Raw genomic sequence first — 57671 nt, 5'->3', positions numbered from 1 at the left:
GCCCGACCACGCCGATCACGGACTGGTCGACCACGAATCCGCCTACGTACACACCGACCGAGGAACCGGCCGCGCGCCCGGCCATCCCGGCGTCGTCGAGCGCCTCCCACGTGACCTCCAGCATGAGGCGTTGCTGCGGGTCCAGCACCGTCGCCTCGCGCGGGGAGATCCCGAAGAAGTCGGGGTCGAACTGCCACGGGTCGGCGGTCATGAAGGCGCCGCGCTTGGTGTAGCTGCGGCCCGGGGTGCGGGGTTCGGGGTCGTAGTACCTGCGGTAGTCCCATCGATCCGCCGGCATCTCGACCACGCCGTCGCGCTTGTCGACCACGAAGTCCCAGAATGTCTCGGGCGAGTCGATTCCGCCCGCGAATCGACAGCCGATACCCACAATTGCAATATCCGACACGAATATCCTCCGGTCTCGCGTTCAGAGCCCACCGGCTGGTCTCGGCGACTCACTCGTCTCTCTGCGGTCCTGGGCATTGACCGATGGCGCCCACGCTATTGACCGTGATCGGAGATGGAAGAGATTCACTCCACTTTTGGACCCTCCAACCAACCGCGTGGGGCGATTTTGTGAACCCGCCCAGCCGTCGTCCCGAAATGTTCCACGCCGACCGATCGGTCTCTGAAACCATTAGGACGCAACGATATTCGGTACAATTTCGGCGCTACAGCCTGGCCTGACAGCGGGCTTTGCTCACCGCTCACAAGACTGGCGCACCGCGATTATGATCCGTCGGAAAATCGCTGTACGCCGGCCGAGTTCGCGCGCAAAGCGTCCTATCTTTCCTCGAACGCTCATTTCCCCGGGGCAGCTGTCGGCCGTCCCCACGACAACGCGGCGGTTAATTTCCGGAAATTCCGCCGAAACCGCAGGCCCGGTCTCGCGACGAGCGTCGCGAAACGACAGCCGAACCGATCCGCGCAAACAGTTGGGAGCCGGCATTTGTCCGCCGAATCGAATCACTGGGCCGATCTCGTGCTGCGCCGGCGGTTCACGGTGATCGGCGTGCTGGTGGCCGGCCTGCTCGCCCTCGGCTGGTACGGGCTCGGCCTCGGCGAACATCTGAGCTCCAGCGGCTGGGACGATCCGTCCTCGGAATCGGTGCGAGCCGCGCACGTGCACGAGGAGATCTTCGGACGCGACCACAGCGCCGATGTGGTCGTGCTGTATCACGCCCCGCCCGGAACGACGATCGACGATCCGGCCTTCGCCGCGCCGATCGTCGCGAGCCTCGACAGTCTGCCGAAGCGGTTCCCCCAGCAAATCGATCGCGTAAACGCCGCATATTGGCCCACCACAACGGGTGTGGCGCTTCCGGATATGTTCGGCTCCGCGGACCGTCAGCACGCCTTCGCCTCCATCGCCATCCACGGCGACAACCCCACCGAGCAGATGCGCAACTTCCGAGCCGTCGCGCACGCCTTCGACGTTCCCGGCGTCGATATGGAGGTCGCCGGCGGGCAGGCGGTGGTCGGCGCGCTGAACGACACCATGGCCCACGATCAGCAGCGCATGGAGCTGTTCGCGATTCCCGCGGTGGCGGTGCTGCTGTTCTTCCTCTTCGGCGGGGTGGTGGCCGCGGCGCTGCCGTTGATCGTCGGCGGGCTCACCGTGCTCGGCGCCTGGGGCCTCATCCGGCTGCTGACCACCGTCACCGAGGTCAATTCCTTCGTCTCGCCGGTGGTTTCGATGGTCGGGCTGGGGTTGGCCATCGATTACGGGCTGTTCGTGCTGAGCCGGTTCCGCGACGAACTCGCCGACGGTCGTGACGTCGACGACGCGGTGCGGCGTTCCGTGGCGACCGCGGGCCACACCGTGGTGTTCTCGGCCACCATCGTGGCCGTGGCCGCCGCCGCAATTCTGGCGTTCCCGCAGGGCTTTCTGCGTTCGTTCGCCTACGGCGCCATCATCACCATCTCGCTGGCCGCGTTCACTTCGATCACCTTGCTGCCCGCGATGCTGGCGGTGCTCGGCCACCGGGTGGACCGCTTCGGCGTGTCCTGGTTCCGCCGGACCACACCGCCGGGCCGGGTTCCGGACAATCTCTGGGGACGGATCGCCGACCGCGTGATGACAAGGCCGCTGTTCGTGGCGGTTTCGGTGATCATCGGACTGCTGGTGCTGATCGCGCCGATCCGGGACCTGGCCTTCGGCGCCATCAACGAACGCTTCCTGCCACCGAATCATCCGACCCGACTGGCGCAGCAGCACTTCGACGCGATCTTCCCGCTGCGCCGCATCAACCCGATCGATCTGGTGCTGATCACCTACGACCCCGTCGCCAAGGAGACCGTACTCGCCGAGGCCGGCCACGCCCCGGGTCTCGCGGCGCCCTTCCCGGCCTGGCTGCAGCGGCCCGCGCAGTCCAGCGTGTTCACCACGCAGACGGTGCTCACGTCCACGGCCGACAAGGATGCGGCGATCGATTACCTGCGCTCGATACCACTGCCGAAGGGCACCACCCTGCTCGTCGGCGGTCAGCCCGCCATCGAGAAGGACAGTATCGACGCACTCGTCGACCGGATACCACTGGTGGTCGCCCTCGTCTTCCTCGCCACCACCGCCCTGATGGCATGGAGTTTCCGCTCACTGGTGCTGCCGTTGAAGGCGGCCGCGTTGAATCTGCTCGGGCTCGGGTCCACGGTCGGAATCCTCACCTGGATCTTCATCGACGGGCACGGCGCCGGGCCGCTCGGCTTCACCTCACAGCCGATCATGGCACTGGTGCTGGTGGTGATCGTGTCGGTCATCTATGGGTTGTCCACCGACTACGAGATATTCCTGCTCTCACGCATGGTCGAGGCGCGGGCCGCGGGCGCGTCCACCCGCGCGGCGATTCGCGCCGGTGTCGCCCACACCGGGCGCATCATCACCGCCGCCGCCCTGGTCCTGCTTGTCGTCACCGGCGCCTTCGCGCTCTCGGATCTGGTGATGATGCAGTACATCGCCTTCGGCATGGTCGCCGCCCTGCTCATCGACGCCACGATTCTGCGGGTGCTGCTGGTTCCGGCGACGATGCGCCTGCTCGGCGACGTCTGCTGGTGGGCACCGCGCTGGTTGCGCCGCGTTCCGGTGACGGCCGGGGAACACGAAAACGGCGACCGGACAGAGTCGTTCGTGCGCACGGAGAACACGCCCGCGGCGGCGGCCGGCACCCGGTGACACCGCGTGCGGGCCGCCGGCGCGATCCATGCCTGATACACCGCCGGCGCGGGACGATCTGGGCGAATCACGTGGTCCCACCGAAGACACCGCCTTCCTCGATCGTCGAGCCGACGGGTTCGTGATGCGTCGACAGTGAACGTATGGCGACTCCGGCGGGGATGTTCGCCGCCGCACCGTCATCCGCTCGGTACAGTGGCGTCTGCTCTCGAATGGCGCGTCGTGCAGGCTCGTACCAGAAGGAGATGCCGTGCCCGAACCCGCAGCCGTCCTCTTCGATATCGACGGCACGCTCGTCGACTCCAACTATCTGCACGCCGTGACCTGGCATCGGGCCTTCCGCGAGGTCGACGCGGACGTTCCGATCTGGCGGATCCACCGCAGTATCGGCATGGACGGCGACGAACTGCTGCGCACCCTCGCCCCCGAACTCGACAGCGAGACCGCCGATACCGCCAGCGACCTGCACAGCAGCTACTACCTCGAGCGCGCCGTCGAACTCACTCTGCTGCCCGGCGCCCGCGAGATTCTGCGCCATCTGCACGACGCGGGCCTGCGCGTCGTCCTCGCCACGTCGGCGCCGCCGGACGAATTGGCCCGGCTGCGCGACCTGCTCGACAGCGAGTCGGTGTTGTACGCGGTAACCGGCGCCGAAGACGTGGAGACGGCCAAACCGGATCCGACCATCGTCCAGGTGGCCCTCGACCGGGCCGGTGTCACGCCGCGGCGCGCGGTGTTCGTCGGCGATACGGTCTGGGACATGCGCGCCTGCACGAAACTCGGCGTGGCGGCGATCGGTGTCCTGAGCGGCGGCATCTCCCGCGGCGAATTGGAGGCCGACGGCGCGGCGTTCGTCTGTGACGACGTCGCGCACCTGCGCCGTGACCTGGACCGCAGCCCGCTGGCGTCCCTTCTCTGATCGTTTCCGGCGCGTATTCGTTACCGCCTCGAGAATCATGTCACCACCGGCTGACACGACGCGGGCCGCCGCCACACTATGGACAAGTAGGCTTCGAAGTCCGCACGGCGCGGGCTGGACCAGGCGACAGTGCCCGGAGCGGCGGCAGTGGCACAGCGGAGGATCACCCACCGATGACAGTAGAGTTCGACAGCGACAGCTTGGCTGCCACCGAGCAGTTCCTGAATCGGAACTACACGACCATGGAGATCGGCAACGCCACCGAGGTCCCGGTCCGCAGCCGGATCGCGCGCGACATGCTGGGCGGGGTGAGTCTGGACCGGCTCGAACTCGGCTTCGACATGAGCTACGACGCCGATCCGTTGCACAAGGTCTGCCTGGTCGGTGTCGAATCCGGCTGGGTCGAGGAGAACTACGTCGATGTGGGCACCGATACGTTCGGGCCGGGTGAGGTCGGCATTCTGACCCCGCCGGAGCTGCCGTATTCCGGCGTCATCCATCAGGCCCGCTACACGATCACGATGTTCGACCCGGCGCTGCTGAACCGGGTCGCCTCGGCCGATCGGCCCGATACCGACCAGGTCGCGCTCGCGAGCCACCGCACCGTCACCCCGGAGGCGGGCCATCGGCTCACCGCGGTGCTCTCACATATGCAACAACTCGCCGCCTCCTACGACGGTGAGGTGCCGCCGCTGGTGGCGGCCACGGCATCGCAGTATCTCGCCGCGACCGTGCTGTACGCCTTTCCGAACACGGCGGGCCTCGAGGCGACGCCCGTCGATCGCAGGGACGCGCATCCGCTGACCGTGCGGCGCGCGGTGGCCTATATGGAGGCCCATATCCGCGAGGACATCTCCGTCGTCGATATCGCCGCGGCGGCCTATGTGACCGTGCGGGCGCTGCAGATCGCCTTCCGCCGGCACCTCGACACCACGCCGACCGCATATCTGAAGCGCATGCGGCTGCGGGGAGCCCACGAAGACCTGATCGCGGGCAGTGCCGACGACGGCGACAGCGTCGCGGCCATTGCCACCACGTGGGGTTTCGGCCATCCCGGTCGCTTCGCCGCGCTCTACCGCCGCCACTACGGACGCTCACCCGGCGCGGCCCTCGCCGGCTGAGCACTGCACCGGGGCATATTTCCGAGACAGGGCAGCCTCAGGACGGAAAACGAACGGTTCAGTCCACTGTGCGTTCGAACCACGGCAGCGGTTCTGCCGGGCGAACATAATGATGCTTGTGCATAGAACCGACGACCCGATTCGCGACAACGCGACACCTGAGACCACCCCGGTCCCCGCCGGCCGGATGCCGCAGGTGGGATCGTTCCGGTTCTGGTTCGCCACCCGCCGCTGGGAATGGTCGGAGGAGGTGTACCGGATGCACGGGTATGCCCCCGGCGGCGTCGTCCCGACCACGGAACTGCTGCTCGCGCACAAACATCCGGACGACCGCGAAGAGGTCGCCAAGACCATCGCTCGGGCCATCGAGCTGGGTGAATCCTTCTCCAGCAGACATCGGTTCGTCGACACCACGGGCGGCGTGCACAACGTGATGGTCGTCGCCGACCGGATCTACGACGACGCCGGGCAGGTCGCCGCCACGGCCGGCTTCTACATCGACCTCACCGACACCCTGGCCGAGAACGAGCGCGAAACCCTCTCGGCCACCCTGCCCGACGTGATCGAGAACCGCGCGGTGATCGAACAGGCCAAGGGCGTGCTGATGCGCATGTACCGCATCAACGCCCGGCAGGCCTTCAAGGTGCTGGCGTGGCGGTCGCAGGAGACCAACACCAAACTGCGCGACCTCGCCGCCCAGATCATCGAGGAACTTCCCCTGGTCGCACCACCGGCGCCGGAAACCATCACCGCCTTCGACCACCTGCTGCTCACCGTGCACACCCGTATCCCGGGGCCGAAGGTCGGCGACTAGCGGCGAGTTTGCCGACGCACCGCCCGGGTATTACGCAGCGACCGCCCGCAGATCCGGAGGTGCTCGATGTCCGAACGGTTCGACGACCAGAACCGGCCCGCGAATCCCGAGCGCGAGGACGTCTCGCTGAGCGACTCGCCGGTCACCAACCGCAAGAGCCCGATCCTGCTGGTGGTCACCATGGTCATCGTGCTGATCGTCATCGTGGTGCTGTTCGTGGTGCTGGGCTGAACGGCGGGATGTCGCTGCGGACGGGGACCGGGGCGCACGGGTTGGTCTCGGCCCCATGGCTTTCCACGGTGTAGAGATCATCGCGCGCGGCATCACGGCTCGCGGAGCACGGGGATGCGCGTTCGCCGGAGTGTCGGTGGAACTCGCGGCCGGACAGCTCGGTGTCGTTGCCGGGCGCTCGGGATCCGGGCGCACCTCGCTGCTGCCGGCGCCGGCCGGGCGGATGGCGCGGGCGGAGCCGGCGGTCGGCCTCGACGACGAACTGCGCGTCGGCGATATCGTCACCGAGCGGTCGTCGACGGTCTGCGCGTCGGCATCTCCGGCGGACTCACCGGCAACCTCGTCCGCGACCTGGTCGTGCCGGCCGGATTCCTCGTCCTCATCCTGGGGGCGACCACACTCGTCGTCCGCAGACGACGAGTGTGGTCGGTGAACCGGCTGCACCCGCAGATCGAGGCCTGATTCAGCCGCAGCCCACGGAGGCCGACTCGTCGTAGCCGAGCTCCACGTCGTGGGTGATCCGGCCCGCGCCGACGGTGACGGTGCTGCTCACCGAGGGATATCCGCGCGCCACCACGGTGTAGTGACCGGCCGGGAGGTCGGAGACCACATAACGGCCGTTGTCGTCGGTGCGGGCGGTGGAGATCCGGTCACCACTCGCGTCCAGGACGGTCACCTCCGCGTTGGCGACGGCCTTGCCGTGTGCTTCCACGGCTCCGGCCAAGGTCGCCATCGGTTCCAGGTCGACATCGTGGTGCAGCAGTCCGCTGTCGGGGATGGTGAGCGTGACGGCGGTGGGGTGCATCCGATCGGCGACCACGACGAGGGTGTGGGTGCCCGACGCGACGCCGCCGCAGCGGTAGCCGCCGTCGCCACCGGTGACCGCCGCCCCGATCACCTCCCCGCGCGGATCGGTGAGCGTAACCGTCGCTCCCGCAACGGGTTTCCCATCGCCGGCGCGGCGGACGGTCCCGGTGAGCTCACCGGAACTCGGCAGCGTCAGATCCACGGTCTGGGCCACCGCGCCGACGACGACGGTGACGGCGACCGGGCGATGCGCGGCGGCGGAAGCGATCAGCACATAACTGCCGGGTGCCGGGGCGGGGAGGCGGTAACTTCCGTCGGATGCGCCCGTGGCGCGCGAAACCTGGTGTCCGCGTTGGTCGATCAGCGTCAATGCCACATCCGGCACCGGACCGCCGTTCTCCCGGCGGATGCTGCCGCCGATCGCCCGGTCGTCGCCGGCCATATCCACCGCCTGCGGCGCCGACAGACCGGCGATTCCGGCGACCACCGCATTAGCCTCGTGCGCGGCGACGAGTTCCGGTTTGGAGAATTCCGGCTGCTCCGCGAGGACCGATTCCTCCGCGGCGGCCTGCGGCGCGTGCGCGCGCACCGACGGAATGATCAGGGCCGCCAGCGCGGCGAGCACGGACACCCCGGCCAGGAACCAGAAGACCCGGGAATATCCGGAATCCGCGGGCAGACCGTGCGCGGTGGCGGCGCCCGAGGTCAGCAGCACGGCCGAGACCGCGCTGCCGATCGCACCGCCGACGGTGCGGACGTTGGCGTTCATCCCGGTGGCGGCACCGGTCTGAGCGGGCGGCACCGCGGCGACGATGATGGCCGGCATCGACGAGAAGGCCAGTCCGATACCGATACCCAGCAGCGCACCGGCCAGATAGATCTCCCAGCCGTGGTCGTGTCCGACCGCGAGCATCACGAACGCCGGAACGGCGATGACGCTGCCGATCAGCACGATCGCCTTGGGGCCGATGCGCGCCGCCAGCGGCCCGATCGACAGGCCGATCACGAACATCGCTACCGACATCGGCAGCATGTACAGCCCGGATTGGGTTATGCTGGCGCTCAGGCCGTATCCCGCCACCGATTTCGGTGTTTGCAGCAGCTGCGGCAGGAAGGTCATCATCGCGTACATTCCGGCGCCGGTCAGCACGGCCACCAGATTCGTCGTCCACACGGCCGGAATCCGCATCGTGCGCATATCGATCAGCGGTGTGGTCGATTTCAGCTCGACCACGATCCAGGCGGCCGCCGCCAGCACGGCCAGCGCGAACAGACCCAGCGTCAGCGCCGAGCCCCAGCCCCACGACGGGCCCTTGCTCACCGCCAGCAGCAGCGCCACCAGCCAGGCCGACAGCAGAATCGCCGCGCCCCAATTGATATTGCCCGGACTGCGCACCGGCGACTCCGGCACGAACATGATCGCGGCCACCGCCGCGATCGCGGTGATGATCATCGGCACCCAGAACAGCCAGTGGTAGTTGAGATGCTCGACGATCGGGCCGGCGAGCACCAGGCCCAGCCCGGATCCGACGGCGATCAGCGAGGAGGCGATGCCCACCGCGCCGTGCAGTTTCTTCGCCGGGAATTCGTCGCGAATGATGCCGAACGCCAACGGGATCACGCCGCCGCCCAGGCCCTGGATCACCCGCGCCACGATCATCACGCCGACCGATTCGGTCAGCGCCGCGATCAGCGAGCCGATCGTCAGCGCGACCAGGGTGACGACGAGCATGCGTTCCTTGCCGACCTTGTCGCCGATCCGCCCGAGAATCGGTGTCGCCACCGAGGCCGAGAGCAGATAGCCGGTCATCAGCCAGGTCGCGGTGCTCTGTGTGGTGTGCAGGGCCGGAATCAGCAAGGCCAGTACCGGCACGACCATCGACTGCAGCAATGCGTACGCCGAGATGCCGAGCAGTAGCACCGCGAAGACGACGTTGTAGTGCGGGCGGGATTTGACGCGCGCCACGGGTGGTTTCCTCCCCACGAGACGGAAGTGGAGTGAATCTCCGGTTAGAAACCCTAACAGGAATGTGAGGCAGTCTCCGACCGGGCGAACGTGATCTCGACCTCAGCAATCGGTAACCACGACGTTGCTCGAATTCGCGACGGACGGTCCGCCGATCGATCACAATGAGGGCAAGGATGAGGGATTCGGCAGAAACTCGAGTATGCGCATGACCACACAGTTGGCTGGAAACGGGAATCTGTCCGTTCTGCGCGCCGCATGTCTGAGCGCCGGCATGGAAGCGGTGGGCGCACAGGAGGTGTGGTTCGGTGCCGGCACCGGTTACCGGTTGCCCAGTGGGGTCGTGGTGCGCATCAGCCACCCGGATCATCGCCCCGAGGCGCGCCGGGAGATCGAGGCCGCCCGCTGGCTCACCACATCCGGTGTCGCCGCGCTGCGCTCCGCGCCCGACGTACGTCAACCGCTCGAGATACAGGGCCGGACGGTGACCTTCTGGCAGGTTCCGCCGCTGTACCACCACGGCGCCGTCGACGATATGGCCGCGGCGCTGCTCCGGCTGCACAGCCTGGCGCCGCCGACGACGTTCACCCTCGGCCAGTTGCAGCCCTTTCGCGGAATCGCCGAATTGATCGATACCGCCGATCTGTTCACCGGTGAGGACCGCCGCTGGCTGCGCGACCATCTCACCGAATTGCGCGGGCGGTGGGCGGATCTGCCGAACGGGATGCAGTGGTGCGTCATCCACGGCGAGGCATGGGGCCGCGATTTCGCCGCCACCGTCGACGACGACGTGCTGATGCTGAATCTGGAGAACCTGTCGATCGGCCCGCCGGAATGGGATCTGGTGCCGACCGCGATCGCCTACGCCTCACTGGGCTGGATCAGCAGCGCGCAGTACGCCCGGTTCTGCAATACCTACCATCTGGACGTCATCCGGTGGCCGGGGTTCTTCCTGCTGCGCGACATCCTCGAGTTCCGGATGACGATGGACGCGGTCCGCGCCGCCGTCGCGGACCCGGTTCACCGCGACCAGGCGCGGTGGCGGCTGGCCTGCATCCGCGGCGACGAAGGTCCGCGGCAGTGGCCGGGCTGGGTGCCCCTGCACTGAAACCGCCTGGACAGCACGCGGTTTTCCCCTTCCCGCACGGATCGCCGACCCTTGCCCACAGATCAGAGCACCCATCTGGATTGGTGTCTGGAATGTGGTCCAGATCATATGGTACGTTCTGCCGCATGGTTCGGCGGACGGAGGTTCGATGTCGACCACTGATCTGGATGTACACCTCGGGGGACGGGAACCCAGGGCGACGCAGGTCCTGCGCCGGAACTTCTCCGACACGGTGCTGTCGAGTCTGGCCACGCTCGGCCGAGCGCTGCAGATGGGCTCCCACGCGATCGGGGTAGGCCTCGGCGATGCGGTGCGGATGCGCTTTCAGACGCGCGAAACCCTCACGCAGGCATGGTTTCTGATCAAGGTCACCGCGATTCCCAGTGTGCTGATGGCGATTCCGTTCGGCGTCATCGTCTCCACCCAGGTCGGCAATATCGTGTCGCAACTCGGGGCGGATTCGATGATCGGCGCGGCCGGCGGGCTGGGGGTGATCAAACAGGGCGCACCGATGGCGGCCGCGATGATGCTCGGCGGCGCCGGATCGGCGGCCATCGCCTCCGATCTGGGCGCGCGGACCGTGCGCGAAGAGGTCGATGCCATGCGGGTCATGGGCATCGATCCGGTGCAGCGCCTGGTCGTGCCGCGCATCGCGGCGATGATGCTGGTCGCTCCCCTGCTCAACATCCTGATCATCGCGGTCGGCATCGCCTCCGGATTCGCCGTCGCGGTCGCCGCGCTCGGGGTGACGCCCGGCAGTTACTGGCAGTCCTTCGGCGCCTTCACCACCACCCTCGACATCTGGGTGTCACTGATCAAGGCGCTGATCTTCGGCTTCCTGGTGGTGATCATCGCCTGCCAGCGCGGACTCGAAGCCGGAGGCGGCCCGCGCGGGGTGGCCGACGGCGTGAACGCGGCCGTCGTCATGTCGATCGCCGCGGTCACCGTGCTCAACACCGCGATCACGCAGGTGGTCACCATGTTCTTCCCGGTGAGGATGGCCTGATGACCGCGACCCCGTACGCGCCCGCGGGCCTGCGGTGGGTGCATCGCCTCGGGCGCCGCGCCCATCCGCTGCGGCCGTTCGAATCGATCGGCTTCGTGCTCGGATTCGGCTGGCAGGTGGTGTCGTCGCTGCCGTACACACTGCGGCACTACCGGCGCCAGACGGTCGTGGTGATCACCGATATGACGTGGGGCCGCGGCTCGGTCATCATCGGCGGCGGCGTGGTCCCGCTGATGTTGCTGCTCGGGGCGGCGATGGGCGCCTCCATCGGCATCGAGGCGTTCAGCGCACTCAACCTGCTCTCACTGGGCCAGCTCAGCGGCCTGATCTCCGCGTTCGGGGTGACCCGGGAATTGGCGCCGATCGCGGCGGGTGTCGGCTTCGCGGCGCAGGCCGGCTGCCGGATGACCGCGGAGATCGGGTCGATGCGCATCTCCGAGGAGATCGACGCGCTCGAATCGCTCGGCGTGCGGTCGGTGCCGTTCGTGGTGACCACCCGTGTCATCGCCGGAATCATCGCAGTGGCACCGGCTTTCGTGGTCGCCCTGATTCTCAGCTACCTGTCCTGCGCGCTGATCGTCACCACCATCCACGGCACACCGGCCGGTACCTACAACCACTATTTCGATCAGTTCGTCCTGGGCTGGGACGTCATCGCCGCGACGATCAAGGTCATGGTCTTCGCCGTCGCCGTTGTCCTGATCCACTGTTACCAAGGCTTTTTCGCGACCGGCGGCCCGGAGGGCGTCGGCATCGGCTCGGGGCGCGCGATCCGGGCCAGCCTCGTCTCGATCATCGCGCTCGACATGCTCACCACCATCGTCCTCTGGGGATTCCAGTCCCCCATCACGTTCACCGGATGACCCCATGCCTCCTTATGCCCTGCCCGGCACCGAGGTCGGGCCCCGCCGCGCCCGGATCCTCGGCATCGGGGCGGTCGCCCTCGCCGCGGTGATCGTTGTCGGCTGGCGGCTGCTGCCCGACAGCCGACCGGCCGACGATATCCGCGTCGACCTCGTCACCGCACAGGTCGGCGAGGGCGTCGGCCCCGGAACCGATGTCCGGCTCGACGGTGTGCGGGTCGGGTCGGTCGCCGCGGTCGCCATGGCCGGAGCCGGCCGTCAGCGCGTCGCATTGGCTCTGCGCCGCTCGCAGCTGTTCGGACTGACCGACGCACTGACCGTCGACTACGCGCCCGGCAATCTCTTCGGAATCACTGCGCTGCAACTGAATCCGATCACCGGCGGCACACCGTTGCGGGACGGCTCGACCGTGGACCTCAGCGATCGCGACGCCGATCGGGTGCGCGATGCCACCCTCGCCGCGCTGCTGGAATCCACGGGCCGGCTCACCGACGACGTGCTGACCCCGAAACTCACCGAGGTGCTGCGCACGACCTCGCACGACATCGGCGCCTTCACCCCGTTGCTGCAGGCGATCGGCACGACCGCTCGCTCGTTCACCGAAACCCAGCAACTCCCCCCGTCACTGGTGCTCGGCCAGTTCGGCTCGGCGCTGCACGGCGTACCGGCACTGCTCGCCGGCGCGGCCGAACTGTTGCACGCGGATCTGACGAACCAGCAGCTCGCGACGAAGGAGAACGTCGATCGCTTCTCGGAGATGTTCAACCGGGTTCAGAACGAAATGCTCCCGGTGGCAACGGAAACCCTCTACACCGCGCAGCGAAACTTCGGGGGCCTGCTGCCGATCGCCGTCACGATGCTCGACCAGATCGCCGGTTCGGTCTCCGACCCACAGCGATCGGAGACCGAATTACGTGAGCTGCTCGACCGTCTCGGCGCCGGCTTCCACGACTCGCCGGCAGGGCCGGTGCTGAACGCGCGCGTCGACCTCACCACCGTTCCGGGTTTGGCAACGCCGCTGGCGGCGCTGCTGTCCCACCGGACCGGCGCAGGAGGGAACTGAGTGTCGACACGTGCGTTGTGGATTCGCGTCACCCTGTCCGTCCTGGCCATGGTCGTCGTGCTGGCCGGAGTGTTCCGGCTGATCGAGCGCCCGGTCGACGGTGACACCGACACCTATACCGCGATGTTCACCGATGCGAACGGACTGCGGACCGGCGACGATGTCCGGCTCTACGGGGTACAGGTCGGAAAGGTGCGCAGCGTCGAACTGGACGGGGCCCTGGCGCGCGTGCGTTTCACGGTGACACAGGGCCACCCGCTCTACACCGAAACCCGTGTGGCGGTGCGATATCAGAACCTCACCGGCTTCCGGTACCTGGAGATCCGGCAGCCGGATCGCCCCGGCGCCCGCCGCGCGCCGGCGTCGGCCTTCGATACGGCGCAGACGATTCCGGCCTTCGACATCACCACATTGTTCAACGGGCTGCAGCCGGTGCTGGCGCAGCTGTCACCCGACGATCTGAACCGGTTCGCGAGCAGTATGCTCGCCGTCGTTCAGGGCGACGGCAACGGCATCGGGCCGGCGCTCGAGGCCATCGACACGCTGAGTCGGTACGCGTCGGACCGCGCACAGGTGCTGTCGATCCTGGTGAACAATTTCGCCCAGGTTTCCGCGCATATGGCCGGAAAGTCCGGAAACGCCATGCAGTTGATGACGAATCTGACCGAACTGTTCGTCACCATCACCGACAAATTGCCCGGCCTGGTGCAATTCGCGATGGAAATTCCGCCGATGTTGCGCCCGCTGCTGGACCTGCTGGATGTCCTGGGTGTCACGGGCGAGAAGAACCGCGACCTGGACGCGCTCCTGCATCGGGTCCTTCCCAACCCGCGCCAGGCCGCCGACGTGCTGGGACGGCTCCCGGGATTGATCCAGACCCTGGCGTCGACCGTTCCGCCGACCGGACCCGACGCGAATATGACCTGCTCGCACGGCATCGCGGCGGCGCCCGCACCGCTGGCCGTCCTGATCGCCGGACAGAGGATCACGCTATGTCACCGGTAATCACCCCCTCGTCGATCGCCGCCGCCGCGCGCACCGCCCGCCGCGCGATCTTCACCGGCCGCGACGAACGCGGCACCCAATTGCGCTGGGGCATAGGCGGAATCGTCGCCGTCCTCGTGCTGGTCGCCGCCATCGGCGTCATCGATGTCGTCGGAACCACCCCGGAGCGTACGTATTCCGCGGATATCGCCGAGGCCGGTTCGATACGCACCGGCGACGACGTCCGGATCGCGGGAATTCCGGTCGGCAAGGTGACAGCGCTGCGGCTCCTGCCCGACCGGGTGCGGATGACCTTCACCGTGAAGGACGGCGTCGCCATCGGAGATCAGACCACCCTGGCGGTGCGGATGCTGACCCTCGTCGGCGGCTACTATCTGGCCGTACAGCCGGCTGGATCGAACCCGTTGGGCCACACCGTCATTCCCGCGCAGCGCGTCATGCTGCCCTACAACCTCACCCAGGCGTTCCAGGACGCGGTCGAGCCCGTGCGGCGGACCGACGGCGACGCCATCCGCCGCGACCTCGCCGCGCTGACCGGCGCGATCGACAAGAGTCCGGACGCGCTCCGGCACGCCGGGCGCGCGGTCGCCGACATCGTCGCCATCATGGACCGGCAGAACGCGGACGTCTCGCACACGCTGGCGCTGACCGACGAATATCTGACGGCGCTGAACAAGAATTCCGACACGCTCGTCACCCTGATGCGGACCTTCGGCACCCTCGAGAACGTCGTCGCCGACAATCGGGAACAGCTCAGCTGGGCGCTGCACGGCCTGGCCCAGCTGGTGCAGAAGCTGGTCCCGCTCGGCCGGATCTGGGACGACTCGCTGCGCGATCAGGCGCAGCCGCTCGTCGACGCGATTCCGAAACTGCGGGAACTCGGCGATCGTATGGGCGCCCTGCTCGACTCGCTGCACACCTTCGAGCAGCGCCTGACGCCGCTGGTCCAGCCAGGCGGCGGGGTGAGCGTCGACCAGTCCGCCGCCACGATCACCGGTATCTGCGTTCCGGTTCCCGGAGGGGGATGCTGATGCTGACGAAGATGCTCGGATCGCGCGGCCTGATGTCGGCCGCGGTCGTGCTGGTGCTCGTGCTGGCCGCGGGATTCGGCGTGAAGATGACCGGATCGGAACCGGCGATGCGCAGCTACTGCGCGGAAATGCCCGACAGCATCGGCCTCTACACCGACAGCGCGGTCACCGTCATGGGCGTTCAGGTGGGCAAGGTCACCGCCATCGAACCCGACCACGGTGCGGCCAAGGTGCGGTTCACGGTGCGCGCCGACCGCACGCTCCCGCCGGACGTCGGCGCGGTGACCGTGAGCCACACCATCCTGGCCGATCGCACTCTGGCACTCATCGGCGCCGAACCCGCCGGAGCCGGTTGGGATCCGGGCCGATGCATCACCAAAACCCTGACACCCAAGAGCATGTCGGAAACCTTCGACGCCCTGGCGAAACTCTCCGATCAGTTGAACGCGTCCGCAGATCCCGCACAGCGCACCGCCGTCGGTGACGGCCTCGACGCCCTCGACCGGGCGACATCCGGTACCGGAGCGCAGCTCAACGCGCTCATCGAGCAACTGAGCCGGGCGCTCGCCTCGCCCGACGCGGCGATCGGACATCTCGGTCAGCTCATGGACGATCTGGCCGCACTGGCCCATCGCGCCCGCAACGGATGGCCGGAACTGGAGAACATCGTGCCGCGGCTGACCGAGACGTTCTCCGATATCAATACCCTCGCCTTCCCGCCCGTGGCCGATCTGGTGACCGCACTCGCCGGGCTGCTCCCGGAACTCAACGAGGTGGTCATGAAGCTCGGCTCCCCCGCACTGCGCGCGCTGAACACCATCCCCGGTCTGTCGAAGCTCATCGCCTCGGGAGTCGGCTCGCTCGCCGAGATCATCCGCATGACCCCGGCTCTCGCCACCGGCTTCACCGATGCGGTCGATCCGGTCAGCGGCGAGTTCACCATCGGGTACGCGCCACCGAAACTGGCGCTGCCTCCACAGCAGACCGACCAGATCTGCGCGGCGCTGCGGGCGGTCGCGGGACAGCAGTGCGGAACCGCCGGCGACGGCGCGGTGACCGTGCCGGCCCTGCCGGTACTCCTGTCGGCGGTGAGCGCGAAATGACACGACGCACCGCGAACCTGCGCCGGATCTGCGCCGGCGCGCTGGTCGCCACCTCCCTCGCCGCATCGGCCACGGCCTGCGGTTTCCAGCCCGCCGACATCCCGGTGCCCGGCACCGGCGTCGGCGGACCGACCTACCGTCTGCACATCGAATTCGCCGATGTCCTCAATCTCCCGCAGGGCGCCAAGGTCATCGCGAACGGGGTGCGGATCGGGCAGCTCACCCACATCACCGTCGTCGACCTGGCGCCGCCCACCGGCACGGCCGCCGGGCGCAAAGGCTATGTGATCGCCGATGTCGCCATCCGCACCTCGGTCCGGCTACCGGTCGGCACCACCGCCCAGTTGCGGCAGGCCACACCACTCGGCGACGTCCACATCGCGCTCACAGAACCGGCCCACCCCACGGCCGGCGAGATCCGCCCGGACGCGACGATCCCGATCGCCGACACGCGCCCGCAACTGCCCATCGAGGATATCCTCGCCCAGCTGGCCACCTTCGTCGGCAGCGGCGCGGTGCACGACATCCAGAACATCGTGCACACCGTGAACGGGATCATGCCCGCGGATCCGGCGGTGACCGCGCGGATCTCCGACGTGCTCGGTTCGGACCTGAACGACCTTGCCGTCCATACCGATTCGATTCACCAGCTGGTCAGCGGCATCCAAGCCACGGTCGACGAGGGCCTGCTCGATCACACCTCGACGTGGGATCCCCTGCTCACCCCGGACGGGGTGCAGCACACCACCGATGTGATCCGTGCCGAAATCGGCGTCGTCTTCGTCCTCACCGCCCTCGGCCCGTTCGCGCCGTCGACGACCTGGCTGGGGCCGGTGCTGGATTCGACCACGGCCGCCGCGCGCGCGGTGGTGCCGATGCTGTTCGGCAGTGCGCCGCTCGACACCGGCTCTCCGTCCAATTCGGCGAAACTGACGAATCTGCTGCAGTCCCAGATCATTCCGTTCGCCGAGCGCGGGCCGAAGATAGATCTGGTCGGCGTCACGGTATCGCCGTCTCCGGCCCCCGGCATGCCCCCCGAGGAGCAGACCACCCGCATCGTCGACACGCTACGGATGATCGGAGCGGTGCGATGAGAATCCGATCGATCGTCTCGCTCACAGCGATCGCCGCCGTCCTCGTCTTCGGCATCGTCTACATGACGGTGGGTGTGCTGCACCTCGATCCGCGCACGTCCACCTTCACCGCCGATCTCCGGCTCGCCGAATCCGGTGGGCTAGGGCCGAATTCGCCGGTGCTGTTCGATGGGGTCGCGGTCGGCAAGGCGGAGACGGTGCGCAAACAAGCCTCCGGCGTGCTCGTCCGGCTGCGGATCGACGACAAGTACCACATCCCGGCCACCAGCGACATCCACATCGAACAGCTGTCGGCGCTCGGCGAACCGTATATCGAATTCGCCTCGACGAGCCCGGGTGGGCCGTATCTGCGTGACGGGCAGACGATCTCGACCGAGCGGGTGCATCTGCCGATGAACATCACTGCGCTGTCGACCCGGGCGGTGACACTGCTCGAGCAGCTCCATCCGGAGACGGTGGCGCGACTGGTCGACACCTTCGACACCGCGCTGACGGGGACCGATCAGGCGATGCGCACCCTGCAGCACTCGTCCGATCTGCTGGCGGCCACCCTGCTGAGCCGCACCGACGCCATCCGGCAGCTGTTCGCCGATATGCAGGCCGTCGGCGGGAACATGGACTGGCTCGGGCCCTCCCTGGAAACCGCCGGACCGCAACTCGGCCGGTTCGGCACCATGCTGATCAAGATCGTCGAGGGCGGGTCCGTGCTGTCGAACAAACAACCCGTGGACAACTACTACACCGGCGACGGACTGGTCCCGTTCCTCGGGCAACTGACCGAACTGCTGAACAAGATCGGACCGGCCGTCGCGCCACTGGGCCCCGCCTTGCAGCCGGTACTCACCGAGGCCGTCCACTCCTCGCCCCATATCGACGTCAGCGCGTTGATCAGCCAGGCACTGCAGGGCGTCGATCCCGACGGCACGCTGCATTTCCGGATCGCCGTCAGATAGCTACCACCCAGCCCGACCGGCAGGAGGAACCGACCGATGAGCACAGCAGTGGACGAGAAGAACACCCCGGCCGCGGCGGAGGAGAGCAAGGACGAAAACACCGGTGCCACACCGGCTTCCGTGCCCGCCGGTGAGCGACGAGCCGCGCTGACGATCGCCGTCCGGCTCTCCACCGTACTGGTCACGGCGGTGATCGTCGCCTTGCTGACGGCGAGCATCGTATTCGGGTGCCTGTACTTCTCGGCGCGCTCCACCCTGTCCGATCGCGATACCGCCGCCGCCGACGACCGGCACGCCGCGGATATCGCGTCGAAGTACGCCGTCGGCGCCTCGACCATCGACTACCACGATGTGAAGAGCTGGATCGAGCGGTTGAAGGCCGGCACCACGCCCCAGCTGGCGGCGAAGTTCGACGCGACCGCCCCGCAACTCGAGCAGATCCTCCTGCCGCTGCAGTGGACCTCGAAAGCCACGCCGCTGTCGGCCGCGGTGACCTCCGAATCCGACGGCATCTACAAGGTCAACGCCTATCTGGACGTGACCTCGACCAGCGCGCAGACACCCGACGGCGGTCGCACCACCGTGACCTACTCGCTCACCATCGACCGCAACTCGGACTGGAAGATCACCGACGTCGGCGGGTTGCAGAACGCCCTGCCCACCAAGTGAGTCGGTCGCAGGCCGCCGGAAGCGATAGGACACTATGGGCTGATGACCGATATGCCTGCCATGTTCACCGTCGACGACGACGGTCGGTACCTGCCCCGCAAGTGGGCGTACGGCCGCTGGGGTGCGGACATGCTCAGCGGCCCCGCCGTCTGCGCGGCCGCCGCGCGCACCCTCGAACGGGAACACGGGCTGCCCGGTTTCGTCCCGGCTCGGTTCACCATCGATCTGTTCAAGGCCGCCAAGGGACAGCCCCTCGAGGTGCACACCGAGGTGATCCGCGCCGGTCGGCGGATCCACATCGCCTCGGCCACGGTTCGCCAGGGGGAGGTCGAGGTCGCCGAGGCGCGGCTCGTCCAGTTGCGCGCCACCGACGCCCCTCCCGGCGAGGAGTGGCATTCCGAGCATCCGTTCGATCCGCCCACCGACGCCGGAGTGGACTGGTGGTACCGCAGCGACAACGACTGGTCGACGTCGATGGGCGACCATCAGAACTCCGGCCGCAAGAGCCTGTGGGCGGTCCCGCTGGGGGCGGTCGAGGGCGAGGAACGCAGCGCGTTCGTGGAGGCCGTGGTCGCCGCCGAGTCCACGAGCCTGGTGACCAATTGGGGATCGCAGGGCATCGGATACATCAACGCGGATCTCACCGTCGCACTCGACCGCTTGCCTGTCGGTGACCGGATCGGGCTGCAAGCCGAGACCCATCTCACCGGCAACGGCGTATCCGTCGGCACCGCAACCCTTTTCGACTCGCGCGGCCCGATCGGCACCGGCATGGTGACCGCGGTCGGCAACGCGGCCGCCCAGATCGACTTCTCCGGAAACCGAATCGACTTCTCCGAAAACTGAGGCGCCGGACGATATTCGCGTCCCGATATCGCGGCACCGTGCGTGTCGGGTTGACCGCGCGGCGGCAGGTTCCCACGATCGTCGGGGTGAGCCCGATCCGAAGGACGCCCGCTGCGCGGCGTCGGCGCCTGTGGCCGGTAGTGATCGTCGTCCTCGGTGTGGTGGCCGCACCGCCGCCGACGGCGACCGCGGCCCCGGCGGACGCACTGTGGTCCGCGACGTCGGATACGTTCGCACCCGGCGATTTCCACGCCGCGCCCTATCTGGGTAACGGCCGGATCGGGACGGTGCTGCCGCCCAGCGGCGGTGGGTACCACGATTACGGCGACGCGGTGCGCACCTCGTTCCCGCTGCAGCAATCCCGTTATACCGGAACGTATTTGGCGGGCTTCTACGCGCAGGCAGCACTGTCGCCGGAGTACCTCCGGGCGCCGCAGTACACGCAGGTGATCGCGGCGTTGCCCGCGTGGACGGGACTCACCGTCGAAGTCGACGGTCACCGCTACGACGCGGACGTGGATCCGGCGACGGTGCACACGTACCGGCAGACGCTGGACTACCGCACCGCGACGGTCACCACCCGGGCCGACTGGACACCGGACCCGCGGCACCGGCTGCGGCTTCGCTACGACACCTTCGTCTCCCGCGACCGGCCGGACCTCGCGGTGCAGAAACTGACCGTCACACCCGATCGCCCCGGCGAGGTCGCGGTCGTCGACCGGATCGACGGCGCGGCGGCGCGGCGAGTCGTCCCGGTGACGACGACGGCCGATCCGAGCACCGGACGCACGGTGGCGGGAGTCCGCGCGGACGGGACCGCCGACACCGCGTTCGTCGTGTCGTCGGTCGACTCCCCGCCGCAGGCCGTCGGCACCGCACTCCCCGGCGCCGACGGCATCCGATACGTTCTGCCCGTTACAGGGGACGACAGCTACACCTTCACCGCCTACACCGGCATCTCCTCCACCGACTACGGACCCGATCCCCTGGCCGCCGCCACCGCCGCGGCCGAATCGGGCCGCGCCCAGGGCTTCGAGGCCGCACATTCCGCCCACGCGGCGCAGTGGGACCGGCTGTGGCAGCCCGCCCTCGACATCCCGGGCCGCACCGACTACACCCGATGGATCCGCGCCGCACTGTATTCCGTCCTGGCCAGCGTCCGCGCCGGCGAACGCTGGTCGGTGCAACCGGCGGGACTGTCGTCCGACGACTACGGGGGCATGACGTTCTGGGACGCCGAGACCTGGATCTTCCCGACGCTGCTGGCCCTGTATCCGGACCTGGCCCGCACCGTGGTCGAATTCCGGGCCGCCGCGCTGCCCGCCGCCCGGGCCAACGCCCGCGGCTACGGCCTGCCCGGCGCGCTGTATCCGTGGGACGACGGGCCCGCCCAGCGCTGCGCGTCCCCGATCGGCTGTGGCCTCACCGAGGAACATCTGCACAACGAGATCGCCCTCGCCCAATGGCAGTACTACCTGGCCACCGGTGATCGCGAATGGCTGCGCACCCGCGGCGCCCCGGTGATCACCGCGATCGCCGACTATCTGACCGCGCGGATCGGGCCGAAACTGCCCGACGGCGCCTACCATTTCGCCCCGGCCGCCGGGGCCGACGAGTACGTCGCCTTCTCGATCGACAATGCCCTCACCAACGGCGGCGTGCGCAACACGATGGACATCGCCGCCCGAGCGGCCGGACTGTCCGGACTTCCCGTCGACCCGCGCTGGGCCGATATCGGCGCGCATATGGCGATGCCACCCGATATCGCGCCCGGGGTGCCCGCCGAATATCTCGGCTACACCGGCGCTCCGATCAAACAGGCCGATACCGTGTTGCTCAGCTATCCGTTCACCTACGCGGCGCCCGGCTATTCGCCGGCCGCGACCATGCGGTACTACTTCGACCGCACCGATCCGGACGGCCCGAATATGAGCAACAGCGTCGGCGCGATCCTCAGCGCCCGCTACGAGCCCTGCCGCACCCAGGATTACCTGGACCGATCCGTGCAGCCCTACGCCCGCGAACCGTACGAATTCCAGGCCGAGGCACGCGGGGACCGGTCGGGGGCCAACGCGCAGGGACAGTCGGCGTGGATCTTCGTCACCGGCGCCGCGGGATTTCTGCAGGGTCTGCTCTACGCACCCCTCGGATGGCGCTGGACCGACAGCGGCCCGGCCATCGATCCGATGCTGCCCAGCGGCTTCCCCGCCGGCCTGACCGTGCGCGAATTGGCGGTCGGTGACGCCCGCCTGACCGTCCACATCGCACCCGCGACCACCACGGTGGCCCTGACCTCGGGCGATCCGATCACCCTGCAGACGCCGAGCGGTCCCGCCGAAGTGGCTGCCGGACAACCACTTTCGATCCCCACCCGCGCCGCGTGCTGAGCCGCACGCCGGGGTCGCCGACGCGGCATCGGCCGGTCCGTCGCGACGGATCGTCGAGCCGAGTGCGGTGCGGGTTGCGCGATGCGGCCACCGGCACCACGATCGCCGGTGTGCAGAACAACTTCGACCTCGGCGACCGGCAGCACCGGTCCGTCCTCTGCCGGACTGCGGGCCGCGCCAGGGGAATCATCCCGCCGTGCTCGTTCGCGGCGCAGGTGATCGCTCCGGCGTCATGGGATCGGTTCGAACGTGCGGGGGCCGTCGCATGAGCACCATCGAGCAGGTCGCCGATTCGGTGTACGTGGTGGCCGGGACGAACGTCAACTGGTCGCTGATCACCGGCGACTCCGGCGTGGTCCTCGTCGACGCCGGCTATCCGCGCGATACCGGCGCGGTGCTCGATTCCCTGCGCCAGATCGGTCACGAACCGGCCGACCTGGCGGCGATTCTGCTCACCCACGCCCATCTCGACCACATCGGCGCCATCCCGACCCTGGTCGAACGCACCGGTGTGCCGGTCTACACGGGAGCGGACGAGGCCGCGCACGCCCGCCGGGAGTATCTGCAGCAGATCACTCCCGCCGATATGGCCCGCCAACTCCGCACTCCCGGGGGACCGCGGTGGGTGTTCCAGACGCTGCGCGCGCTGGGCGGCCACGTCCGCATGAGCGTGCCCACCGCCACCACCGGCGACGAGAATGCCCTGCGCCGGCTGCCCGGCGGTATCGTGGCCGTCCCCACGCCGGGGCACACCACCGGCCACACCGCGTATCTCATGCCCGACGAGGACATCCTCTTCAGCGGCGACGCACTGGTCACCGGTCATCCACTGCTGCCCGACACCGGACTCCAAGCACTACCCGAGGTCTTCAACCACGACGAGGCACAGACTCACACCACCGCGGAATCGCTGATCGCACGACGGCCGCGGCTGCTGATACCGGGCCACGGCAAACCCATGGCCCGATGATCTCCCCGCCCGGTCACACCCGGGCGGGGTCTCGGGCCTCCGCTTTGGCGGCCTCGCGGGCCAGGATGCGCGCCCGCTGCTCCTCGAAACGCACGACGTCGCGCCCGAGTTTGTCGAGATAGTCGGCGAGCTCCCGGCGGGCGCGCTCGCCCCGCTCGGTGAAATCGGTGCGGCCGAAGACATTCCAGTGCCGCAGCACCGGATTCAGCACCTCGTCGAGATGCTGGCGCAGATCGTAGATGCCGTGCTTGACCATCAGCACACCGTTGCGCCGCCAGTTCGGCATTCCGTTGCCGGGCATCGCGAACGTCTTCGCGATCTTGGTGACCGCTTCCATCGCCTGATCCGGCGCCAGATCGAACGCCGCCGCCGCGAGCGACCGGTAGAAGATCATGTGCAGGTTCTCGTCGGCCGCGATCCGCGCGAGCATGGTGTCGGCGATCGGGTCGTTGCACACCCGGCCGGTGGCGCGGTGACTGATACGAGTGGCCAACTCCTGGAACGTCACGTAGGCGACCTGGTCGAGCATGCCGTGGAAGTAATCCGGCGCGTGCACTCCGCGCGTCATGTGCACCATCCGGTCCTGCTCCAGCGCCACCGGGTCGACCCCGCGGGTGACCACCAGATAGTCGCGCATGGCGATGGCGTGGCGGTTCTCCTCGGCGGTCCAGCGCCCGACCCAGGTTCCCCAGGCGCCGTCGCGGGAGAAATGTTCGCTGATGGTCCGGTGATAGGAGGGCAGGTTGTCCTCGGTGAGCAGGTTGGTGATCATGGCGATCTTCGCCACTTCCGACAGGCGGGACTGTTCGGGATCCCAATCGACGCCACCGAGTGCCGCGAAATTGCGGCCGTCGTCCCAGGGAACGTAATCGTGCGGGTGCCATTCCTTGGCGGTGGCCAGATGCCGGTCCAGTTGGTTCGCGACGACCGGCTCGAGTTCGGTGAGCAACTGCAACTGCGTCAAATCCTTTGGCATGCAATTCCTTTCGAAAAGGTGAAACCGTCGGGTTCATGACACACAAGGGCGATCCGAAAGCAGTGTTGCGCGGCGATACGCTACCCGCCGGCCAGCGGTTGCCGGAAGTTTCCGCCGTTGTGTCCCCCGTTCGAGAACGCCGATCCCGTCGCGCTCGCATCGCATGCCCGCCGAATCAAACCTAAAGTCCGGACAATTCAGACGTGACATACTCCTCTTCAATTAGTTAGCCATCGCAACTATATTATTTGGAGACCCATTCCGTTTTCCTGTCGATGAGGGAGAGAACTTGGCTTCCGCCCAACCCGCCGAGGACCTGGATGCCGCCGACATCCAGACCGTCGGCCGCCGGCTCCGGGTAGATCAGGACCACCCGCACTACAAGTGGGTGGCGCTGTCCAACACGACCCTCGGCATGTTGATGGTCACGATCAACTCGTCGATCGTGATCATCTCCTTGCCGGCGATCTTCCGCGGGATCCACCTCAACCCGCTCGAACCCGCCAACGTCAGCTACCTGCTGTGGATGCTGATGGGCTTCATGCTCACCTCGGCGGTGCTCGTGGTGATGTTCGGCCGCCTCGGCGACATGTTCGGCCGCGTCCGCATCTACAACCTCGGCTTCGTCATATTCACCCTCTGCGCGATAGCGCTGTCGTTCGATCCGTTCGATCTCGGCGGCGGCGCGATATGGCTGATCGCCTGGCGCGTGGCGCAAGGTATCGGCGGCGCCATGCTGATGGCCAATTCGACGGCCATCCTCACCGACGCCTTCCCCGCCAGACAGCGCGGTATGGCGCTGGGCATCAACCAGGTCGCCGCGGTCGCGGGTTCGTTCCTGGGTCTGCTCATCGGCGGTCTGCTCGCCGAATGGGACTGGAAGGCCATCTTCTGGGTCAGCGTGCCGTTCGGCATCCTCGGCACCATCTGGTCCTACAAGTCGCTGCACGACAACGGCGCGCGCACTCCCGGATCGCTCGACCTCCCCGGCACCGTCACCTTCGCCCTCGGCCTCACGGCGCTGCTGGCCGGCATCACCTACGGCATCCAGCCCTACGGCGACTCCAAGACCGGCTGGGGCAACCCCTGGGTGCTGACCGGCGTCATCGGCGGCATCGTGCTGCTCGTGCTCTTCTGCGTCATCGAGGCGAAGTCGCGCCAGCCCATGTTCCACCTGAGCCTGTTCCGCAACCGGACCTTCGCGCTGGGCAGTTTCGCGAGCCTCATGGCCTCCATCAGCCGCGGCGGCCTGCAGTTCATGCTCATCATCTGGCTGCAGGGCATCTGGCTGCCGCTGCACGGTTTCGACTTCGAATCGACGCCGCTGTGGGCCGGTATCTACATGTTGCCGCTGACCATCGGATTCCTGGTCTCGGGACCGCTGTCCGGATATCTGAGCGACCGCTTCGGCGGGCGGTTGTTCGCCACCGGCGGCCTGTTGCTCGCCGCGGTCACCTTCGTCCTGTTGATCGTGATCCCGGTGAACTTCAACTACTGGCTGTTCGCGCTGATCATTCTGCTCAACGGCCTCGGGATGGGCATCTTCACCTCGCCGAACACCGCCGAGGTCATGTCCGCGGTCCCGGCCTCGCAGCGCGGTGTCGCCTCCGGTATGCGCGCGACGCTGATGAACGGCGGTATGGCACTGTCGATCGGCATCTTCTTCTCGCTGATGATCGTCGGCCTGTCCGGCACGCTGCCCGGCGCGATGAATTCCGGGCTGAAGAACCAGGGCGTTCCCGCCGACGTCGCGGGACAGATCGCGGATATGCCGCCGGTCGGCAGCCTGTTCGCGACCTTCCTCGGCTACAACCCGTTCAAGGAATTGCTCGGCCCGAGCGGCACGCTGGACCAGCCGGGCGTGCATTCCGATGTGCTGACCGGCCAAGAGTTCTTCCCGCATCTGATCTCCGATCCGTTCCATTCCGGCCTGGTGGTGGTGTTCCTCGCCGCCGCGGTGATGATGCTGCTCGGTTCGATCGCCTCCTGGTTCGCCCGCGGCGACTACGTCGAGCACGAGGCACAGGAATTGGCCGAGGCGGCCGACGCCGGCCTGGTTACCGACGCGGACGCTGAGGCCGAAACGGGACGGCCAGCCACCAACGGACATCCGGTTCCCGCCGGTCGCCACGCCCTCGCGGCCACCGCGGTGCTGCCCGCCGCGGCACCGCCCGCCCGGTCGGAACGCTCGATCACCGGACAGGTGCTGCGCACCGACGGCCATCCGCTCGACGGGGTGGCGCTGACGCTGATCGACCAGCAGGGACATCAGGTCTCCCGCGCCACCGGCGACCCGCGGGGCGGATACGTGATCGATCCGCCGGCTCCCGGCAGCTACGTGCTGATCGTCTCGGCGCGCGGACAGCAGCCGACCGCGGTCACCGTCGCGGTCGACGGGCGGCCGCAGCGCCTCGACGTCACCCTGCACGGGTCGGGCGAGTTGTCCGGCTTCGTCCGGGCGGCGGGCCGGGCGGTTCCCGACGCCACCGTCACCCTCACCGATCTGCGGGGCCAGGTCGTCGGCGCCGCGGTCACCGATGCCGACGGCGGATACCTGTGCTCGGGTGTCGTCGGCGGTACCTACACGCTGGTCGCGGTGGCCGCGCATCTGCGTCCGGCCGCCATGACCCTGACCGTGCCCGACAGCGGCGTGCTGCACCACGATGTGGAGCTGTTCCCGCTGGCGGTGCTCACCGGCTCGGTCCGGGCCGGCGATCGGGCGGTTCCCGACGCGCTGGTCACGGTTGTCGACGAGACCGGCGCGGTGCTCGGCACGGCCCGCACCGACGGCGAGGGCCGCTACAGCGTGACCGACCTGACCGAGGGCACCCACACCGTCGTGGTCCGCGGCTACCCGCCGCGCGAGGCCCGGGTCGAGGTGGCCGGCGGCGCGGTCGAACACGACGTGCGGCTCGGCTACGACCTGTCCGCCGGCAGCGAGGCCGCCGAGCCGGACACCTCGGAACCGGCATTCGACCGGGACTGACCGATACCGGCCGAGACCGTCGGCCTTCGCGTGGCCCCAGCACAGTGTGGTGCTGGGGCCACGCGTGTTTCCGGCGCAGATCGACCATGGGCCATGCCGTTTCGACCACGATGCCGTGGATCTGCTGATCGCCGAGGGACATCCGGTGCACTGATGTCCGCTTTCCACCCGCACCGCCGGGTGCGGAGCAGGGGGCATACGGCGGCGATGAAAGTGCCCTGAACGCCTGTCCCCGTTGATCTTCGGCGCCGTGCCCCGGCCGCCGAAAAATGGCCGCTACCTGCGCGGATCGGTGCCCGCCTCAGCAAACTCGACCGGACACCCGACTGCCGGTCCCGGGGGCACTGGTTGTCACGGCACGAAAAACACCGTTAAGCTGGAGTTTGCCAGAAAGATGCTGAGAGAGAAGCTCCCTGGCCACCGAGTTCGCCCGCGTGCAGTCGACTCGAGGATGGACCGATATGACCTTCCTTGCCCTCGGATATCTACGCAGAGATGTGTCGCGACGGCACCAGCATTGGGACGAGTCCCAGATACGCTGGCTGGCAGGGCGTTTGGGCTACAACCTATGTAAGACCGTGGCATTGAGCAACCGCACCTGCGATCCGATCCAGCAGCTGATCGACGCGGTGGTGCGACTCGATGCCGAGGCCGTCGTCGTTCCGAGCCTCGACCACTTCGCCGACCGGGTGATCCCCGCCGACCTGCTCGCGATCACCGACGTCGTCACGGTCACGCCCGAGCACACCTATGCGCGCTGGGCCAGCGGCGAACTGCCCGAATTGAACGGTACGTAACCGGCCCGGAAAAGCCTGTCGCGCAATTCGTCCCAATCCATCGGAGTGCGGGCCAATTGCGCGACAGGGTTTGCGTCCGCCGGATCAGCTGCCGGTGATCTGCTCGTAGTAGAAGAAGTGGTGACCCTTGGCATCACAGGAGAAGCTGCCGTGGAAGCCGACCGCGCACGTCGCCCCGGCATGTGAGACCGCGGGTCCGGCCGTCGGCCCGGACCCGGCGCTCTGGCCGTAGGTCGAGATATCCGGGTTGCCGCCGGGAAGGGTGTGCGGAGTCCCGGCATCGAACCCCGGATGCGCGGGCGCCCACGGCACGTCGATGACGACCTCGCGGACGAAGGGCACCGGCACCGAGACGTTGCCGCCGAGCTGGATGGACATCCAGGTCGGACTGGCGAGGTCGCATCCCACGCTGCCGTCGTCGGCGATCGAGCAGTTCAAACTCCCCGCGGAGAAGTACACGGGGCCGGACGGTTCCGCGCCGGCCACACCGCCGAACGCCAGTGGCGCTGCCGCACCGGCCATCGCCAACGTACGCACGATCCATCGTTTCACGCTGCCTCCTTCGGTCTGATGATGTCCCTGACATACCCATCGGCCAAGCGCCACAACCCATTACGAGTCCGCGCGAGACACGGAGCGGCTACCGGGCCGGATTCACCCACGTCAGGTACTCGTCGAGCCGGGCAGCGCCGGCCAGGAGATCGCGACTACGGGCCATCAGACGCTGCTGCCACACCTCGAGAAATACACTCAACGCCGCCGCGCCGCCCGCCGCGCGCAACGACTCCAGGAACTGCGCGACCTGAGGTAGCAGATAACCCCCGCGGCGCAGTTGCCTGGCGATCTCGGCGTCACGCACGCAGTCCGGTCCGTACCGGCGGTAGCCCGTCGCCCGATCGCGGTCGGGGCGCAGGATGCCGTGGGTTTCCCAGGTGCGCAGGGTCGCCGGATGCACCCCGATCCGGCGCGCGAGTTCGCCCACGGTCAGCGGCGGCCCGGGAACCGGTGCGGGCGCGATGGACAGGCCGCTCAGGGCCGTCGCGACTTCGGTGCGAATGCCGCGTTCGGTCAGTAGTGCGACATGTGCGGCGTCGATGAGCCGGTAGACGGATTCCAGGTCGTCGCGATGGACCGCGCGCATGATCTCCGCGGCCTGCCGATGCCCGTGCCCGGCGCGAAGAGCGAGGAAGGCGCGCAGTGCCAGAGCGTGCCGCGGGGTGTAGCGGCGGTAACCGGTCTCGGTGCGTTCGGTCGGCGGCAGAATGCCCGCATCGTCGTAATTGCGGATCGCCTGCGGGGACAATCCGTGTTCGCGGGCGAGATCGACGGGTCGCAGGGTGTACCTCCGTTTGAGACTTCGACCGATGTTTTCCCAGCTCGTTTCCGCAGAAGTTTCACCCGACCCTTCAACGATAGCGTCGAGGGTATTCGCTGCCGGAAAGGGGTATCCATGTCCACTGCCACCACCCTGCGTGCCGTCGGCCGCCCACTCGACGACCCGGTGAGTCTGGGCCGCACGCTCGACGAACTGCTCGCCGCGCGCCCCGAACCTCCGGCGCTGCTCGGACTCGGCGAGCCGACGCACGGAATCGCGGCATTCCCGTTGCTGCGCAACGACATTCTGGCCCACCTCGTGGAGCGGGGATTCCGGTCGATCGCGCTGGAGATCGATCTGTTCGCCGCCACCCGCGTCGACGACTACGTCCGCGGCGCCACCGCCGATATCGACGAGGTCCTCGCCACCGGATTCAGCCACGGCTTCGGCACCGTCCCGGGCAACCGCGAACTCGTCGCCTGGCTGCGCGCCTACAATGCCGGCCGGTCGCCGCGAGATCACGTGCACTGCTACGGATTCGACGCGCCGGTGGAGATCTCCGCCGCGCCGAGTCCGCGACACACGCTGTCGGCGGTCACCGACTATCTGCCCGCGGCGCTGCGGCCGGAGTCGGCACGTGACCTCGACGCGCTGCTCGGTGCGGATGCCGAGTGGACGAACGAGGCGGCCATGTTCGATCCGGCCGCCTCGGTCGGCAATTCCGACCGTGCCCGTGCCCTGCGCGTCGTCGCCGACGACCTCGCCGGCGCCCTGCACCGCGCGGGTCCCGGTCTGCGACCGGCCGATCCGATCGGCTACGACCGGGCCGTCGCCCAGGCTCGCACCGCACTGGGGCTGCTGCGTTACCACGCGGCCATGGCCACTCCGGCGACCGATCGCCTCGCCGCCCTGCTGAGCGTGCGCGCCGAGATGATGGCCGACAACCTGCTGGCGATCGCCGAGCGGGAGCGCCACCGCGGGCCGAGTCTCGTCTTCGCGCACAACGCCCACCTCCAGCGCGCGCACTCCCCCGGTGAGGACACGCCCGGCTGGGGTGGAGCCGGGGCGCTCGTCGCCCTCTCGCTCGCCGACCGCTACACGGTCGTGGCGACCGACGGCGCCCCCGCCTGCGATCCGGCCACCCTGCAGGGCGCGCTGGGGCAGGCGACGACACGCCGAACCCTTTTTCCCGCAAGCGAATTGCGTGACTCGCTACCGGCGGCGATCGCCACGGGTGAACCGATGGTCCTCGGCCACATCCCGCTGCGACGGGCGGATCTCGACACCGCCGACGCCCTCGTCTTCATCACCGACACCGACGGGAAGCAGGTCCGTTACTGGTAGGTCCCCGCGGACGAACCCGCCATGTGCACCCCGATCCCGCTCGCCACGGCCGATCGGATCGCCGGAGTCGATCCGGTCGCCCGCGCAACCGCCTACCACCCCGGCCCGGCACCGATACCATCGAGCGAATGTCGTCGCCGCGCGGGACGGAGGGGCCTGCCATGACACTGCCCACGGGGCCGGAAATCGAGGGGCTGTACCGCAGCGTCGTGGCGATGGTGGACGGGTTCTACAGGGTGGTGCCGCCGTATCCGAGGCTCCCGGAATCGCTGGTGGCCGCGGATTTCGCTGCTCACCCAGCGCATCGTGAAGGCCGCGACCGACCGCGCGCACGATCCCCACTATGAGCTCATGGAACACCGGCGCGCGGTGACCGATACCCTGCTCACCGGCCGCGATCCGCAGCAATGGCCGGGGCGCGCCCCCATGCGGCTCGCCGAGCGCTACCTGATCACGGTCTTCCGGCTGGGTCCCGACATCGGCGACGCGGCGGCCGATCTGCGTCACCGCGTCGAATCGCTGCCGGGAGTCCTTGTGCGCATGGATATTTCGGGCTGGGTCGCACTGATTCCGCTTCCGCCGGGCGACGACGGCCGCGACACGACGGCGCTGCTGCGCACCCGCCTGCCCCGGACCGCACCGGCGTACTGGGTGGGCACGGCGACCGCGCCCCGGCCCGACGTCCCGTCGGGGTACGCCGAGGCCCGGATTCTCGCCGAACTCGGACGCTGCCTGCAACGTGACGAAAACATCTGCCGCAGAGCGGATCTGCAGTTCGAATACACCGTCGCGGCCGGCGACGCCGCCCGGCCCGGACTGGCGGCGGTGCTGGCACCGCTCGAGAGCCAACCCGTTGGGCAGTAACGGATAAGGGGGACCGGCGGCGGCGCGACGCTCAGGTCAGGATCGAGTGGATGTGGCGGTCGCGCAGGGCGTCGTGGGTGTGTTCGGCGAGCCAGGCGGCGAAATCCGTGTGGGCCGCGGGCGTTTGATCGAAGAAGCTGGCGCAGGCGACGGTATCGCCGTGCTCGACGACGACGTCGATCGTTTCGCCGCGCTGGGTGACCGCGAAGGCCGCTGCCGGGGTGCGCAGCAGTCGATGCCGGCGTCCCGCGTCCGTGGGCCGGATATCACTGACCGTCGCCGCGACGATGTCGACGACGTTGCCCTGCCGGCGGCGTAGCCGGCGCGGCACATCGGTGACCACGGTATGCACGGCGAGGATCAGTTCGGCGAGATCGTCGGAATCCACCGTCACCGTGGGCACATGGCGCGGTTCTGCCGTCACGACCACCACGCCTCCTTCCTCGAACCTGGGGCGCTGCCATCCCATACCGCTCAGTCTGCCCCGCCGCAGCGAGTGCGCCAGTCGGCGTTTCGGACGACGGGTGGTCAATCGTCCGTAGACCCTCGAGCGGCTGGACGTAATGAATTACCCCGGCGGAGTGAATAACAATCATCATCCGTTGCCGGATTCGCGCGCCGAGACCGGCGCCGCCGGGCACGGCCGGCACAGGAGGGGGCAGGGTGCAGGAGAATGTCGCGGCCGAGAGCCCGTATCGCATCGGCGTCGTCGAGGATCACCAGGTCACCATCGCGGGGCTGCGCCAGATCCTCGCCGACGAGCCCACCGTCACGATCGCGGCCACGGCCGCATCGGTGACCGAATTACTGGCCGTCACAACGGATCTGGCACTCGTCGTGCTCGACCTGCGGCTTCCCGACGGGTCCTCCCCCGCCACCAATATCGAGCACCTGCGGGCCGCCGGCATCGAAACCCTGGTGTTCACCTCCGGCGACGAACCGTTCCTGGTGCGCGCCGCCGCCCGAGCCGGCGTTCTCGGCGTGGTGCGGAAGTCGGAACGCGACGAGGTGGTCGCCGCCGCCGTGCGCGATGCCGCGGCCGGACACCAGGTGCCGACGACGGAGTGGGCGATCGCCATCGACTCCGACGAGAACTTCGCCACGGTCACGCTCAGCCCCCGCCAGCGCGATGTCCTGGCCCTGTACGCCTCGGGCGAACCGGCGGCCCGGGTCGCGCGGCTCACCGGCCTGACCGAAGACACGGTCAACGCCTATCTGGCCCGGATCCGGCAGAAATACGCGGAGGCGGGGCGGCCGTCGCGCACCAAAACCGAACTGTTCAAACGCGCTCTGGAGGACGGGTGGCTGCCGATACCACGTCGACGCCGGTAGATCCGGACGCCGGTCGCGCACGGACGACGGCCGGACCGGCCGAGGACCGCATCACCCGGTTGTTCGCCCGCTTCCTGTCGTCCGGGTATGTGGCCTATCTGTTCCTGATGGCCGCGACCATCATCAGCCAGGCCGACGACCTGGCCCTCTGGTGGACCGTGCTCGCCGTGGGCATCGTCTACGGCCCGGCGGTGGTGATGGGTCTGCTCTCGTTTCATCCCGACCTCCGGTGGGTCCGCGCGACCGCCGCCGTCACCGCCCTGGGCTTCGTGGTCGCGGCCGCCCTGTGGCCCGTGGCGTGGAACGGCGAACTGCTGCGCGCCGATGCCTGGATATCCACCATTCCCGGCTTGGCCGGATTGTCCGCGGCACTGGTCTGGCCCGCGGGCCGCACCGTGGCCGTACTGCTCGCGGCGGTGATCCCGGTCCAGCTGGTCAACCATTTCTGCCGGGCGCCCGGACACAACGGCCGCCTCGTCCCGGACCTCATGTTCGCGATCAGCTTCTGCCTGCTCTTCGTCGCGGCCGGGCTGATGGCGATGCGCACCGGACGGATTCTGGACGCGACCCGGACCGAAGCCCACGAGGCCGCGGCCGCCGCCGCGGCGGCGACCGCGCGCACCGTCCAACGCGCCCGGTTCAACGCACTGCTGCACGACTGGGTGATGTCGACCCTGCTGGCAGCCGCGCGCGGAACTCAGCGCGACGAGGTACGCCACCAGGCCGAATTGGCATTGGGCAAGCTGGACGACGTGGGTTCCGAAGGCGCACGAGGTTTTACGGCCGCGACGGCGGCCGCGCACATCCGCACCGCGGTCGCCGACGTCGACGACCGGCTGCCGGTCACGGTGCGTGAGGACCCGGCCGGCGGCGACCGCTACTTTCCCGCCGAACCGATACAGGTCCTGGGCGCCGCCGTCGCCGAAGCCGTGCGCAACAGCGTCATTCACGCAGGAGCGGATGCCGCGCGCACGGTGCACCTGCGATTCGACGACGGGCGGATCGAACTCGTCGTGACCGACGACGGCCGCGGATTCGATCCGGCGAAGGTCCCCTCCCACCGCCTCGGACTGGCCGTCAGCATCGTGGAACGGGTGCGCCGCATGCCCGGCGGCGAGGTCGAGGTGCGGAGCCGTCCGGGCGCCGGCACCCGGATTCACCTGTCGTGGCGGGCGGTCGGGCGATGAGCGCGGCCACCGGACCCGTCCGCGATGCTCGCACCCTCCTGGGCATGGATACCCGGCCCGCCTGGCTGATCGCGGGTTTCTACCTGATTTCGGAAGCGGCACTGAGCCTTTCGTCCGCCCAGCAGACCCGTCACCTGTGGCCGGTGCTCGCGGGACTGGCCGTCACCGCCGCCGCGACCGCGGCTCTGCTGCGCATCCGGCCCGATCCGCTGCCCCTGCCCGCGGCCGCCGCGCTGGCCGTCTCGATTCCGGCGACCGCGGCGCTGACCCTGTTCAACCTGCCGATTCCCCCGACCTCGGTCGCGCAACTGTGGTCGTTCGGGTGCGGGACGGTGACCGCGACATTCCTGTGCGTGCGCGGGCGGACCGGCGCCGCATGGGCCGGTCTGCTGTCGATGATCGCCATCTCCGCCGTGTGGTCGTGGCAGAGCGGGCAGGGTTTCGGTCACGGCGTCGCGATTTCGGCGATCAATCTGGGACCACTGATGATGGCGACCTTCTTCGCCTACACCCTGCGCCCCGCCGCTGGGGCCATCTTCCGGCTGCGGGAGGAATCGACCCGGCAGGTGGGCTCGGAAGCCGCGGCGGCCGCCGCCCTCGACGAACGCCGGGCCCAGATCCAGCGCCTGGACGATATGGTTCGCCCCATTCTGGAACGCATCGCCGGCCCGCAGCCGCTCGACGACCGCACCCGCGACGACTGCCGCCTGATCGAGGCGCATCTGCGCGATACGCTGCGGGCCCCCGTGCTCGCCGCCGAACCGGTCACGACGGCGGCGCGCGACGCGCGGTTACGTGGCGTCGACGTCGTCCTGATCGACGACCACGGCCTGGACGACCTGCCCGCCGCCGCCCGCCGCCGGATACTGGGCACCGTCGCCGCGGAGTTGGCCACCACGGCTGCCGGTACGGTTCATGTTCGAATTCTGCCGCCGCACAGGGCGATTCTGGCCACGGTCGTCGTCAACGATCCCGGCTCCGGCATCCGGCGGATCGAAATCGACGCCCCCGGTCCGCGCGCCGGCGCCCCGGGCTGATCCGTCACGCCGTCAGATGTCGTCGAGATCCAGATACCCGTCCTGCAGGGCGCGTGCCAGGAGGGCGGCCTTCGTCGGCGCCGGCCGGCCCGCGGCGCGGTACTTCTCCCGAATCCGGGCGAGGTGGGTGTTGACCGTTCCGGGCGCGATGAACAGTTTGCGACAGACCTCGCCTTTGGTCTCGCCGAGAATCCACGCGAGCAGTACTTCCACTTCCCGGGCGCTGAGTTGCGGTCGGGGTTCCGGGGCGGCGGCGAGCGACAATTCGGACACGATGTCTTCCTGTTCTGCAGAAGCCGACGACGTCGCCGTTCCCCCGGCGACGTGTCCGTCGAACGCTACGCAGTTGCCGCGCCGCCCGGCAGGTTCCAGTTGCTTGACACGAAAACTGGGGTCACCGTTCGCTCGGAAAACGAAGGGACTCACCGGGCCCATCCGCCACACTCGACATATGACCGTCGCCGCGCCACGCTTCGCCGCCACTCACCTCCCGCGCCGACCACTCCGGAGGGCATGGCTGCCGGTGGTCGCCGGCGTAGCTCTCGTCACGCTGGCCGGCTGCGGAAATGGGACCGAGAATGCTTCCGCCGCTAAGAGTTCCGCTTCACCTGCGGCGGTGTCACCGACACCGGCCGACCACACCACGCGCGAAACCGCGCCCGCCACTAAGAATTCCGGCTCGGCGGACTGCGCCGCCGACCTCTCGGCGGCGGAGATTCGCCGGGCCGTAGCGACCCTGCCCCCGTACGACGCCGGTGGTGGTGTCAGCTGGGCGTGGAACGACAACCCGCCCGCATTGCGCGGCACCTACAACCGGTGTTCGACACTGTCGGTCGTGGTGGTGACCATCCAAAGGGCCACCGCGAGCTCACCGGAGCACGCACTGCTGTTCCACCGGGGCGACTACGTCGGCACCGCGACGCCGAAAGCCCAGGCGTTCACCACCGTCGACACCCGGGCCGGTACCGACGACACCGTCGTACTGACCTACAAGACGCCGGGCAGCTGCAACGCCTGCTCCGACGGAACCTATACGACGGTGTCGTTCCACTGGAACGGCTCGGGCGTGGACACGCAGGGACGTCCGCCCATCAACTGATCGTCCCGAGAAGGGGTCGGACGGCCGAAATCTGGTGCGTCAGATCGAATTTCATGAAGACGTCGGCACGATCGTAGGGGATCGGCCGCAGTTGCGCCGGTGGCACGTGGACGAATCCCACCGATTCGTAGAGGTGCACGGCATCGGCCAGGCGTCCGTTGCTCGCCAGGAACAGCGAGGTCGCGCCGGATGCGCGAGCGTGGTCGATGGCGGCGTTGAGCAGCAGGCGGCCGATCCCCCGGCCCCGGGCCGGCGGCGCGACCGCCATTTTCGAGATCTCGAAAACACCCGGATCCTCCGCGACGAGGGCGACGCAGCCGACGCGGTCGTCACCGTCGCGTGCGATCAGCACCTGCCCGCCGTCCGCCACGATCCGCTGCGGGTTGTCCAGGGTGGCGAGATCGGCCGGTTCGACGCCGAACAGAGCGGTGATCCATTCCAGATTGAGTTCTTTGAAGGCGGCGGCGTCGGCCGGCCCGGACATCGGTTCGACGAGAATCACTTCACCAGGATGCGCGCCGCAACCCATAGCGTCCAATATTCGATAGCTCCGATTGATATCTTGAACTTATGGATGGCGGTATATGGACGGGGTAGAGCTGCGACACCTGCGCTACTTCCTGGCCGTCGCGGACGAACTGCATTTCGGACGCGCGGCGGCCCGCCTGCACATCGCCCAGCCCGCCCTGACCCAGCAGATCCGGCGGCTCGAGACGCTGCTCGGCGCCCGCCTGTTCGATCGCACCTCGCGCACGGTGGCCCTCACCGCCGCCGGCGTCGTATTGCGTGAGCGGGCCGAGGCACTGCTGGGGCATGCGCACCGCGATCTGGCCGAGGTGTCCCGCATCGGGCAGGGCGGTCAGGGGACGCTCTACCTGGGCTTCGTGCCGTCGGTACTGCCGCTCGAACCACTGCGCGGGGTGCGCGCGTTCCGCGACCGCTATCCGTTGGTCGAGGTCGACCTGGTCGAGGGATTCACGAGCCATCTGATGGAACGGCTCGCCAACGGCGCCCTGGACCTCGCGATCGTGCGCGATCCCGACCCACAGCCGGGGACCACCATCACACCGCTGATGACCGAGCCGTTCGTCGCGGTGGTGCCCGACGACCATCCGCTCGCCACGCGCGCCACCGTCACCGGCGCCGATCTGGTCGACCACCCGATGGTCTTCTTCCCCCGCGCCGCCGGCTCGCTGGCCCACGACCGGAACCTGGCGCCGCTGCTGCTATCGGGTCGCCGGCCCCATATCGTGCAGGAGGCCACCAACTGGACCATCATCCTCTATCTGGTGGCCGCGGGTCTGGGCATCACGGTCGCACCGCGCAGCGCGACCTTCACGGCACCGGCCTCGGCTCGCATCATCGCGCTGACCGAAACCGATGCCGACACAACCATTTACACCGCGCACCGCACCGGCGACGAGCGACCGCTGGTCCACAATCTGCTCGCCCTGCTGCCCGGCCCGGGCACGGCGTGAGCGCGCTCGTCAGGACAGCAGCTTGCGCATGATCTTGTTGCCGAATCCGTAGCGGATGAGACCGTCGAGGTTGCGAATGGTCTTCTCCGAGTACGGGTACCAGATGCTTTCCTGCTTGGGCTGCCAGCGATCGATCAGGACCGGCTGGGCGTGGGTGAAGCCGCGCAGCGCTCCCGGGCCGTTGACCTGGCCGACGCCGCTGTCCTTGCGTCCGCCGAAGGGCGCCTCGGGTACTCCGTAGATGACGGCCGCATCGTTGTGCACGACGGAACCCGTGGTGAGCTGGGCCGCGATGCGCCGCGCCTTGGCGGCGTCCTTGGTGAACACAGAGCCGCTCAGCCCGTATTTGCAGTCGTTGGCCAGCCGGATGGCTTCGTCCTCGTCACCGACCCGCATGATGGCGGTCACCGGACCGAAGGTTTCCTCGGTCATCAGGTCCATGTCGTGATGCGCGCCGACGACGACGGTGGGCTGGAAGTACAGGCCGTCACCGGTGTCCGCGGCGCCGCCCACCACGATGTCGGCGCCCTTGGCCCTGGCATCGTCGATGTGGCGGATCACGATGTCGCGCTGACGATCCCAGAACAGCGGGCCCATATCGGTGTCACCGGGACCGTAGGTGACCGCCGCGGCCTTCTCGGTGACCAGCCGGATGAATTCGTCCGCGACGCTGTCGACCACATAGATGCGTTCCACGCTCATGCAGACCTGGCCGGTGTTGAACATCGACAGATACACCGCACCGGCGGCGGCGCGCTCGAGATCGGCGTCCGCGCAGACGATCATGGCGTCCTTGCCGCCCAGTTCGAGCGTGCACGGCAGCAACCGGGTCGCGCAGGCGGCCGCGATCTTGCGGCCGGTGCCGACGCTGCCGGTGAAGCAGACCTTGTCGATGTCCGCATCGACCAGCGCCGCCCCGGTTTCGCCGTCGCCGTGCAGTACCTGCACGACATCCTCCGGTACCCCCGCCTCGTGCAGCACCCGCGCCACCCATTCACCCGACCGCGGCGTCACCTCGGACGGTTTGAACACCACGGTGTTGCCCGCGAGCAGTGCCTGCACCACCGGATTGAGCGACAGCACGAACGGGGCGTTCCACGGCGTCACGACACCGATCACGCCCAGCGGCTGATACTGCATATACAGCTTCTTGAGCGGTTTCAGATAGCCGTGCAGCCGCTGCCGGTGCGAGCGCAGATCACGGCGGGCGCGTCCGGTCCAGTAGTTGAGGAAGTCGCAGGCGGGCACGATCTCGACGCCGAGCGCCTCGGCCTCGGGCTTACCGGTCTCGATGCGGATGGTCTCGGCGATCTCCGCGCGCCGGGCGACGATCACACCGACGGCGGCTCGCAGGATCTCGGCGCGCTCGGCGATGCTGCGGGCGGCCCAGGCCGGTTGAGCGGCACGGGCACGCGCGACCGCGCTTCGCACCTCGGCGGTGGTGTCCACCCCGAGTTCGCCGATGCGCCGGCGATCCACCGGACTGTCCAGCGCCAGCGTGCGCCGCTCGCCCTCGGTCGTCGGCAGTGGGTGGACGATGGCCATGATCTTCCCCTCGGTCGATGGGTACTCCGCGCCCGAATCGACCATCCACGATCGACGCTCCGGCGCTTTCGTTCCGGCACAAGGGTTGTCGCAGCCGCTACTTCCGCACTAGCCGGCACCCTTGCGAGCTAGTAGACAACTTACCAAATCTGTCTACCCATTGCGAGAACTTGTTCTAGATTTCCGCCACAGCGTAGCGCCGAGCGATCACCGGAGCTGTGCGGTTCGGCACGATCGGCGATCAGCGCATGCCGTCTCCGGCGAGCAGATGGAACGCGGTGGTACCGGTTGCGCCGAAGTTGTTGTCCGACAACAGGATCAAGGAACTGGCGCCGCCGGGCGGGTCCGGCCGTACCGGCTCCCCGAGGCGGCCGTCCGAATCGATCGACAACCGCGGCGTGCAGGCGCGCCGGCCCCTGCTCGCCGCGGTAGCGGTGGGTCCGGCCGCAGCGGGGTGGTCCTACCGGTAGCCCCGCTTCAACAGGTATTTCGCCCCCGCGCCGAAACCCTCCGGACTCAGCACGTCGAATCCGAAGGCGTCGGCGAGCCGGTTGGTCGTGTTGAAGGCGGCGCACACCGCGAACGCGTCCTCTACCTGGTGCGGCGACACCCCGGCGGACAGCACTTTCCGGACATCGTCGGCGGTGATCTCCCCGACCCGGGTCAGCTTGCCCAGCAGTAGCAGCGTCTCGCGCAGGCCCGCACCGATCGGCGCGGATTCCGGATCCTTCAGCACCGCACGAACTTTCGCGTCGTCGGCATAGGCTCGCCCCGCGGTCGCGCTGTGCGCACCGATGCAGAATGCGGAGGCGTTGACCTTCGACACGTACGCCGCCATCAGCTCCCGGTCGGCGACCGACCACTCGGAGGGGCCGCGCATCGCCGCGTGGGTGAACGCCTTCGCTCGCGTGCCGTAGAAGTCGGGCCGGTAGAACACCAGCTTCGCGGCGTCGGGCAGCGGCTGACCGGAGAACAATCGAACGGCCCTGAACAGCAGTTTGGTTCCGGGACGATAGTCGTGGTTCAAGACGGCCGGTCGCATCAGCCAGGCTCCCCGGTCGCTTCGGCGAGCGCGGCGAGTCCCGCGTCGTACTGGCGTGCGGACTGTCCGACCGCGGCCGCGATCACCAGTTCGACGAGTTCGTCCTCGCCGAACCCGGAGTCCCGCGCGGCCGCGAAGTCGGCATCGGTCACCTCGATCGGCCGGGTCGCCACCTTGTCGACCAGTTCACGCACCGGGGCCGGACCTGCGTTTCCGAAGGCTTGCGCCCGCTGTTCCCGCGGCGTTCTGCCGTCACCGTCGAGCACCCGATCCACCAGATCCTGGAATACCGCGCGTTTGTCCTGCGCCATCTCGCCTCCTCACAGCCGGTTCCCGACGCGAGCCGTGACGGCAGCCGCCACGGACACGAATGTACCTCCGGAAGCCGGGCCCGCATCCTCCGCCGGCGAAATCGGGCCGCGAGTTCAGTCCCCCTCGCGGAGCAGGCGGTCGAGCCCCCCGGAGAGAAAGGCGACCTGATCCTCGTAGAAGGCGGTCAGCACATCGGTGGGCAAGGGATCGGGGTGGGCGTGCCAGTCCCCCGCGCGCGCGAGCGCCTGCAGGAATCCCATGAGGGCGATGGCCCAGCGCGATTCCAGGCGGGCGGGATCGGCCTCGGGGAAGGTCCGGCGCAACTGGACGTGCAGGTGCTCGCGCAGGTTCTCCTCCACCGCACGCAGGGCGGGATGGTCGCGCGCCGAGACCTGGGTGACGATTCTGACCCACCGCATACCGCGGGTGCGGTGCCGCAGGAGCAGATCGCGGTACGGCTCGGTGACGGCCCGCACCACCTCCTCGGTGGTCGGCGCCTCGTCCCGTGCGGCGAGCCGGTCGGCATTGACGCGAATGCTGTCGCGCACCGCGGCGCCGAGATCCAGCAGCACCGCCGCGATCAGGTCGTCCTTGGTGCCGAAGTGATAGTTGACCGACGCCGGTCCCAGACCCGCGGCCGCGTTCACCGCACGCACCGACACCGCGTCGACCCCGTGCGCGGCGAACAGACGCTCGGCCGTCTTGACGAGCCGGCCGCGGGTCGCATTGCCCTGACGGTTGGGCGCTGGTGCGGACGCGAGATCACCTCCGTACTGGTTCGATCGATCCGATATTCCGGCAGACCCTATCTCATATGCACATGTAAAGCATTGGGGTGCAGAATTTCTCGAGCCATCTCGATCACCGAGACAGGAACTTTTTGGATCAAGTGATCCATGTCAAGCAGGACACAGCGCGGTGAAGCAGATCACAGACGCGCCGTTCGAAGGAGACTCCGTGCACCCGTCCGAATCCTTACGATTCGGGGCTTTCCTCGCCCCGTACCATCCACTGAACGCCGACCCCGCCCTGCAGTTGCGGCGCGATATCGATCTGATGGAACACCTCGACCATCTCGGATTCGACGAGGCATGGATGGGTGAACACCATTCGACCGGCGCCGAAATCGTGCCCGCGCCCGACGTTTTCATCGCGGCCGCGGCCGAACGGACGCAGCGGCTGCGCTTCGGCACCGGCGTGGTGTCGTTGCCCTACGATCACCCGCTCGTCACCGTCGACCGCATCACCCAACTCGATCTGCAGACCCGGGGGCGGCTGATCTTCGGCACCGGACCGGGCAAGATCCCGCTCGACGCGCACATGATGGGCATCGCCCCCTCCGACCAGCGCCGGCGCCAGGGCGAAGCGCTCGAGGCGATCCTGGCACTGCTGCGCGGCGACGTGGTGAACATGTCCACCGATCGCGCACGTCAAGGATCTGATCGCACCGTTCAAGGTGCCCAAGAGCATTCGCTTCACCGAAGCGCTCCCCCGCAACCAGAGCGGAAACTACTCAAACGCGAACTGCGCGAACCGAGCTCGATCACCAAGGACCGATGACATGCTCGAGCAGGGCCAGCGCGAACGCGCCCACCACCGCCAGCCCGAACCCCGCCGCGGTGGCGAGCGCCAGCGCACGCCCCAACCGCCGGCCGTGCGCGCGCACGATCATCAGTCCCACCGCACCACCGAGCACGGCCAGCAGGATGCCCCCGCCCATCACGAGATAGAACACCGCGGCCAGCGCCGCGTTCACCGCCTCGCGCAGTCCTTCGGCGTACTCACCGAACGGAATCGGAAACCGATACACGCTCGCCACCATCGCCGCGGCGATCGGTGCGGTGAGCACGGCCGCCAGCGCACCCCACAGCACGCCCACCCACAGGGCCACCCCGGTCACGCGCGGCTCCCCCGCCGGACCGCCGTCGCCGAACCGCATATCTGACCTCGCGTTCCACCTGTCGCCCGGTACCTCGCGCACGCGCCGAACCCGAATGCCCGGCTCCGCCAGAGCAAACCAGACGAACGTGCCGCACGGCCGGCGGGGCCGGTACTGGGCACAACCGTACGTCCGCTGTTTCCGGGCGCCCGAATCGGGCGGTCGACGCGGCGGCCGATCGATGGTCCGGGTGATCACCGATGTCCTAGGGTTGTTCGCGGCGGCCCACCTGCCCCACCCGTGATCGACCCGAGGCCGCGCCCCGCATCGGACGATCGGAAACGGGAGACATATGGACGGCAGCCGCAACGCACTGCTCCACGGTCCCCTGTTCTCCCGCCGGAATCCGCTGGACCGCAGCAATGCCGCGAGCCGGATCAGTGCCTACGTCTACGGCAACATCCTCATTCTCGCCGCGTTGATCCCGGTGACCACCACCGCGGAGCACGTCGGAATCCTGGTGGTCATCGGCACCGCGCTGTCGACCTTCGTCGCGCACGCCTTCGCCGAGGGCGTCGGCCAGGCCGTGCGGGAGAACCGCGCACTGACGCCGCGGCAGCGGTGGGAGGAGCTGCGCGATTCGGTGCCGATCCTCAGCTCCGCGGTACTGCCGTCGATCATTCTGGCGTGCGCCGCCTTCGACTGGCTCGCACCCCGCACCGCACAGATCCTCGCCGAGGTGGCGATGCTCATCCGCATCGGCGGCATCGTCTTCGTGATCGAACGGCTCAAAGGCGCCCGGCCCGGCCGCTCGACCATCCTCACCGCACTGCTGCTGACCGCCGTCGCGACGACGGTGGTCGTGGTCAAGATCGTCCTGACCCACTGATCGGGCTCGGCTACCCCGCCTCGGCCCCGGCCAGTGCGCGCACATCGGCGGCGTCCTGCGACCGGTCCGCGAACCGCGGATAGGTCGGGTACTCGATACCCGAGATGTACTGCACCGTCCGGACCACCTGTGACGAATAGCCGAATTCGTTGTCGTACCAGCAGTACAGGATCGCGGTGTCGCCCTCCACGATGGTGGCGTTGGCGTCGATGATCGAGGCCGCGCGCGAGCCGATGAAATCGCTGGACACCACATCGGTGGCGGCGGTGTAGTCGAGATTGCGGCTCAGCGGGCCGGCGAGCGACACCTGCCGCAGATATTCGAGCACCTCGGATTTCGTCGTCTCCCGCTCGAGCTGCAGGTTCAGGATGGCGACGGAGACGTCCGGGGTGGGTACGCGGATCGAGTTGCCGGTGATCTTGGCCTTGAAATCCGGCATCGCCTTGGCGACGGCGGAGGCGGCGCCGGTTTCGGTGAGGACCAGGTTGAACGGCGCGGAGCGGCCGCGGCGGTCCGCCTTGTGATAGTTGTCCAGCAGGTTCTGGTCGTTGGTGAACGAGTGCACGGTCTCCACGTGGCCGCGGGTGATGCCGAATTCGTCGTCCATGGCCTTGAGCGGCGGCACGATCGCGTTGGTGGTGCAGGAGGCGCACGAGAAGATCCGCTGGTTCAGATCCAGATCGCGGTGGTTGACGCCGTGCACGATATTCGGGACGTCGCCCTTACCGGGCGCGGTGAGGACCACCTTCGCGATGCCGGGACGCAGATGCTGCGACAGCCCGTCGCGATCGCGCCACTTGCCGGTGTTGTCGATCAGGATCGCGTCGGAGATTCCGTATTCGGTGTAGTCGATCGTCGTCGGGTCGTCGCTGTAGATGAACTTGACGACATTGCCGTTGGCGATGATCGTGTCGTTGTCGGCGTCGACCTTGATGGTGCCGTTGAAGTGCCCGTGTACCGAATCCCGGCGCAGCAGCGACGCCCGCTTGGCCAGATCACCGTCACCGCCGCGGCGAACCACGACCGCCCGCAGGTTCAGTCCGTTGCCGGAGCCGACCTTCTCGATCAGCAGACGGGTCACCAGCCGGCCGATCCGGCCGAAGCCGTACAGCACGACATCGCGCGGACCCGGCGACTGTGCCTTGTTGCCGCCGATCACCTCGGCCAGGACCACCTCGGTGAACTCGCGCACCGACAACCCGCGATCGTCGGCGCGATAGGCCACGACCAGCTGGCCCAGATCGATCTTGCACGGGCCGAGGTCCAGTTCGTCCAGGACCCGCAGGAACGGCAGCGTCTCGTCCACCGACAGCTCTTCGCCCTCGATCTGGCGCGCGAACCGGTGCGTCCGCAGAATGCTGATCACCGACCGGTTCACCAGCGACCGGCTGTGCAGCAGCACCGTCACACCCTTCGCCCGATACAACGTGCCGATGATGGGGATCATCGTCTCCGCGGCGGCTTCCTGGGCGTTCCAGCGGTCAAGTTGTTCGGTAGTCAACGCAGGTCCTCGGTTTCCTCGACGGGTACGCCACGTCGATGCTAATGAGGGCCTGGATTTCACCGACGGGGGATCCCCGGCGGTGAGATTTCGGTGTGGCGGCGCCCACACCACCGTGCCGGCGTCACTCCCGCCGCAGCCGCGGTGGGTTCCGGCGGCGGATCTGCAACAGGTCGGTGGCACAGCGGCACACCGGATGCAGAGCATCGGCGAGTTCCTCGGTGAGGACGTTCGCCGCGGGAGTGTAGACGCTCAGCACTCCGACCACCGCACCGTCGTCGTCGGATAGCGGCTGGCACCGCACCGCCTGCACTCCCCACAACCGCAGTTCCGCGCCACACCCCGGCCATCGGGAATTGTCGGCGAGATCGGTGATCACGATCGGCACGCCGGTCGCGGCGGCTTCGCGAGCGGGACTGTCGGGGTGCAGCAGCTGCGCCTCCTCGACCATGCGCGCGCGGTGCGTCGTCGCCGCGACGATCTCGAGTACGGTTCCGCCGTGCGCGGTGACCCCCGCCATCGGCGACCCCGGCAGGGCACGCAGCAGCGCGGCGACTCCGGCCGCCGAGACAGGCGACACACCAGTGCGACCGGGCGGGTCACTCTGCATAACGGACCTCGATCCGACGCGACGAGTCAACTTCACAGGCGGCATACCGAACCCGGCAAAACCGGGCCGAGCGATGACGACCAGTCTTCGAGTGCCCCGCTGCCCGTCGCGGCAAACCTCGTCCGGGCACGCCGGATTCGGCGCGTCGGCACGCGCAGGCCGAATGTCCGCCCGGTACAAGGCGTTTGCGTCATTGCGCCGAGTACGCGAGGTCACCGTTTCGCGGCGCGCCGCCGGGGTACCCATCGACAATCCGCACTCGGAACGATTTCCTCACCGGCCGAGGGCCCGTCACCACAGGAGGTGTGCTGTATGGACGATCTCCAGCGCAGAGTGCTGACCGCGCTGACATCCGCGCGGCGCGGGCTGAAGACCGCGGACGCACGCCTGCTGGAGCGTCGAATCGTGGGTCTGCGCGCGGAAGTCGACGCCGCCGGCTATCCCCGGCCCCAGCACCTACGCCTCGCGGCGTCGTGCGCGGAGGCACTGGCGGCGGCCAGGTGGACATTGGGGCGGCCGAATCCGCAAGCCTTCCGACCGGCGATGCGGGCTGCCTCGTAGCCCTGCTCAGCCCCGGTCGTCCGTGATCAGCGAGTCGAGATAGATCGACGCGATCTCCTCGAGTCCCCGCTGATCGACCGGACCGAATCTGTCGAGTTCGGGACTGTCCAGATCGAAGACGCCGATCACGGTGTCTTCGCTGATCAACGGCACCACCAGTTCGGACCTGCTCGCCGGATCACAGGCGATATGGTCGGGCACCGCGTGTACGTCGGCGACACGTTGCGTCTGCCGGGTTCGCGCCGCCGCACCGCACACGCCTCGGTCCAGCGCGATGCGTACGCAGGCCGGGCGGCCCTGGAACGGGCCGACCACCAGTTCATTCCCGTCGAAGAAATAGAATCCCACCCAGTTCAGTCCTGGAAGACCGTGATAGACCAGCGCGGAAAGGTTGGCGGCGTTGGCAATCCGATCGTGTTCACCCGCCACGAGCGAACGGGCGGATGTCGCGAGCTCCCGATAGCGCTGTTCGTCCGCGTGGTCGTCGCGGATGCCAGCGGCGCTCATGCCGCACCTTCGTAGTTCACGAGTAGATGTTCCTCTCTCGACAGTCGCGGTAATTCGAACGTCCCAGGCGGGCCGATCCCTTCTGTCCCGGCAGGCGGGATCGGCAGGCGGCGCGGCGCCGGATCCGTGTTCTCGTTGTCCCATGGCTTCAGCGGAACGGATTCGAGCAGCGGTGCATCGGTATCTCGAGGCGGTGGGCTCGGGATCCGCCGCCGAGGTGGCGGCATGTTACAGCGAGGACGCCACCGTGGAGGATCCGTTCGGCTCGCCGCCGCACGTCGGCCGGGCCGCGATCGAAAAGTTCTACGGCGCATTGGATTCCGCGCATATGCGAACCGAGCTGCTCGACCTGCGGATCGCGGGCGGCGCGGCGGCGTTCCGGTTCCGGGTGGTGACCGAGACCGGCTCTCGCACCACGACGATCGAACCGATCGATGTGATGACCTTCGACGAGGACGCGCACATCACCGGTATGCGAGCGTTCTGGTCACCGGAGGACGTGCGCGTCGACTGAGTGCCGTGGGTCATCGCAGTGCGGGAATCACCTCGCGCTCGAACAACTCCACCCCGGACAGGTCGTAGGCCGACTCGGGGAAGTTGTGAATCGCGTAGGAGAGGCCGAGATCGCGGACCCGGGACAAGTTTTCGACGATCTGTTCCGGTGTGCCGACCGCCGGCGAATCGGCGGAGAGATTGGTGACCCAGTCCTTGGCGGCATCCGCGCCGAGCGCGGGGGTCAGCCGTGAGGTGAGCGCGTCCAGCCGTTCCCGCACCTCCGCCTCGGTGGCGCCGATCACGGTGTTGAAGTTGGAGCTGCGGGTGATCGCGTCGAAATCGGTTCCGACGGCGGCGCAATGGTCGCGCAGCAGCTGGGATTTGTGGGTGAAGGTTTCGGGATCGCCAGCGAAGTTGGTGTACTGCGCGTATTGCGCGGCGATGCGCAATGTGACCTTCTCACCCCCGCCCGCGACCCAGATCGGAATGCCGCCCTCCTGAAGCGGCAACGGATACACCCGGGCGCCGTCGACCTGGTAGTACTTGCCGTCCAGGGTGGCGGTGCCGGTGGTCCACGCCTGGCGGAAGATCTGCACCCCCTCGTCGAGGCGGCCCAAACGTTCACCCGCGGAAGGGAATCCGTATCCGTAGGCGCGCCACTCGTGCTCGTACCAGCCGCCGCCGATCCCCATCTCGACCCGTCCGCCCGATACGAGATCCACGGTCGCGGCGACCTTGGCGAGGTAGGCCGGATTCCGGTAGCTGATCGCCGTGCACATCTGCCCGAGCCGGATGCGCGTCGTGGTGGCGGCGAAGGCCGACATGAGCGTCCACGCCTCGTGTGTCGCTTCCTCGGTGGGAACCGGCACGGTGTGGAAATGGTCGTAGACCCACAGCGATTCCCAGACTTCCGTGGCGTCGGCTCGCTGCGCCAGATCCCGCATCACACCCCACTGCGCCCCCGGTTCGATGCCGACCAGGTCCAGTCGCCAGCCCTGGGGAATGAAGATGCCGAAACGCACGCCGCGCCTCCTCGTCGAGAGAACAGATCCGGCGGTCACTCTTCCCACCGATGCGCCTGGAGGCAAGAGTTCGGCGCTCGGCGCGCCGAACTTGTCCGCGGCCCGGATGGGTGCCGGACCCGGCGAATCCGGAATCGGTTCACCGGGTCGGCGGGGACGTCGTCAGAGCAAAGCGTCGATCAGGTTGAGGAGGATCGATCCGAGACCGGAGGCCAAAGCTCCGACAACCGCGATGATTCCGCTGATCACAGCGTTCCTTTCTCCCAGCGTTTCGTTGGCAAACCACGATGTATTCGATGTCGGCGTTCATGTCGGATTGGTCCGACCTGCGCCTGTGTCGGCGCAGGTGGTCGTCACGATCGATCGCCGGCGCGCGCCACGCGGGTGAGCCACTCGGCCAGCAGGGCGCGCAGCAGTTCCGGTTGCTCATGTGGGAGGGCGTGTCCGGTCTCGTCTACCACGGCGAGTGACGCGTGCGGGCAGCGCTCGAACAGGTCGGTCGCCGCCGCGTAACCGACCGTCGAATCCAGGCGCCCGGCCACGATCGTGGTCGGCCCCGGATAGGGCGGTATGCCGTCCGAGCTCAGCTGCCACCGCTCACCGATGCGCCGCGCCGCGGCCCGATCGACCAGCTCCGCGGCGGGGGCGACGACCCGTTCGTAGCGGTCGAGCATGGCCGGGGTCTGGACGACGAAGTAGCCGCGGAAATCGTCGTCGCCGAGATCGCCCGGCCCGGCCACGACGCGATGGGCGGGAATGTCGCGCACTCCCGGCAACAGCGGGCAGACCAACGCCAGACCGGCCACCCGGGTGGCGCGCCGCGCGGCCATCGCCTGCGCGTAGTACCCGCCCGCCGAGTGGCCGACGAGCAGGAAATCACCGCCGGTGACCGCGTCCGCGAAGCGCGACAGCGCGTCGAGTACATCGTCCGCGCCGCACAGGGTGCCGGGTGCGGCGGTATGTCCCGCACCGGGCAGGTCGGGGTAGATCCGCCGCAACCCGGCGACATCGCCGAGAACCGGTTCGAAGCACGCCTCGGCCTCGCGGTGATCGACACCGGCGCCGTGCAGCACCACCACCGGACGGCCCGTGCCGTGCTCCACGTAGTGAAAAACCACCTCGCCCGCGCGCAGCTCCATGCCCCGCAAGCTACCCGGCCGGTCCGGCTGTCATCGGTGACATGGAGGTGCGAGCATGGGGCGGTGAGTGTGTCCGCGAGTGAACCGCTGTCGGAGTCCGAGGTGCCGGAGTCCGGCGTTTCGAAGTCCGAGGCACTCGAAGCGCTGCGGATTCCGCTGACCGGCTACTGCTACCGGATGCTCGGATCGTCGGCCGATGCCGACGACGCGGCGCAGGAGACGCTGATCCGCGCCTACACCCGGTTCGACCGCTTCGACCCCGAGCGCGGCCGGCTCTCGACGTGGGTGCATGCCATCGCCACCAATGTCTGCCTGGACATGCTGCGCTCGGCGCGCCGCCGGATGCTGGTGTGGGAAGGCCCGGTATCCACCGGTTTCGATCCGGACGCGGTGGTGCCCGCCGATCGGTGGCTCGACCCGGTCGCGGACGCACGGGTGCTCGACCCGGCCGACCGCGTCGTCCGCCGCGAGTCGGTGCGGTTGGCCTTCGTCGCGGCACTACAGCATCTGCCGCCACGCCAGCGGGCGGTGCTGGTCCTGCGCGAGGTGCTGGCGTTCAGTGCCGCCGAAACCGCGACCATGCTCGAGGTCAGCCCGGCCGCGGTCAACAGCGCCCTGCAACGCGCGCGTACCACCCTGGCCGCGGTCCGGCCCTCCGCCACCGATCCGCTCGATCCCGACGATCCGGACGACCGGGACCTGGTCCGGCGCTATGTCGCGGCCTTCGAGAACCATGACGTCGACGGTCTCGCCGCGCTGCTGTGCGAGGACGCCGAATCCGGTATGCCGCCGTTCGCCTGGCGACTGAGCGGGCGCGACCTCATCGTCTCGGTCTTCGCGGCGGGCGACGCGTGCGCCGACGATCGGCTGCTACCGGTGCGGATGAACGGTTCTGTCGGATTCGGTCAGTACCGCCCCGACACCGACGGTGTGCTGCGCCCCTTCGCCCTGCTCGCGATCCAGGCCAGGTCGGGGCTGATAGCGCGGCAGGTGACCTACCTGGGCAGTGGTGATCGGTTCGCCGAATTCGGGCTTCCGCCGATTTTCCGGGCGCGCACCGATGAATTCTCGCCGTCGGGTTCGTAGCAGAGGTGACCACTCCCTACGACCGAAACGACGGAGTCATGACCTCGACCGACACCGACACCACCGTCCTGCGCGAGCACACCGTGGCCGAACGCCGACGCCTCGCGGACCTGCTCGCCGGGCTGACGCCGGAGCAGTGGGCCGCGCCCTCGCTGTGCGAGGGCTGGCGAGTCCGTGAGGTGCTCGCCCATATGACGATGCCCTACCGCGCATCCACGTGGTCGTTCGCGCGCGGGCTGGCCGGTGCGCGCTTCTCGTTCCACCGCTACGCCGACCGGGCCGCGCGTGCCGACACCGCGCGGATGAGCGATGCGGAGCTGCTCGCGTCGCTGCGCGACAACGTCGAACACCCGTGGCGTCCGCCGGGCGGTGGTGTGGTGGGCGCGCTGAGCCACGACGTGATCCACGGCCTGGACATCACCGAACCTCTCGGGTTGCCGCCCGCCCCGCCGGAACGGATCGCCCTCGTGCTCGACCAGGCGAGCCCGAAGTCGCTGCGCTACTTCGGCGTCGACCTGACCGGCCGGCAACTGCGGGCGACCGACGCATCGGTCACGCTGGGGTCGGGGACGCCGATCACGATGTGCGCCAAGGACATTCTGCTCACCGTCACCGGCCGCCGCCCGCTGCCGGCCGACTGACGGCGCGCGCCGTGCTCACAGGCCGCCGAGGCGTGCGAGCACGGCGAAGGCCGCATCGTCGGCCGACCACAGGGCGTTGATCTCCGCGCGCGTGGCCTCGGCGGTGGCGGGGTTCTGCAGCGCCAGCCCGTTGGTCCAGACCACCACGTTGTAGCCCAGGTCGGCGACCTCGAGCAACGGCCCGGTGGCCACGCCCCGGCCGAACAGCCGATCGAGTCCTTCGCCGACGAAGTAGAAGCGCCACAGCGGCCCGAGGTCGGCGTCGTAGACCTGCTGGGTGCGATCGACGATCAGATCGCCGCTGCGGGCGATGGCGTCGACGATGTGGAAGAAGTCCGGCGCGTTCTCGGGTTTGCTGCCGACCGCGGCGACCGCATAGGCGAGATCGACCGTCAGGTGCGCGTTGTACCCGGCCATCGCGACCCGCGCGGGCGACTGGTCGCATTGCCCGGCCAGCTGGAAGTACCAGGCCCAGTGGGGCTCCGGCGTGCCGTCGGTGAACTCGGCGTGCAGGTTCACCAGGAACCGGCGCAGCAGTTCGTAACTGATCGCGTGAGCGTATTCCGGATCGACGAACGCGGTGGGATCGTGCTGCAACGGCAGTACCGGGTCCTGCTCCACGGCGTCGAGCCCCACATCGAACAGGCCGCGCCAATCATGATGAGAGATAAGGATTTCCGTGATCCGATGATTGCGCGCCACCGCCTCGTCGAATCGGTCGAGGGTGGACCCGGCGCCGATGGTCGTGGTGTCCGACAGCTCGGCAACGGTCCGGATCTCCGCGGGCGACAGCGGTGTGCCGCACCGGGTGCCGGCCACGGCCTCGGCCTGCGGCGCGGCCGTGATCAGAGTCGAAAAAGCAAGAGCCACAACGATCGACGCGACACGGAGCATACGGTGACCATCCTGTCCGGTGACGTACGGCGGGTTGCGGATACGGTACTGCTGTTCGGCCGGAGACGGTGTGAGCGGCGTCGGCGATGTCGCCCGTTCGCGCTCACGAGCGACTGTCCCCCTCGGCGGAGGGACCCGGGCGCACGCATGCCCCGGGGGCCGAACAGGATGAGCAGTTCCTCGGCGACAGGGTGATCGACTGGCAGGCGACATTCGGGGCCGCACCGGACGACGGCGTGGCCGCGGTGGTCGCCCTGATCGACGGCGCGACCGGGTGCTGAGAATTCACCGATCGATGCGCGGCCGGACGGCGAAGACCTCGTACATTTCGGTGCCGATCAGACGCGGGTCCTGGCGGGTCTGCGCCGACATGCCCTGCCGCGTGAGCAGCTCGCACACCTCGCGCAGACGGCCGTCGCGATCGTGGACCTCGGCGACGACGACGTGGATGCGCCGCCAGTCCGCGGCGGTGATGCCGAGCAGCACATCCCATTCCGCGCGTTCGACGTCGACTTTGAGCAAGCCGATCTCGCATCCGCGGCAGTGCTGGTCCAGGATCGACGACACGGTGGTGACTCCGACCTCCAGTCGCACGCCGTCGTGCAACCCCTGCGTGATGACCGCGATGGCGCTGTCGTCCAGCCCGTTGTTGCGCAGATAGGTGGCGGTCGCTTCGTCGTCGGCCGCGCGATCGGCGAAGAATCCGGAATTCGCCGTCGCGCGCGGATACCAGGTGAACGGCCGGGTCCCCGGCGTGGCACCGACCGCGGTCCGCAGCGATATCCCGCCGGGAACATGCGCCGCGATATTGCGGTCCAGGCATCGGAAGGTCATCGGCACCGGTTCGACCGCGATGACGCGGGTGCCGGGGCAGGTGTCGGCGAACATCATCGCGCTCAGGCCGATATTGGCGCCGATGTCGAGCACGACCTGGCCGGGACTGAGGAATTCGGCCGCGCGCCGGTAGAACCCGTCGGCCGCGGTCGTTTCCCCCCACAGCATTCTGGCCTCGGCGGGGCTGGTGCAGGTCACCGTTCTGCCGTCATCGAGTCGCACGTGTTGCAGAGTGGTCAGCATTGTTCCATAAACCTTTCGAGGACGGGGCCGACGACGGCCAGTGTTCGGGGATGGCTCATTTCGAGATGGCGGGCATCGACCACAACGTTGTGAACACCGTCGGCATAGGGCTGCCAGGTGCGTGCGAGAGCATCCGGGTCCCGATGGTCCTGCCCCGCGGTGAACAGGACCAGATCCCCGTCGAAAACATCGGGCCGGTGTGCGGCGGAGATATCGCCCGCCGTGCGGAAACTTTTCATGACCCGATCGGTCTGTTCGGCGCTGAACAGACCGGTGGCGATCACCTGCCCCCGGATGACGTCCCACGCTTGTTCGTGGGTGCTCACCTCGAGCTCGTCACCGAGGTCGAACAGTTCCCGCCAGCCGCCGAGCAGGTCGGCCATCAACTGCACGGGTGCGGCTTCACCGGCGGCGGACGACTGCGCCGGCACGTCCGCCGCACTGTCGAGCAGGGCCACGACGCCGACCCGGGCGCCGTCGCGGCGCAGCCGGACCGCCACCGCGTGCGCGATCTGCCCGCCGAGCGACCACCCCAGCAGGTGGTAGGGCCCGTCGGGCTGTACCCGGCGAATCTCGCTCACATAGCGGGCGGCCAATTCGTCGACGGAGGCCGCGGCGGGTTCGCCGGACACCACGTGCGGATCCTGGAGACCGTAGACCGGCCGATCCGGATGCAGATGTTCGACGAGCCCGCCGTAGAACCACGCCAGGCCACCCGCCGGATGCACGGCGAACACGCCCGGCGCGGATCCGTTCGCGCGCAACGGAAGCAGCACGTTCGAGCCGGAGACATCGTCGTTTCCGTCGACTCGGCGGGCCAGCGCCCGCGGTGTCGCGTCCTCGAACATCCACGGCAATTCGATCGTCACACCGCGCGTCCGCAACTCGGTCACCGCCATGGTGGCCAGCAGCGAGTTGCCGCCCAGGTCGAAGAAGCCATCGGTCGCTCCGACCCGCGTCGCGCCCAGGATCTGCTCGTACACCTCGACGATGACCTTCTCGGTGTGCGTGCGTGGCGCCACGAATTGCTGCACGGCCGCGTCGACAACGGGTGCGGGCAAGGCTTTTCGGTCCAGTTTGCCGTTGATCGTCAGCGGCAGATCATCGAGCACCATCACCATCGAGGGCACCATGTAACCGGTCAGCACCTCGGCGGCGGCCGCCCGCACCTGCCCCGGATCGAGACGCTGTCCGTCGGCGGCGACCACGTATCCGATCAGCTGGTCGACCTCGCGCTCGTGACGATGTACGGCCGCGGCGGCCCGCGCGACCGACGGATGCCGCAGCAATGCCGACTCGACCTCCCCCAGCTCGATCCGGTACCCGCGCAGCTGAACCTGGGCGTCACCGCGACCCGCATAGGCCAGTTCCAGGCCGCCGCCGGTCTCACGCCAGCGGCCGAGGTCACCGGTGCGATACAGCCGGCCGCCGTCCGGGTCGAACGGATTCGCCACGAAACGACCGGCCGTCTGCGCGGGCGCTCGCAGGTATCCGCGCGCGAGTTGTCCTCCGGCGACGTATATTTCGCCGCGCACTCCGATCGGGACCGGACGCAGCCGATGGTCGAGCAGGTAGACCCGCAGCCCCGGGAGCGGCGCCCCGATCCGGTCCGCTTCCGGACCGTGCACCTCGGCGAAGGTCACATGCACCGTGGTCTCGGTGATCCCGTACATGTTGACCGATCGCGGCGCGCCGGCCCCGTGGGCGGCGAACCACCCCGACAGCCGCGACGCATCCAGGGCCTCGCCGCCGAACACGACGTAGCGAAGCGCGAGATCGCCCCACGCACAGCCGGTTTCGCGATATCTGCGTTCGGCATCGGCGAAGCCGTAGAAGGCCGACGGCGTTTGGCTCAGGATCGTGACGCCTTCGCGCGCCACCAGTTCCACCAGCGCGTCGGGCGAGCGGGCCGTGTCGTGGTCGACGACGATCACCATGCCGCCGGTCAGCAGCGCGCCCCACATCTCCCACACCGCGAAATCGAATGCGTAGGAGTGGGACATCGTCCACACGTCGCCGGGGTGGACGTCGAATCGTTCGGCGGCGTGGGTCAGCAGCGTCACGGCGTCGCGGTGGGTGACGGCCACGCCCTTGGGAGTGCCGGTCGATCCGGAGGTGTAGATGACGTAGGCCAGGTTGTCCGGCCGCGCGGCCACCGGCGCCCGCGCGCTACCGGCGTCGAACTCGGTCTCCGCGTCGTCGATCGACACGATCGGCGTCGCACATCTCGGCACCTGCGCGGCTATATCGGCCGAGGTCAGTATCACGACGGGATGTGCGTCGTCGATGATGAAGCGCAGGCGGCGCGGCGGATTCGCGGTGTCCAGCGGCAGATATCCCGCGCCCGCGCGCACGACGGCGAGCAGGCCGACGATCAGATCGACCGACCGCGGCAGCGCCACCGCCACCAGCGTTTCCGGTCGTGCCCCGTGCGCGGCGAGACGGGCGGCGAGCCGGGTCGCGCGTCGATCCAGCTCCGCATAGGTGAGCTGTGTCGTACCGTCGCTCACCGCGATCGCGTCGGGCTGTGCCGCGACGCGGGCGGACAGCAGCTCGGGCAGGGTCGGCTCCGCCACCGCGGCACCGTCGGTCCCGGCGGCGGCCAGTATCCGGCGGCGCTCGCCGGGCTCGACGATATCGATATCGCCCACCGCGACAGCGGGATTCGCTGTCGCCTGCTCGAGAATGCGGACGAGCGCCTGGGTGAATCGCCGCATCGACTCTTCGACGTACAGGTCGGTGGCGAAGGTGAGGCGGCCGGCCATTCCGCCCGGCCGGCCGTCGACTCCGGGACGCGGGACGAGTTTGACATTGAGATCCGCGCGCGCCCGATCGAAGACCTCTTCGATCGGTTCGACGGTGAGGCCCGGCAACTCCAGCGTGGCGGCACTGAGATCCTGCACGTCCAGCGTCACCTGGTACAGCGGCATGTGCGCGGTCGAGCGCCGCGGATTCAGCTCCTCCACGATCTCTTCGAAGGGCACGTCGGCGTGCGCGAAGGCCGCCAGATCCGTGTTCCGGACCGCGGCGAGCAGTTCCTCGAACGCCTGCGCCGACGTTACGCGGGTCCGCAACACCAGTGTGTTGACGAACATGCCGATCAGATCGTCGAGTTCGCGGTCACCGCGCCCGGCCACCGGGATGCCGATCGCGATATCGCCGACCGCGGCCAGCTTCGACAGCAGCACCGCCAGCCCGGCGTGCAGCACCATGAACACCGTCGCGTCGGCTGCCCGGGCGAGGGCGTCGATGCGGGCGTGCAGGTCGGCGGACAGCTCGAAATCGAGGGTGCTGCCGTGCATGGACGCCACGGGTGGCCGGGGCCGGTCGGTCGGCAGTTCGAGAAGTTCGGGCAGTCCGGCCAGGGCGCCGGTCCAGAATCGCAGCTGCCGGGAGATCAGCGAGTCCGGGTCCGTTTCGTCGCCGAGCATCTCGCGCTGCCAGAGCGCGTAGTCGGCGTACTGCAGGGTCAGCGGCGGCCAATCGGGTTGTGTCCCTTGCTTACTCGCCGCATAGGCCACCACCACATCCCGCGCCAGCGGAATCATGGACTGTCCGTCGGCGCAGATGTGGTGGACGCCGATCACCAGCACGTGGTCACGGTTGCCGAGGGCGAACAGTTCGGCGCGTAACGGTGCCTCCCGGGTGACGTCGAAACCCGCGGACACCACCGCCGCCGCTCGCTCGAGCAGCTGCCGTTCGTCGGCCGGGATCGGGACCAGCGCGGGCGCGACCTCGTCGGCGCCGATCACGACCTGACAGGGGGCTCCGTCGATCATCGGGAACCGGGTCCGCAGCGATTCATGCCGGTCGACGACCAGCGCGCACGCCCGCCGCAGCGCGTCGACATCGAGCTCACCGCGCAGCCGGACCACCAGCGGGATGTTGTACGCGCCGACCGAGGTGTCGAAGCGGTTGAGGAACCACATCCGTTGTTGTGCGGGTGAGAGCGGGAGCCGGTCCGGGCGGGTCCGCGCGATCGGCCGTGCCGCGACCGCCCAGTCGGCCTCGGCCAGACGCGCGGCCAGTTCGGCGACCGTCGGGGCGTCGAACAGGTCCCGGATGCCGACGTGCACACCCAGGGCCGCGCGCACGCGGGCCACCGCTCGGGTGGCCGACAGCGACGTGCCGCCGAGTTCGAAGAAGTTGTCGGTCGCACCGACGTCGGCGACGCCCAGCACGTCACCGAAGACATCCGCGATCCGTTGTTCGCTGTCGGTGCCGGGGGCGATCCGGCGTCGCCGCACCGCGAAATCCGGTGCCGGCAGCGCCGAGCGGTCCAGTTTGCCGGTCGCCGTCAGCGGGAGCTCGGCGATGCGCAGCACGACATCGGGCACCATGTGCGTGGGCAGTCGGCGGCGGGCGGCTGCGGTGACCTCGTCCGGATCGATCTCGGCGTCGCCGACCAGATATGCGGCCAGCCGCGGGGCACCGCGCTCGTCGGTGCGCACTGCCACCGCCACCCGCTCGACCCCGGGATATTCGGCCAGCACGGCCTCGATCTCGCCGAGTTCTATGCGCTGCCCGCGGATCTTGACCTGGAAGTCACGGCGGCCGAGATATTCCACCGCGTACTCCGGTGTCCAGCGGGCCAGGTCGCCGGTGCGGTACAGGCGAGAACCGTCCGGACCGAAGGGATTGGCGACGAACGCGGTCGCGGTCGCCGCGGGCCGGTTCGCGTAACCGCGAGCCAGCTGCGGGCCAGCCAGGTACAACTCGCCCGCCACGCCGACCGGCACCGGACGCAGCCACGGGTCGAGCACGACGGCCTCCACACCGCGAATCGGGCCGCCGACGGTCACCACCTCACCCGGCGCCAGCGCCGGGCTGATGCCGGCGAAAATGGTGGCCTCGGTCGGTCCGTACCCGTTCAGCAGCCGCCGGCCCGGCGCCCACACCGCGATCAACTCCGGCGTCACCGCCTCCCCGCC

General features: G+C 68.6%; 56 protein-coding genes and 2 pseudogenes (1 of these 58 running past the window's edge). 36 read left to right on the top strand and 22 right to left on the bottom strand.

Going from position 1 to position 57671, the window contains the following annotated elements; all coding sequences use genetic code 11:
* Positions 1-406, bottom strand: partial view of a type I polyketide synthase gene (locus IRT45_RS17660; protein WP_194806945.1) — the 5' portion only. 6038 nt of this gene lie to the left of the window's left edge; the window shows 406 of its 6444 coding nt (coding positions 1-406); the start codon lies at positions 404-406; the stop codon falls past the left edge of the window.
* 543 nt (positions 407-949) lie between these two features.
* On the opposite strand from IRT45_RS17660, the gene IRT45_RS17655 reads away from it, so the two are divergent.
* The 6 genes from IRT45_RS17655 (at position 950) to IRT45_RS17630 (ending at position 6687) form a co-directional block, all read left to right on the top strand.
* Positions 950-3169, top strand: a complete 2220-nt coding sequence (locus IRT45_RS17655) for an MMPL family transporter (protein WP_194806944.1) — start codon at positions 950-952, stop codon at positions 3167-3169.
* 250 nt (positions 3170-3419) lie between these two features.
* The gene (locus IRT45_RS17650) at positions 3420-4088 is read left to right on the top strand and encodes an HAD family hydrolase (protein ID WP_194806943.1); all 669 of its coding nucleotides are present in this window, start codon (positions 3420-3422) and stop codon (positions 4086-4088) included.
* A 173-nt stretch (positions 4089-4261) separates the two neighbouring features.
* A complete protein-coding gene (locus tag IRT45_RS17645) occupies positions 4262-5209 on the top strand; it encodes an AraC family transcriptional regulator (protein ID WP_194806942.1) in 948 nt (315 codons plus the stop codon).
* 187 nt (positions 5210-5396) lie between these two features.
* Positions 5397-6023 (top strand): PAS and ANTAR domain-containing protein, encoded by a 627-nt coding sequence (locus tag IRT45_RS17640; protein ID WP_228534534.1) that lies wholly within the window; start codon positions 5397-5399, stop codon positions 6021-6023.
* Positions 6024-6089: 66 nt separating this feature from the next.
* Positions 6090-6254, top strand: coding sequence for a hypothetical protein (locus tag IRT45_RS17635; RefSeq protein ID WP_194806940.1), 165 nt, complete (start codon positions 6090-6092; stop codon positions 6252-6254).
* 55 nt (positions 6255-6309) lie between these two features.
* Positions 6310-6687, top strand: coding sequence for a hypothetical protein (locus IRT45_RS17630; RefSeq protein WP_194806939.1), 378 nt, complete (start codon positions 6310-6312; stop codon positions 6685-6687).
* A gap of 30 nt (positions 6688-6717) precedes the next feature.
* Here the strand turns inward: IRT45_RS17630 and IRT45_RS17625 are convergent, their stop codons facing one another.
* Positions 6718-9027, bottom strand: a complete 2310-nt coding sequence (locus tag IRT45_RS17625; RefSeq protein ID WP_194806938.1) for an MFS transporter — start codon at positions 9025-9027, stop codon at positions 6718-6720.
* A gap of 208 nt (positions 9028-9235) precedes the next feature.
* On the opposite strand from IRT45_RS17625, the gene IRT45_RS17620 reads away from it, so the two are divergent.
* The 13 genes from IRT45_RS17620 to IRT45_RS17560 all read left to right on the top strand — a co-directional run bounded on the left by IRT45_RS17620 (position 9236) and on the right by IRT45_RS17560 (position 23125).
* Positions 9236-10135, top strand: coding sequence for a phosphotransferase family protein (locus IRT45_RS17620; RefSeq protein ID WP_194806937.1), 900 nt, complete (start codon positions 9236-9238; stop codon positions 10133-10135).
* Between the two features lie 148 nt (positions 10136-10283).
* Positions 10284-11141: an ABC transporter permease gene (locus IRT45_RS17615; protein ID WP_063008397.1), complete on the top strand. Its 858-nt coding sequence runs from the start codon at positions 10284-10286 to the stop codon at positions 11139-11141.
* Entirely contained in the window at positions 11141-12004 is an 864-nt protein-coding gene (locus IRT45_RS17610; RefSeq protein ID WP_194806936.1) for an ABC transporter permease, read from the top strand. The genes IRT45_RS17615 and IRT45_RS17610 overlap by 1 nt, the downstream gene beginning before the upstream one ends.
* Before the next feature lie 4 nt (positions 12005-12008).
* Entirely contained in the window at positions 12009-13067 is a 1059-nt protein-coding gene (locus IRT45_RS17605; RefSeq protein WP_194806935.1) for a hypothetical protein, read from the top strand.
* Entirely contained in the window at positions 13068-14072 is a 1005-nt protein-coding gene (locus IRT45_RS17600; protein ID WP_194806934.1) for an MlaD family protein, read from the top strand.
* Positions 14060-15103, top strand: coding sequence for an MlaD family protein (locus tag IRT45_RS17595; RefSeq protein WP_194806933.1), 1044 nt, complete (start codon positions 14060-14062; stop codon positions 15101-15103). Before IRT45_RS17600 ends, IRT45_RS17595 begins: the two co-directional genes overlap by 13 nt.
* Positions 15103-16206 carry an MlaD family protein gene (locus tag IRT45_RS17590; RefSeq protein WP_228534519.1) on the top strand — a complete coding sequence of 368 codons (1104 nt, stop codon included), beginning with the start codon at positions 15103-15105 and terminating at the stop codon, positions 16204-16206. The genes IRT45_RS17595 and IRT45_RS17590 overlap by 1 nt, the downstream gene beginning before the upstream one ends.
* On the top strand, positions 16203-17300 hold the full coding sequence (locus tag IRT45_RS17585) for an MlaD family protein (protein WP_194806931.1): 1098 nt from the start codon (positions 16203-16205) through the stop codon (positions 17298-17300). Before IRT45_RS17590 ends, IRT45_RS17585 begins: the two co-directional genes overlap by 4 nt.
* Positions 17297-18253 (top strand): MlaD family protein, encoded by a 957-nt coding sequence (locus IRT45_RS17580; RefSeq protein WP_194806930.1) that lies wholly within the window; start codon positions 17297-17299, stop codon positions 18251-18253. Before IRT45_RS17585 ends, IRT45_RS17580 begins: the two co-directional genes overlap by 4 nt.
* 36 nt (positions 18254-18289) lie before the next feature.
* Positions 18290-18922 carry a hypothetical protein gene (locus IRT45_RS17575; protein ID WP_228534518.1) on the top strand — a complete coding sequence of 211 codons (633 nt, stop codon included), beginning with the start codon at positions 18290-18292 and terminating at the stop codon, positions 18920-18922.
* Between the two features lie 42 nt (positions 18923-18964).
* Positions 18965-19768 (top strand): acyl-CoA thioesterase domain-containing protein, encoded by an 804-nt coding sequence (locus IRT45_RS17570; protein WP_194806929.1) that lies wholly within the window; start codon positions 18965-18967, stop codon positions 19766-19768.
* Positions 19769-19806: 38 nt separating this feature from the next.
* Positions 19807-22155, top strand: coding sequence for a glycoside hydrolase family 65 protein (locus IRT45_RS17565; protein WP_194806928.1), 2349 nt, complete (start codon positions 19807-19809; stop codon positions 22153-22155).
* Between the two features lie 265 nt (positions 22156-22420).
* Positions 22421-23125: an MBL fold metallo-hydrolase gene (locus IRT45_RS17560; RefSeq protein WP_194806927.1), complete on the top strand. Its 705-nt coding sequence runs from the start codon at positions 22421-22423 to the stop codon at positions 23123-23125.
* Between the two features lie 13 nt (positions 23126-23138).
* Here IRT45_RS17560 and IRT45_RS17555 read toward each other — a convergent pair whose 3' ends face one another.
* Positions 23139-24101: an acyl-ACP desaturase gene (locus IRT45_RS17555; protein ID WP_194806926.1), complete on the bottom strand. Its 963-nt coding sequence runs from the start codon at positions 24099-24101 to the stop codon at positions 23139-23141.
* A 415-nt stretch (positions 24102-24516) separates the two neighbouring features.
* On the opposite strand from IRT45_RS17555, the pseudogene IRT45_RS36980 reads away from it, so the two are divergent.
* From IRT45_RS36980 to IRT45_RS17545, 3 genes and pseudogenes are all read left to right on the top strand, one after another.
* Positions 24517-26109: pseudogene (locus IRT45_RS36980) on the top strand (MFS transporter); the annotation flags it as partial.
* Positions 26110-26250: 141 nt separating this feature from the next.
* Positions 26251-27087 carry a collagen binding domain-containing protein gene (locus IRT45_RS36975; RefSeq protein WP_375540117.1) on the top strand — a complete coding sequence of 279 codons (837 nt, stop codon included), beginning with the start codon at positions 26251-26253 and terminating at the stop codon, positions 27085-27087.
* Between the two features lie 461 nt (positions 27088-27548).
* Complete coding sequence (locus tag IRT45_RS17545) at positions 27549-27884, top strand: hypothetical protein (RefSeq protein WP_039782552.1); 336 nt, start codon at positions 27549-27551, stop codon at positions 27882-27884.
* Between the two features lie 84 nt (positions 27885-27968).
* Here the strand turns inward: IRT45_RS17545 and IRT45_RS17540 are convergent, their stop codons facing one another.
* Both IRT45_RS17540 and IRT45_RS17535 read right to left on the bottom strand, forming a co-directional pair.
* Positions 27969-28436, bottom strand: a complete 468-nt coding sequence (locus IRT45_RS17540) for a hypothetical protein (protein ID WP_309241025.1) — start codon at positions 28434-28436, stop codon at positions 27969-27971.
* Between the two features lie 88 nt (positions 28437-28524).
* Positions 28525-29220: a MerR family transcriptional regulator gene (locus IRT45_RS17535; protein ID WP_194806986.1), complete on the bottom strand. Its 696-nt coding sequence runs from the start codon at positions 29218-29220 to the stop codon at positions 28525-28527.
* A gap of 114 nt (positions 29221-29334) precedes the next feature.
* Between IRT45_RS17535 and IRT45_RS17530 the strand changes: the two genes are divergently transcribed.
* Positions 29335-30543, top strand: a complete 1209-nt coding sequence (locus tag IRT45_RS17530; protein WP_194806925.1) for an erythromycin esterase family protein — start codon at positions 29335-29337, stop codon at positions 30541-30543.
* Between the two features lie 351 nt (positions 30544-30894).
* Positions 30895-31407 carry a hypothetical protein gene (locus tag IRT45_RS17525; protein ID WP_228534517.1) on the top strand — a complete coding sequence of 171 codons (513 nt, stop codon included), beginning with the start codon at positions 30895-30897 and terminating at the stop codon, positions 31405-31407.
* Between the two features lie 31 nt (positions 31408-31438).
* On the opposite strand, the gene IRT45_RS17520 is transcribed toward IRT45_RS17525, so the two are convergent.
* Positions 31439-31831: a hypothetical protein gene (locus IRT45_RS17520; RefSeq protein ID WP_194806923.1), complete on the bottom strand. Its 393-nt coding sequence runs from the start codon at positions 31829-31831 to the stop codon at positions 31439-31441.
* 239 nt (positions 31832-32070) lie between these two features.
* On the opposite strand from IRT45_RS17520, the gene IRT45_RS17515 reads away from it, so the two are divergent.
* Genes IRT45_RS17515 through IRT45_RS17505 form a run of 3 tightly spaced genes read left to right on the top strand, consistent with a single transcriptional unit; the run spans position 32071 to position 34963 of the window.
* Positions 32071-32739, top strand: a complete 669-nt coding sequence (locus IRT45_RS17515; RefSeq protein WP_194806922.1) for a response regulator transcription factor — start codon at positions 32071-32073, stop codon at positions 32737-32739.
* Positions 32709-33926, top strand: coding sequence for a sensor histidine kinase (locus IRT45_RS37780; RefSeq protein ID WP_194806921.1), 1218 nt, complete (start codon positions 32709-32711; stop codon positions 33924-33926). The genes IRT45_RS17515 and IRT45_RS37780 overlap by 31 nt, the downstream gene beginning before the upstream one ends.
* Positions 33927-33970: 44 nt before the next feature.
* A complete protein-coding gene (locus tag IRT45_RS17505; protein WP_194806920.1) occupies positions 33971-34963 on the top strand; it encodes a hypothetical protein in 993 nt (330 codons plus the stop codon).
* 12 nt (positions 34964-34975) lie between these two features.
* Here the strand turns inward: IRT45_RS17505 and IRT45_RS36965 are convergent, their stop codons facing one another.
* A complete protein-coding gene (locus tag IRT45_RS36965) occupies positions 34976-35335 on the bottom strand; it encodes a LuxR C-terminal-related transcriptional regulator (protein WP_375540116.1) in 360 nt (119 codons plus the stop codon).
* Between the two features lie 244 nt (positions 35336-35579).
* On the opposite strand from IRT45_RS36965, the gene IRT45_RS17495 reads away from it, so the two are divergent.
* Positions 35580-36062: an LppP/LprE family lipoprotein gene (locus IRT45_RS17495; protein WP_194806918.1), complete on the top strand. Its 483-nt coding sequence runs from the start codon at positions 35580-35582 to the stop codon at positions 36060-36062.
* Here the strand turns inward: IRT45_RS17495 and IRT45_RS17490 are convergent.
* Complete coding sequence (locus tag IRT45_RS17490; RefSeq protein ID WP_309241023.1) at positions 36055-36564, bottom strand: GNAT family N-acetyltransferase; 510 nt, start codon at positions 36562-36564, stop codon at positions 36055-36057. The two genes, IRT45_RS17495 and IRT45_RS17490, sit on opposite strands and share 8 nt — an antisense overlap.
* A gap of 82 nt (positions 36565-36646) precedes the next feature.
* Between IRT45_RS17490 and IRT45_RS17485 the strand changes: the two genes are divergently transcribed.
* The gene (locus tag IRT45_RS17485) at positions 36647-37540 is read left to right on the top strand and encodes a LysR substrate-binding domain-containing protein (RefSeq protein ID WP_194806916.1); all 894 of its coding nucleotides are present in this window, start codon (positions 36647-36649) and stop codon (positions 37538-37540) included.
* 9 nt (positions 37541-37549) lie between these two features.
* Here IRT45_RS17485 and IRT45_RS17480 read toward each other — a convergent pair whose 3' ends face one another.
* From IRT45_RS17480 to IRT45_RS17460, 5 genes are all read right to left on the bottom strand, one after another.
* Complete coding sequence (locus IRT45_RS17480) at positions 37550-39085, bottom strand: aldehyde dehydrogenase family protein (protein WP_194806915.1); 1536 nt, start codon at positions 39083-39085, stop codon at positions 37550-37552.
* A 241-nt stretch (positions 39086-39326) separates the two neighbouring features.
* On the bottom strand, positions 39327-39476 hold the full coding sequence (locus IRT45_RS17475; protein WP_194806914.1) for a hypothetical protein: 150 nt from the start codon (positions 39474-39476) through the stop codon (positions 39327-39329).
* Positions 39477-39545: 69 nt separating this feature from the next.
* Entirely contained in the window at positions 39546-40127 is a 582-nt protein-coding gene (locus IRT45_RS17470; protein WP_194806913.1) for a carboxymuconolactone decarboxylase family protein, read from the bottom strand.
* Complete coding sequence (locus IRT45_RS17465) at positions 40127-40438, bottom strand: hypothetical protein (protein ID WP_228534515.1); 312 nt, start codon at positions 40436-40438, stop codon at positions 40127-40129. Before IRT45_RS17465 ends, IRT45_RS17470 begins: the two co-directional genes overlap by 1 nt.
* A gap of 114 nt (positions 40439-40552) precedes the next feature.
* Positions 40553-41233: a TetR/AcrR family transcriptional regulator gene (locus tag IRT45_RS17460; RefSeq protein WP_194806984.1), complete on the bottom strand. Its 681-nt coding sequence runs from the start codon at positions 41231-41233 to the stop codon at positions 40553-40555.
* Between the two features lie 163 nt (positions 41234-41396).
* Here IRT45_RS17460 and IRT45_RS36960 point away from each other — a divergent pair.
* Positions 41397-41834, top strand: a pseudogene (locus tag IRT45_RS36960) (LLM class flavin-dependent oxidoreductase); the annotation flags it as partial.
* 148 nt (positions 41835-41982) lie between these two features.
* Here the strand turns inward: IRT45_RS36960 and IRT45_RS17450 are convergent.
* A complete protein-coding gene (locus IRT45_RS17450; protein WP_194806997.1) occupies positions 41983-42339 on the bottom strand; it encodes a hypothetical protein in 357 nt (118 codons plus the stop codon).
* Positions 42340-42670: 331 nt separating this feature from the next.
* Here IRT45_RS17450 and IRT45_RS17445 point away from each other — a divergent pair, with 331 nt between their 5' ends.
* Positions 42671-43207, top strand: coding sequence for a hypothetical protein (locus IRT45_RS17445; RefSeq protein ID WP_194806912.1), 537 nt, complete (start codon positions 42671-42673; stop codon positions 43205-43207).
* A 10-nt stretch (positions 43208-43217) separates the two neighbouring features.
* On the opposite strand, the gene IRT45_RS17440 is transcribed toward IRT45_RS17445, so the two are convergent.
* Positions 43218-44654 (bottom strand): glyceraldehyde-3-phosphate dehydrogenase, encoded by a 1437-nt coding sequence (locus tag IRT45_RS17440; protein ID WP_375540115.1) that lies wholly within the window; start codon positions 44652-44654, stop codon positions 43218-43220.
* A 178-nt stretch (positions 44655-44832) separates the two neighbouring features.
* Positions 44833-45288, bottom strand: coding sequence for a GAF domain-containing protein (locus IRT45_RS17435; protein WP_194806910.1), 456 nt, complete (start codon positions 45286-45288; stop codon positions 44833-44835).
* Positions 45289-45630: 342 nt separating this feature from the next.
* Between IRT45_RS17435 and IRT45_RS17430 the strand changes: the two genes are divergently transcribed.
* Positions 45631-45879, top strand: a complete 249-nt coding sequence (locus tag IRT45_RS17430; RefSeq protein ID WP_194806909.1) for a hypothetical protein — start codon at positions 45631-45633, stop codon at positions 45877-45879.
* A gap of 6 nt (positions 45880-45885) precedes the next feature.
* Here the strand turns inward: IRT45_RS17430 and IRT45_RS17425 are convergent, their stop codons facing one another.
* Positions 45886-46386 carry a GAF domain-containing protein gene (locus IRT45_RS17425; RefSeq protein WP_194806908.1) on the bottom strand — a complete coding sequence of 167 codons (501 nt, stop codon included), beginning with the start codon at positions 46384-46386 and terminating at the stop codon, positions 45886-45888.
* Between the two features lie 142 nt (positions 46387-46528).
* Here IRT45_RS17425 and IRT45_RS17420 point away from each other — a divergent pair, with 142 nt between their 5' ends.
* Positions 46529-46900 carry a nuclear transport factor 2 family protein gene (locus tag IRT45_RS17420; RefSeq protein ID WP_194806907.1) on the top strand — a complete coding sequence of 124 codons (372 nt, stop codon included), beginning with the start codon at positions 46529-46531 and terminating at the stop codon, positions 46898-46900.
* Between the two features lie 10 nt (positions 46901-46910).
* Here IRT45_RS17420 and IRT45_RS17415 read toward each other — a convergent pair whose 3' ends face one another.
* Positions 46911-47903 (bottom strand): LLM class F420-dependent oxidoreductase, encoded by a 993-nt coding sequence (locus IRT45_RS17415; RefSeq protein WP_194806906.1) that lies wholly within the window; start codon positions 47901-47903, stop codon positions 46911-46913.
* A 353-nt stretch (positions 47904-48256) separates the two neighbouring features.
* Positions 48257-49042, bottom strand: a complete 786-nt coding sequence (locus IRT45_RS17410) for an alpha/beta fold hydrolase (RefSeq protein WP_194806905.1) — start codon at positions 49040-49042, stop codon at positions 48257-48259.
* A gap of 63 nt (positions 49043-49105) precedes the next feature.
* On the opposite strand from IRT45_RS17410, the gene IRT45_RS17405 reads away from it, so the two are divergent.
* Both IRT45_RS17405 and IRT45_RS17400 read left to right on the top strand, forming a co-directional pair.
* Positions 49106-50128: an RNA polymerase subunit sigma-70 gene (locus IRT45_RS17405; protein ID WP_309241022.1), complete on the top strand. Its 1023-nt coding sequence runs from the start codon at positions 49106-49108 to the stop codon at positions 50126-50128.
* A 38-nt stretch (positions 50129-50166) separates the two neighbouring features.
* Entirely contained in the window at positions 50167-50769 is a 603-nt protein-coding gene (locus IRT45_RS17400) for a maleylpyruvate isomerase family mycothiol-dependent enzyme (protein WP_194806904.1), read from the top strand.
* A gap of 15 nt (positions 50770-50784) precedes the next feature.
* On the opposite strand, the gene IRT45_RS17395 is transcribed toward IRT45_RS17400, so the two are convergent.
* On the bottom strand, positions 50785-51639 hold the full coding sequence (locus tag IRT45_RS17395; protein ID WP_309241021.1) for a DUF5995 family protein: 855 nt from the start codon (positions 51637-51639) through the stop codon (positions 50785-50787).
* 110 nt (positions 51640-51749) lie between these two features.
* On the opposite strand from IRT45_RS17395, the gene IRT45_RS36955 reads away from it, so the two are divergent.
* On the top strand, positions 51750-51944 hold the full coding sequence (locus IRT45_RS36955) for a hypothetical protein (RefSeq protein WP_228534513.1): 195 nt from the start codon (positions 51750-51752) through the stop codon (positions 51942-51944).
* A 4-nt stretch (positions 51945-51948) separates the two neighbouring features.
* Here the strand turns inward: IRT45_RS36955 and IRT45_RS17385 are convergent, their stop codons facing one another.
* Together IRT45_RS17385 and IRT45_RS17380 are read right to left on the bottom strand one after the other, a co-directional pair.
* Positions 51949-52740, bottom strand: a complete 792-nt coding sequence (locus tag IRT45_RS17385; RefSeq protein ID WP_194806902.1) for an FkbM family methyltransferase — start codon at positions 52738-52740, stop codon at positions 51949-51951.
* Positions 52734-57659, bottom strand: a complete 4926-nt coding sequence (locus tag IRT45_RS17380) for a non-ribosomal peptide synthetase (protein WP_309241020.1) — start codon at positions 57657-57659, stop codon at positions 52734-52736. The genes IRT45_RS17385 and IRT45_RS17380 overlap by 7 nt, the downstream gene beginning before the upstream one ends.
* Positions 57660-57671: the final 12 nt, after the last annotated feature.

The sequence above is a fragment of the Nocardia sp. BSTN01 genome, from assembly GCF_015354405.1.
Lineage (GTDB): Bacteria > Actinomycetota > Actinomycetes > Mycobacteriales > Mycobacteriaceae > Nocardia.
This window is presented reverse-complemented; position numbering and strand designations above follow the sequence as displayed.

Coding starts and splice junctions, on each gene's coding strand:
- IRT45_RS17595 (WP_194806933.1), top strand. CDS start 14,060: ATGTCACCGGTAATCACCCCCTCGTCGATCGCCGCCGCCGCGCGCACC.
- IRT45_RS17545 (WP_039782552.1), top strand. CDS start 27,549: ATGACCTTCCTTGCCCTCGGATATCTACGCAGAGATGTGTCGCGACGG.
- IRT45_RS17570 (WP_194806929.1), top strand. CDS start 18,965: ATGACCGATATGCCTGCCATGTTCACCGTCGACGACGACGGTCGGTAC.
- IRT45_RS17505 (WP_194806920.1), top strand. CDS start 33,971: ATGGATACCCGGCCCGCCTGGCTGATCGCGGGTTTCTACCTGATTTCG.
- IRT45_RS17480 (WP_194806915.1), bottom strand. CDS start 39,085: ATGGCCATCGTCCACCCACTGCCGACGACCGAGGGCGAGCGGCGCACG.
- IRT45_RS17635 (WP_194806940.1), top strand. CDS start 6,090: ATGTCCGAACGGTTCGACGACCAGAACCGGCCCGCGAATCCCGAGCGC.
- IRT45_RS17580 (WP_194806930.1), top strand. CDS start 17,297: ATGAGAATCCGATCGATCGTCTCGCTCACAGCGATCGCCGCCGTCCTC.
- IRT45_RS17410 (WP_194806905.1), bottom strand. CDS start 49,042: ATGGAGCTGCGCGCGGGCGAGGTGGTTTTTCACTACGTGGAGCACGGC.
- IRT45_RS17385 (WP_194806902.1), bottom strand. CDS start 52,740: ATGCTGACCACTCTGCAACACGTGCGACTCGATGACGGCAGAACGGTG.
- IRT45_RS36955 (WP_228534513.1), top strand. CDS start 51,750: ATGTCGCCCGTTCGCGCTCACGAGCGACTGTCCCCCTCGGCGGAGGGA.
- IRT45_RS17575 (WP_228534518.1), top strand. CDS start 18,290: ATGAGCACAGCAGTGGACGAGAAGAACACCCCGGCCGCGGCGGAGGAG.
- IRT45_RS17485 (WP_194806916.1), top strand. CDS start 36,647: ATGGACGGGGTAGAGCTGCGACACCTGCGCTACTTCCTGGCCGTCGCG.
- IRT45_RS17555 (WP_194806926.1), bottom strand. CDS start 24,101: ATGCCAAAGGATTTGACGCAGTTGCAGTTGCTCACCGAACTCGAGCCG.
- IRT45_RS17605 (WP_194806935.1), top strand. CDS start 12,009: ATGCCTCCTTATGCCCTGCCCGGCACCGAGGTCGGGCCCCGCCGCGCC.
- IRT45_RS17615 (WP_063008397.1), top strand. CDS start 10,284: ATGTCGACCACTGATCTGGATGTACACCTCGGGGGACGGGAACCCAGG.
- IRT45_RS17440 (WP_375540115.1), bottom strand. CDS start 44,654: ATGATCCCCATCATCGGCACGTTGTATCGGGCGAAGGGTGTGACGGTG.
- IRT45_RS17470 (WP_194806913.1), bottom strand. CDS start 40,127: ATGCGACCGGCCGTCTTGAACCACGACTATCGTCCCGGAACCAAACTG.
- IRT45_RS17610 (WP_194806936.1), top strand. CDS start 11,141: ATGACCGCGACCCCGTACGCGCCCGCGGGCCTGCGGTGGGTGCATCGC.
- IRT45_RS17530 (WP_194806925.1), top strand. CDS start 29,335: ATGTCCACTGCCACCACCCTGCGTGCCGTCGGCCGCCCACTCGACGAC.
- IRT45_RS17445 (WP_194806912.1), top strand. CDS start 42,671: ATGGACGGCAGCCGCAACGCACTGCTCCACGGTCCCCTGTTCTCCCGC.
- IRT45_RS17525 (WP_228534517.1), top strand. CDS start 30,895: ATGGAACACCGGCGCGCGGTGACCGATACCCTGCTCACCGGCCGCGAT.
- IRT45_RS17465 (WP_228534515.1), bottom strand. CDS start 40,438: ATGGCGCAGGACAAACGCGCGGTATTCCAGGATCTGGTGGATCGGGTG.
- IRT45_RS17430 (WP_194806909.1), top strand. CDS start 45,631: ATGGACGATCTCCAGCGCAGAGTGCTGACCGCGCTGACATCCGCGCGG.
- IRT45_RS17400 (WP_194806904.1), top strand. CDS start 50,167: ATGACCTCGACCGACACCGACACCACCGTCCTGCGCGAGCACACCGTG.
- IRT45_RS17645 (WP_194806942.1), top strand. CDS start 4,262: ATGACAGTAGAGTTCGACAGCGACAGCTTGGCTGCCACCGAGCAGTTC.
- IRT45_RS17630 (WP_194806939.1), top strand. CDS start 6,310: ATGGCTTTCCACGGTGTAGAGATCATCGCGCGCGGCATCACGGCTCGC.
- IRT45_RS17420 (WP_194806907.1), top strand. CDS start 46,529: ATGGCTTCAGCGGAACGGATTCGAGCAGCGGTGCATCGGTATCTCGAG.
- IRT45_RS17585 (WP_194806931.1), top strand. CDS start 16,203: ATGACACGACGCACCGCGAACCTGCGCCGGATCTGCGCCGGCGCGCTG.
- IRT45_RS17560 (WP_194806927.1), top strand. CDS start 22,421: ATGAGCACCATCGAGCAGGTCGCCGATTCGGTGTACGTGGTGGCCGGG.
- IRT45_RS17620 (WP_194806937.1), top strand. CDS start 9,236: ATGACCACACAGTTGGCTGGAAACGGGAATCTGTCCGTTCTGCGCGCC.
- IRT45_RS17590 (WP_228534519.1), top strand. CDS start 15,103: ATGCTGACGAAGATGCTCGGATCGCGCGGCCTGATGTCGGCCGCGGTC.
- IRT45_RS17640 (WP_228534534.1), top strand. CDS start 5,397: ATGCCGCAGGTGGGATCGTTCCGGTTCTGGTTCGCCACCCGCCGCTGG.
- IRT45_RS17425 (WP_194806908.1), bottom strand. CDS start 46,386: ATGAGCGCCGCTGGCATCCGCGACGACCACGCGGACGAACAGCGCTAT.